Origin of the sequence: Streptomyces sp. NPDC058289 (assembly GCF_042880975.1) — a bacterium.
GTDB lineage: Bacteria > Actinomycetota > Actinomycetes > Streptomycetales > Streptomycetaceae > Streptomyces > Streptomyces stoeckheimensis.
The window spans coordinates 1-47540 of sequence record NZ_JBHVYI010000053.1 but is presented as its reverse complement, the minus strand read 5'-3'; the positions used below and the strand labels follow the sequence as shown (position 1 = coordinate 47540).

Sequence of the window (47540 nt, the reverse complement as noted above, 5' to 3'; positions counted from 1 at the left end):
CCCGGCCCGCCCGGTGCCCGTGTGACCCGACACCGGGCGGGGCCCCGTGTCCCGCCCCCGCGTCGGCCCCCGGGCCCCGGCCGGCCCGGCTTCTCGCCTCACTGCCCGGGTTCCACCGGCGCCGCCCGGCGCAGCAGCTCGTCGTGGAGGAGGCGGCCGACGAGCGCGCCCCCGAACACGACCACGCCGATACCGACGAGCCAGGTCTGGATCACGAGGACGGTTCCGAAGGGGCCGTAGGTGACGGCACTGGACGCGATCAGCGGCGAGAAGACGAGCCGGGAGAAGACCCGCAGCCCGAGCAGCCCGAACATCGTGGCCACCGCCCCGGGGAACAGGGCGGTCCACGGGACCCGCCCGCCGAGCAGCAGGCGCTGGGACCACCAGAAGAAGAGGGTACCGATCGCCACCGTGACGAAGCCGCGGGCCGGGGAATCACGCCAGGGCGGGGCGATCGCCGAGAGGAAGAGCACCCCCACCAGCGCGCCGAGCCACAGCACGTGACGCCACCGGGCCCACCAGCGGGACGGAGGCAGGTCCCAGACCCGTTCGTAGCCGCTCTGCAGCATCGTGCCGAAGGACAGGCCGAACACGGCGAGCAGCGCGAGGCCGAAGGCCGTCGTGGTCCGCCAGGCCTGGCCGGGCAGGGCGAAGAGCCGCTCGATCTCGGCCCTGGCGGCCGGCGATACGCCGAGGCCGTCTCCCAGCCACTGAGCGAACCCCTGCCCGCCGCGGGTGTCCGCCGCGGACACGACGATGAGCAGGGGTACCAGGGTCAGGAACCCGAGCGCCGCGAACCCGAGCGAGCGTTGCCACAGGTCGACGTCCCGGACGTGCACCCATCGGCGTCCGGCCCGCGCGCGGCGGGCCGCACTGCGCATCCGCCCCAGGGGCGACAGCCGACGGGGCCCGTCGGACCCGGTCATCTCACCGGCGCACCCCCGGGTCCGCCGCCACCGCTGTCCCGACCGCCTCCGAGGCGTCCGCGAGGGGGCGCCGGCGGCGGCTGCGGTGACCGGCGCGGGTGGGCCGGGGGTGAGGTGATGGGCATGGCCGCTCCAGGTGCTGTTTTCACGGTAGAACCCTCCCGACCGGGAATCCACCGCAGGTACGGCGTTCACGTGTCCGGGCGATCAGGTCGGGCATACGCGGGACCGGGGACGACGGCCGCGGGACGGCCGGTCCGGGTGGTCTGGGTGATCCGGACGGTCCGCGGACGGGGCCGCTCGCCCCGGACGAACACAGTGAGTCGACGGTCGGGGTGAGGCGGCAGTGAACATGACGGGAGACGCCAAGGAGGCCAAGGCGGCCAAGCGGGCCGAGGGCGATCCTCGGCGCGTGCGCGATCGCGTGCGCGGGCCGGTCGGCCAGCGGCGAAGGCTCGCCCTGCGCAGCGTCCGGGGGGCGGTCGGCAAGGGCCGCGACTTCACCCGCCGGACCCTGCGGGACTGGGGTTGGGACGGGCGAGAGACTGCCGAGGACGCATTGCTCGTCGTCTCCGAGCTGGTGACGAACGCAGCCCTGCACGCGCACGGCTGCGAGGAGCTCGTACTGACCGCCGGCGAGACCCTGCGGATCGAGGTGCTCGACGGCGTGACGGAGCCGCCGCGCCCCGGGGCCGTGCGCCGGCCGGGCGTCCCCGGCGGCCACGGTCTGCACCTCGTGCGGCGGCTCTCCGACCGGTGGGGCTGCTACCCCCTCGGTACGGGCAAGGTCGTCTGGGCGGAGATCGACTCCTCCCGCCTGGCCGCCGGGCGCCGGGGCCCGAAGGCCCCGACCCCGGGCCACCGAGGCTCAGGCTCAGGACCGGGTCCGGGCGTGCGGACCCGGGGCCCGTTCGGCGTTGAAACGGGCGCCGGTGAGCAGCGCCAGGTTGGCGAACCAGAGCCACACGAGGAAGACGACGCTGCCGGCCAGCGGGCCGTAGAGCCTGCCGTAGGTGTTGAGCTCCGTGTACAGGGTGAAGAGCCCCGAGACGGCCAGCCAGAGCAGCGCCGCCAGTACGCCGCCGGGTAGGCCCCGGCGGGTGCCCCGGCTCTGGGCCGGGCCGGTGCGGAACAGGATCAGTACCAGGAGGACGACCACCACCAGCAGCACGGGCCAGCGCAGGAGCGCGATCCCCTCGGGTCCGGCCCCACCGGCGGCCCGGGCGGCGCGCCGGGCCAGTGGTCCGGACACGACCAGTCCCAGGGCGCCGACGACGAGCAGGACCAGCAGCACCACGGCGTTGACGACCAGGGTGTGGGCCGCGCGAAGCGGTGGTCGCGTGTCGGGCACCCCGTGCATCGTGTGCAGGGCGCGCCGGAACACTGCCAGGTAACTGCACGCCGACCACAGCGCACTGAGCACACCGCTGATCAACAGGGCCCACACCGAGGACTGTTCCGCCGCGAGGCCCTCGAGCGCCTCGCTCAGGACCTGCGCCGATTGAGGGGGCGCGTAGGAGGTGAGCCCGCCGATGAGCCGGACCCTCGTCGCCTCGCCGAGCAGCCCCACGAGGGAGACGGCGATGACGAGAGCGGGCAGGAGCGCCAGTACGGCGTAGTAGGTGAGGGAGGCCGCATGGTCGGCCAGGTTGTCGGTCCAGACGTGGACGGCCGTACGCCGCAGCTCGGCGCGGGTGCGCGCCGCGCGGGCCATGACGCGGGGACGGCCTCGACGTACGGCTGCGCGGGGGATGTGGGTCATGCCCGGCGCGTGCCCGGCGGAGCCCCGCGCATGCGGGTTCGGCGTCGTCTGCGCCGATCCGATCCGTGAAACTAGGAGCCGGTCGTGCCGTCGAGCAGCTCGCGCAGGATGTCCAGGTGGCCGTTGTGGCGGGCCGTCTCCTCGGTGAGGTGGAGGAGGATCCAGCGCAGGTCGACGTGGAGGCCGTTGCGGACGGCTCGTTCGGCCCGCTGGTCCAGGGCTGCCGCGGCGACCAGCTCGCGGTAGCGGGCGCTTTGGCCGGCGTATTCGTCGAGGAGCTGCGCGAGCGGAAAGTCGACGGCGATGCGCATCTCGCGGTCGGGGTCTTCGTCGGTCCAGGGGCCGTGGTCCTCCTCGCCGAGGAAGACCACCTGGAACCAGTAGTACTCGACCCAGCGCAGGTGGTTGATCAGTCCGCTCAGGGTCATCAGCGGTGAGCCCGGCAGGAGCGCCTTGCGGGCGTTCTCGTCGGAGACGCCTGCGCACTTGGCGTGTGCGGTGTCACGTGTGTAGTCGAGAAACGTGGTGAGCTGGGTGCGCTCGTCCCACGCGGCAGGTGTGTCGTCGATTCTGTTCATTCCGCGAAGCGTCCCTGATCGCGCGATGGGTGTCGAGGCATTTTCCGACGAGTCCGCACCGCTCCTCCCGGCTCGGTCCGCGACTGGTTCCGTACCGGCCCCGGGTCAGTCCTCGCCGGGAACGGCGGCGAACACCGGGGCGCCGACGGCCCGTGTCAGGCGGTATCGCCTGAGCGCCCGGTCGAAGCGGGCGCGGCTGCCCGGCAGGACTCCGCGGAGGTCGGCGATCAGCGCGCCGTCCGGCACGCGGGCGGCGAGGCGGGCGACCACCGGGTCCGGGCTGTTGCGGAGTGCGGCCGCGGAGTGCAGCGGCAGTTCGGGGCCGTCCAGCTGCAGGAGGTCCCAGAAATCGTCGGCGTACGGCTGGACGCCCTCCTCGAAGCCGGTCTCCTCGACCAGTTCCTCCGCCGTGCCGATGATCCGGTCGAGCCAGTGTGGCAGCGAGTCGGCCTCGACGTGGAGGCCGCCCTCGCGGTACTGCATCAGGACCTGGCCCCACCGGCCGTCGGCCTCGATGTCGACCCAGGTGACGCCGCCGCCTCCGTCGTCGGTGACCAGCCAATGGGGGTGCGGCAGGCCGTGGTCGCCGGCCTGGCGGGGGTGACCGGTCAGCGTGAACTGCACCGGCGGCACGGCGAACCCGCCCAGTCGGCCCAGTAGCTCGCGGGCCTCGGCCGGCACCGGGACGGGCCAGCGGCCGAAGTCGGCAGCCGTGACGCCGGGTTGTACCGCGAGGTCGAACGGGACCCGGGCGGACAGGTCCCGCAGCCGCTCGAGGAGGGTGTCGCCGGAGATCACCCGGCCAGGCTACCGGAGCGGCTCCTGGCAACGGGAACCGCGTGCCGGGCCGTGCGCCATCGGCCGCCCGTGTCCGGTGCCTGCCCGGTGTGCCGGTGAGGCTTCATCCGTTCGGGTCAAGCGGGGGCGGGTGGCTGCGGCGAATGGCCCAGCATCGGGACACTGGACAGGCCGAGCATCGGATGAGATGCCTAACGTCGCTGCCAGACACATCGGTGCTCGCGCAGCTTGTGGAGGTGCCATGTCCCGTCGACGCAGCTTGCTGGCGGGGGTCTGTGCGACAACGGTCGCCGTCGGTCTGCTTCTGACCGGGGGCGCCCAGGGCGTCCAGACGCCGCATCGGCAGGACTCCGGAACAAGCGCAGGCACCGAGATCGCGGTGGGTGCCTACCTGCACTACGGATCGCCCGGCGTCGAGCGGATGAAGGAGCTCTCGCGCTGGCTCGGGGGTACCGAGCTGCGCGCCGGGCACACCTATCTGCCGGGCGACACCTGGGCGAACATCGAGGGGGCACCCGATTCCCTGCGCAGCTGGGCGCGGTGGCGCAACGCGAGAGCCGACCGGCTGTTCGTCCTGAACGTGCCCATGCAGGAGCGCAACGAGGCCCGCTTCCCCGACGCCCGAGTCGCCGAGCTGATCCGCACCGGTGCGCGGGGCACGTACGACCACCACTTCCGGCGGCTGGCCCAGCGACTGGTCGACCTCGACGTGCCGGACACGGTGATCGTGCTCGGCTGGGAGATGAACGGCTTCGACTACACCCACCGGTGCCGGCCCGACCCCGAGAACTGGAAGAAGTACTGGCGGCGCATCGTGGCCGCCATGCGCTCCGTGAAGGGGCAGGACTTCCGTTTCGACTTCGCCCCCAACCGTGGTGGTGACGCGATCGCGTGGACCCGGTGCTACCCGGGTGATGACGTGGTCGATGTCGTCGGGATGGACTCGTACGACCAGGAACCCGGCCGGACCTTCGACGAGCAGGTCGCCCAGCCCTATGGACTGCAGCATCAGGTCGACTTCGCCAGGGCCCACGGCAAGGACACCTCGTACCCCGAGTGGGGGCTGTTCCGGCACGGCGACAATCCCGAGTACGTGCGGCACATGTTGGCATGGATCGAGGAGCACAGGCCGCTCTACCACAGCATCACGGACTTCTGCCCGCACGGCGTGTGGCAGTGCGGGCAGAATCCGCGATCCTCGCGGGTGTTCCGGGACTTCTTTTCCGGTGGTGAGCCGGAGGGGGCCGGGCCGCCTTCCTGACGGGGCGAGGCCGACGGGGCTCCGGCCGGCATCTCACACTTCGGCGATCCATTGGGCGAGGGACAGCAGGGTGGTTTCCACGCTGTTCGTCATGTAGTCGCGCAGTGCATCGAGGTCGCCGCGGGTGGTGCCGAGCACCGGGTCGAGGCGCAGGAGTTGCCAGGACTGCTCCACGACGGTTCCGCGCCCCTGGGGGCGGCAGGTCCAGCTCCATTGGACGATGCCGTTGTCGGCGCCGCCGACCACGTAGGCGAAGACGCTGCCGGGGTCGGCCCGTACGACCTGGGAGCGGGTCGTCCACTGCATGCCGCCTTTGAGATTGCGGCCGCTGAACCAGGCCCCGACCCGGGGCCCGGCGCCTTGGTCGTACGTGACATCCGTGGCGTTGGGGCTCCAGCGGCCGATCGCCGATACGTCACTGACGAGGTCATAGACACGGGCGGGTTCGGCATCCACCCATGCGCGCCGGGTGAAGGCGAAGTGCGATGCGTCCAGGACCTCGAAGAGGTCGTGTTCCCTGGTGGTGGCGGTCAAGGCGTGCTCCCGGATGTGTGGGGTGGTGTGTGGGGGTGGTGCCACGTCGGCAGTGCCCACGTCATCACCGGTCCCGCCGGGGAGCCAGACCCGCCGGTGCCTATCCACACCAGGGACAGGCTGTGCGGCGGGGCTCGGCCCATACTCGGATCCATGAACGGAACAGCGCAGCTCGGGGAGTTCCTGCAGACGCGGCGCTCCCAGCTGGTACCCGAGGATCTCGGGATACCCGACTACGGGGAGCGGCGCCGTGTGCCCGGTCTTCGACGCGAGGAGCTGGCGCTGCTGGCCGGTGTCAGCGTCTCCTACTACACCCGCCTGGAGCAGGGTCACTCCCTGAACGCCTCGCCGCAGGTGCTGGAGGCCCTCGCCCGGGCCCTGCGGCTGGAGGAGACCGAGCGCCTGCACCTCCACGACCTGGCCCGGTCGGCCCAGGGCCCCGGTCGGCGCCGACGGCCCGCCCCGGAGCGGGTGACGCGGGCCACCGGGCAGCTGTTGGAGGCACTGGCCCACGTTCCGGCGATCGTGACCGGCCGCCGCAGTGACGTCCTGGCCTGGAACCGGCCGGGCCATGCGCTGTTCGCCGGACACCTGGACCCGTACGCCGTCGATCGGCCGGCGGAGCGCCCCAACATGGCCCGACTGGTGTTCCTCGACGCGCACACCCGTGACCTGTACGCGGACTGGCCGGCCAAGGCGCGGGCCGTGGTGGGGAATCTGCGCCTGGTGGCGGGCCGGTATCCGGACGACACCGCGCTGCACGTGCTGGTCGGTGAACTGAGCGCGAAGAGCCCGGAGTTCGCCTCCATGTGGGCCGACCACCGCGTCAAGGCGTGCGCCGTCGCCACCTACGAAATGCGGCATCCGCTGCTCGGCCCGCTGACCGTCACCCAGCAGACCTTGAGCCAGGGCCCGAGCCAGAACATCGTGGTCGCCACCACGGAGGCCGACTCACCCGCGCGGACCGCGCTGGCCCTCCTCGCTCACGTCACCCCGAAGGGTGACCCGGCAGGCCCGGGAGCCCCGGCCGACGCCGGCTGAACCGACACCACCGGGCGCCGGGCCGAGGTGGTCGGCACCACACCGGTCAGGGATTCCGGGCACCCGGGGTGCCGGGGGAGCGCGGCGTTGCCGTGTCCTGCTCGCTGAGGTGGGTGTCCATGGCGGAGTTCAGGTCGGCCATGAACGCGTCGAACTGTTCCAGGAGCTGCGGCGGGTAGTGCGCCATCGCAGCGTCGAGGCGGTGGGCGAGCGGGCCGAAGAACTCGTCCGCCCGTTCCTGGATGTGCCCGCCACTGCGCAGGGTGATGACGCGCCGGTCGGAGTGTTCGCGGACGCGGGTGATGTGCCCCGCTGCTTCGAGACGGTTCAAGAGCGCGGTGGTGGCCCCGGTGGACAGGGGGATGCGCTCGCTCAGCCGCGCCGGCGACAGGGGAGTGCCGCGCTCTTCGGCGGCGGCGATCTCCAGTACCGCGGTCGCGTCGGTGGAGTGCAGGCCCAGCCAGGCGGCGAAGCGCCGACTGAGTTCGGCGTAGTGGCGGCCGTGAACCCTCAGCGATTCCATCAGCCGCTCGTGCTGCGCCGCGACGTCGCCGCGCTGCGCTTCCTCCATGGAGGCCCTCCGCCCTTCTCTCCTGCCGTGCGGTCCGCATCGGTGGTCCGCATCATGGATCTCCTGGACGCCTCGATCGTCAACGTCGCCGGTCCGGACCTGGAGAGGTCCCTCGGTGCCGGCTCCGTCGGCCTGCAGTGGGTGATCGGCGGCTACGCGCTCACCCTGGGGGCCGGGCTCGTGCTGGGCGGCCGGCTCGGCGACCGCTACGGGCGGCGCCGCATGTTCCTGCTCGGCCTGACCGCCTTCACCGCCACCTCGCTGCTGTGCGCGCTGGCCCCGAACATCGGGTCGCTGATCGCCTTCCGGCTGCTGCAGGGCGCCGCCGGGGCGATGCTCCTGCCGCAGGGGCTCGGCCTGCTGCGGGAAAACTTCTCCGGTCGCGAGCTCACGAAGGTCTTCGGGATCTTCGGCCCCGTACTGGGACTCGGCGGCATCATCGGCCCGGTCCTCGGCGGCTTCCTCATCGAGGGCGACTTCTTCGGCCTCGGCTGGCGGTCGGTGTTCCTGGTCAACCTGCCCATCGGCGTCGCGGCCCTGATCGTCGCCGCGAAGTGCGTGCCGAAGAAGCCCGGTGACCGGACGGTGAGCATCGACGTGGCCGGTGCGGCGCTGGTCGTGATGGCCTGCACGTTCCTCGTCCTGCCGCTGAACCAGGGGCAGGAGGACGGCTGGCCGTTGTGGACCTGGCTGTCCATGGCCGCCTCGGCCATCGGGTTCGCCCTGTTCGCGCTGCGGCAGCGCCGTACGGCCGCGGCGGGACGTGAGCCGCTGGTCACCCCCGGCCTGCTGCGCAAGCCCGCCTTCACCGTCGGGCTCGGCGCCATCGCCCTGTTCTTCGCCGGGCTCGTCGGCACGCAACTCGTGCTGACCCTCTACCTCCAGATCGGCCGGCACTTCACCGCCGGCGACGCGGGACTCGGCAACCTGCCGCTCGCGGTGGGCACGGCCATCGGCGGTGCGGTCAGCGGCGCCGTCCTCGCCGACAGGATCGGCCGCAAGGTCCTCCAGATCGGTCCGCTCGTCCAGCTCGCCGGCGCGACCCTGCTCTGGTTCGAACTCGACGGCCTGACGGCGGCCTCCTTCTCGATCTGGGACATCGCCCCGGCCGTGGCCGTCTCGGGCATCGGCGCGGGCATGGTCATCGCCGCCCTGTTCAGCTTCATCCTGGCCGCCGTGGACGACGAGGAGATCGGCTCCGCCTCCGGAGTCCTGTCCGCGGTCCAGTCCATCGGGGGCTCCATCGGCGTCGCCGTGTTCGGCTCCGTGTTCTTCGACCGGGCCGAGGCCGGCGAGTTCACCGGCGGATTCCACTACGCCCTTGTCGTCCAGGCGTGCCTGCTGGTCGCGTTCCTCGCCATCACCTTCCTGCTGCCCCGACAAGGACGCCCCGAGGAGGAGCACCACGGCGTCGCCACCGACACCCCGCAGGTCGCCGTCTGAACCCCTGACCGGAGGCTGCCGGTACCACGACGGCGGCCTCGGGCCGACCTGGCGCCCGCAGCCCCGTACTCCCGTCGATGCCGGGCTGGACAGTGCCGCATGGTCCTTCCCGCGTGAGGGCTCCTTGAGCGGTGTGGGCGATCGAGGTGCTGGTCGGTGGGGCGTCAGGAGACGGGGTCGAGGAGCGAGTCGAAGGCGGCCGGCAGTCTCCGCCACTCCTCGCGCCCCGAGGCGTACTCGGCGTCCGTGAGCAGGCAGGACTCCAGCAGTCGCTCCAGCTCGTCGCGGTCGAGGCCGGGTGAGGTGAAGACGAGGTGCTGGCAGCAGTCCCCGTGCTCCGGATGCCAGTCGAGCGAGGCTGCCGCCCTGCGCATCGGCGGCACCATCTCCCAGGCGGCGTCCGGGAGGGAGGCCAGCCAGGGCCCGGCGTTCTCCACGCACAGGGCGCCGCCCGCGGCGTCCCACGCCAGCAAGGTGTCGGGACGGTCGGCGAGCCAGAACCGGCCGCGGCTGCGGGCCGCGGCGCAGCAGAGGTCCTCCAGGGCCTCGTAGAGCCGCTCGGGGTGGAAGGGGCGGCGGCGGTGCCAGACGAAGGTGGTGACTCCGGCCTCCTCCGCCTCCTGGGGCAGCAAGGCGCAGGCCGGGTGCTGGGCGGCCGCCGCCGTCTCCACGTCGAAGCCGGCGAAGGCCGCCTGGGCCAAGTCCCCCGATCCGGCGGACACCCGGCGGGCGGTCGGATGGAGTTGGGCCAAGAGGGCGAGGTCCTCGGCGTCGGCGTCCTTGCCGTCCACGAGGGCCAGTACGGGGGCGTACTCCAGCTGCCGGGCCCAGGTGTCCCCGACCGTGCGCAGGTCCGAGGCGGCCGCCGCGAGGCCCACGTCCGCCAGATCGTCGCCGTTGACGAGATAGGGCAGGACGAGTGCGGGGTCCACCGCGGTGATCACGCTGGTGAGGTCGAGTACGTCGCCGCCGTGCGCGGCGACGACCTCGGCCATCGCCTTGGGCTCGACGGAATCCCACAGCTCGACGACGGCCAAGCGCGTCATTCCGCTGCGGGCGAGCCGTTCGAGCTCGGGGATCAGGTCCTCGCGCAGCGCGCAGCAGGCGCAGTCGTTGAAGAGCGGCGCCTCGCCTCGGGACAGTTCGCCCGAAGCGTCGCGCACGATGCGCAGCACGGTGCCGGCGGGTGCCGTGGCCAGGTCGTGGTGGAGCGCGACACTGCCGGGAACGGACCGGAGCAGCCGCTCCACGACTTCCTTGCGGGCGTCGGAGTGCAGCCCGCAGACGATGACGACGGGCAGGCTCACTTGCCGCCCCCGTAGCGGCGCTCGAAGCGCTCGACGCGGTCGGCGGTGCCGGCGGCCTCGTCGCGGAAGTCGACGGGCCCGTAGGCGGGGTGGGTTCCGGGCTTCATGGCATGTCCTTCAGGCAGGTGGACGGGTCAGGGGGGCGGGGGACGGGCTCAGCGTTCTTCGCGGAAGTCGACGTGCCGGCGGACCACCGGGTCGAACTTGCGCAGCACCATCCGGTCGGGATCGTTCCGCCGGTTCTTGCGGAGTGAAGGGCGCCACGTCCGCCTCAAGCTGAGCGCCAGGGCGATCAAGGCCATCGACACGATCGGTGTCGAGGCCGCGGTGGCACGCATCCGCGCCCGGGGCGTGAAGGTCTGATGGCGAAGCAGAGCAAGATCGCGCAGAACGAGAAGCGCAAGGCGATCGTCGAGCGCCACGCCACCCGGCGGGCGGAGCTGAAGGAGATCATCCGGAGGCCGTCCTCGACGGAGGCCGAACGGGCAGCGGCCGTGGCCGAGCTGCGCAAGCAGCCGCGCGACGCGAGCGCGACCAGGGTCCGCAACCGGGACGGTGTCGACGGGCGGCCCCGCGGACACCTGCGGAAGTTCGGACTGTCCCGCGTGCGGATGCGTGAACAGGCGCACGCCGGGTTCCTGCCCGGAGTCACGAAGTCGTCCTGGTAGAGCCCGCGCGGCCTACGGAAGCGAACGGGCCCACACTCCGGCGGAGTGTGGGCCCGCGTGGCTGTCGGACCGATCGGCGGTTCTCAGGCGCGGTTCCTGGTCTTCAGCCGGCTCTGACCGAGGGCGTCGGCCGCGGTGATCGCGTCGGCCGTCATCTCGGCGTCGACGGCGAAGGGTTCGTTGTGGATCGTCTCCCCCTCGGCGGTGGCGCGTGTCGCGATCTGTTCGATGGTGGACCTCGTTGCGTCGACGAGGCCGAGTTCGGCAAGGGTCACCGGCAGTCCCACCGCGGTGCAGAAGTCGAGGACCGCGGTGGTCTCGCTGCTGGGGGCGCCCTCCAGGACGAGTTGGGTGAGTACGCCGAAGGCGACCTTCTCGCCGTGCAGGTAAGAGTGCGTTTCGGGGACCACGGTGAGGCCGTTGTGGACGGCGTGGGCCGCGGCGAGGCCCGAAGATTCGAAGCCGAGTCCGGACAACAGCGTGTTCGCCTCGATGAGACGTTCCACGGCCGGAGTGACGACTTGTTGCCTCACCGCCTTCAGGGCGTCGGCTCCGTCTGCCATGAGCGTGCGGTGGCAGAGTTCCGCCAGCGCCGCGGCCGTGATCGTGGGTGCCCCGCCACGCATGTTGCGGACCCGGCCCGCCACACAGGTCCGGGCCTCGAACCAGGTGGCCAGGGCGTCGCCCATGCCGGCGGAGAACAGGCGCGCCGGGGCCCGGACGACAGCGCTGCTGTCCACGAGGACGAGCGCCGGGTTCCGTCGTACCAGTTGGTAGGCGTCGAACCGGCCTTCCGGCGTATAGAGGACGGAAAGGGCGCTGCACGGCGCGTCATTGGACGCCGCGGTCGGACAACTGACCATGGGGAGATCGAGGTCGTCCGCTGCGGCACGCGCCGCATCGAGGGCTTTGCCGCCGCCCGCGCCGACGACGACCGCGCTCAGGTTCTGCGTGGCGGCGTCGGTGATCCGGGCGACCTCGGCGCGGCTGCACTCGCCACCGAAGCGGTGGAGCACGTACTCGATTCCCGCTGCCCGGAACGTCTCCTGCCAGGTAGTGGCGAGCAGGCGTTCCGCACTGGGGGAGGCAACGATCAGGACCGGGCCGGAAAGGCCGAGCCGGACCATCTCCGGGCCCAGGGACACAGTGGCATCACGGCCCTGAACGTAGTGACCGGGTGAAGAGAAGACGCTGAGCATGGCACCCCTCCGTTATCGAGATCTACGGCACGTAGTTTCCCGTGGCTCACCGCCGCTGCCCGACCCTCGGCGCGCCGCACGGGTCCGGCAGGCGGCCTTCGCGCCGGTCGGAGCGCCACGTCGACTGGTTCGTCGAGTGGGGGCGGAGGTTTCGGCGGGTGCGCGGCAACCTTTCGGGCTTCGGCGGCAATTGAGGGGTGAACAGTGCACCTCGTCCCAAGGAGCCACTCCCATGTCCGCTTCCCCCCACCGCCGCCCCATCGGGCGCCGAAGGCTCGCCCTGGTCGGCGTGGCCACCCTGGTCGCCGCCGGTCTCGGCGCGGTGCCGCTCGTCGTGACGGCCGATGCCGTGGCACCCGCCGACCTCGCCCACGGCGTGCTGCCCGCCCGGGACGGCTGGGCCGCGAGCGGCTCGGGCACCACGGGCGGCCGGGCCGCGGCCGCGGCACGCGTCTTCACCGTCTCCACCCGCGCCGAACTGGCCAGGGCCCTGGCCGCGGGCCCGGCCGACGCCCCGCGGATCGTCCGCGTCAAGGGCCTGATCGACGCGAGCACCGACGACAGCGGAAAGCCCCAGACCTGCGCCGACTACGCGGCGGGCACCGGCTATTCGCTCGACTCCTACCTCAAGGCCTACGATCCCGCGGTCTGGGGCCGTACCCAACTGCCCTCCGGCGCCCAGGAGAACGCCCGCAGGGCGGCCCAGGCCAAGCAGGCCGCCCGCATGGTGTTCACGGTGCCGGCTCGGACCACCGTCATCGGCGTGCCCGGCACCGGAGCGGGCATCACCGGCGGCAGCCTGGTGGTGAAGAACGCCGACAACGTGATCATCCGCAACCTCTCGCTCACCGACGTCCGGGACTGCTTCCCGCAGTGGGATCCGACCGACGGCTCCACCGGCAACTGGAACTCCGCCTACGACGCCGTCAGCCTGCGCGGCGCCACCCACGTCTGGGTCGACCACAACAGCTTCTCCGACACCCCGCACCCGGACTCGGCCGAGCCGGTCCGCTTCGGCCGCCACTACCAGGTCCACGACGGTGCGCTCGACATCACCAACGCCTCCGACCTGGTCACCGTCGGGTACAACAGGTTCGCCAACCACGACAAGACGATGCTGATCGGCAGCAGCGACCAGGACACCAAACTCCGGGTGACGCTCCACCACAACGTCTTCCAGGGCGTGGTCCAGCGCGCCCCGCTCGCCCGAGTGGGCCAGATCCACCTGTACGACAACTACTACGACACCACGGCCTCGGAGGGCTACGCGCACAGCTACAGCGTCAACTCCCGTGCCGGCGCCCAGGTCGTCGCGCAGAACAACCACTGGAAGCTCTCCTCCGACCGGAAGACCTCCCAGCTGTTCAGCGGCGACGGCACCGGAGCCATCGCGGGCAGCGGCAACCTCGTCGGTGGCGTCCCGGTGGACCTGGTCGCCGCCTACAACGCCGCCAACCCCGGGAAGAAGATCAAAACCACCGTCGGCTGGAAGCCCACCCTCACCGCCGGACTGGAACCCGCCGCCGGACTGCCGAAGAAGCTCGCGGCGAAGGCGGGCGCCGGCGTCCTCACCGAGACCGGAGGCAAGGGGCCCACCTCGCCCGTTCCCACCTCGCCCGTTCCCGCCCCGTCCGCTACCGCCCCGTCCCGGCCCGCCGGCGGCCGTACGCTGACGGTCGCCGCCGACGGCTCCGCAGCCCACCGTTCCGTACAGGCCGCCGTCGACGCCGCCACCGCTGGCGACACCGTCCTCGTGGCGCGCGGCACCTACCGGGAGACGGTGAACGTCCCCGCCTCCAAGCACGGGCTGACGCTCAAGGGCGCCACCGGCAACGCAGAGGACGTCGTCATCACCTACGACAACGCCTCCGGCACGCCGAAGCCCGGAGGCGGTACGTACGGAACCGCGGGCAGTGCCACCGCGACCTTCTCGGCGAACGACATCACCGTCACCGGCGTCACGGTCGAGAACACCTGGGAGAGGTCGGCGCACCCGGGCGTCAAGGACACCCAGGCGGTGGCGCTCAACGCGTCCGGCGACCGCCAGCAGTACCTCAACTCGCGCTTCATCGGGCACCAGGACACCGTCCTGAACTGGGCTCCCTCGGCCACCGGGCAGTACCGCCAGTACTTCCGCCACTGCTTCGTCGCGGGCGACGTCGACTTCGTCTTCGGCAACGCCACCGCCGTCTACGACCACGTCAACATCACCCTGCGCGACCGGGGCGCCGCGGCCGGAGGTCACAACGGATACCTCGCCGCACCGAACACCGACGCGGCCAAGCCGTACGGGATCCTCATCACCGACAGCACGATCAGTAGCCCCGCCCAGCCCCGGACCTACTACCTCGGCCGGCCCTGGCACCCCGGCGCGAGCGCGGTCGGCCAGCTGGTGGTCCGCAACACGAGCCTGCCCGCGGCCGTGAAGACCGAGGGGCCGTGGACCGACATGGGGGGCTTCTCCTGGAAGTCGGCCCGGTTCGCCGAGTACGCCAACACGGGCCCCGGCGCCGGAACCGGAGCCGACCGGCCCCAGCTCGGCCCGGACCAGGCGGCACGCCACACCGCCCGCGCCTACCTGGCCGGTACCGACGGCTGGAACCCGACGGGCTGATGGGCGCCACCGTGCTGACCGGGCCCCGGCGGACGGAGGCGTCCGAACGGGCATGCGAGCGGACTGCTACTCTCCGGTACCTTCCTGAGCTCGCCCCCGCCGCACCGAGAGGCCGTACCGAGGCCATCACCGATGACGAAGCGGCCGCGGACTTCCACGCCTTCTTCGAACGCCGCCACGCCGAACTCTCCCGCCTGGCCTACCTGCTGACCTGCTCGGTACCCGGGCCGCCGACGAGCTGGTGGGAAGAGGAAGCCGGTGACAGACGAGCTGCGCGGTCTGCTGCGGGAGAGCGCCGAAGCCCACCTGCCCGACCGGGCCCGCATGTTGGCCCGGGTCGAGCGCGGCACCGACCCGCGGCCGCGGGACCGGGAGCGTGTCCGCCTCCGCGCCCTGTCCTGGCCGAAGATCGCCCTCGCGACCCTGGCCACCGCCGGAACCCTGACGGTGAGCGCCCTCACGGTGGTCACTGCCCTGCACGCCCAGCCGCGGAAGGCGGAGCAGTCGTGTGGGGCGGGTTCGCGTAAGGCGGTTCGAAGGTCACCGGCGCACATGCCCGTCGGCGCTACTGGAGCCGGGACACGTCGACCGAGTCGGCGGGCGCGGGGGGTTCGGCCGGGACGGGCTCGTCGAAGGCGGAGAAGGACGCCTCGACCCGCTTGTCGGGCGCTTCGGTGCCCTGGATCCGCAGGAGGTACGGCTTGTCCTCGGTGGAGACCTGGTACGTGCCCGTCTCGTCGTCGTTGCGGCTCGTGACCGTGATGGCCGGGCGGCCGTCGACGGTGGTCCGCGATTCCTTGGCCAGCTGTTCGTTCGCCCGCTTCGACGAGAACTCCTTCTTGAAGAAGTCCAGGTCGCACAATTCGGCGAAGCCGCGCAACACGGAGCTGCCCGTAGTGCCGTGCACATAGCGGCCGTTGACGAGCGCGATCGCGTCATCGGCCGCCAAGCCCGGTATCTGAGCGCGCAGAAGGGCATCGTCGAGCTTCATCCACACGTCGTCGCCGCGTTTGATGATCTCGGCCGTGCCCGAACCGCCGGGAGGCGTCACAGTGCCGACGCAGTTGCCCCCCACGTCGAATCGGAGGTCCAGGTCGGTGGTGCCCGACGTGTCGATCACCTTGGCCACCATGCGCATGGAGGTGACACCGGACATGGCCTCACGAGAGGCGTCCGCAATGGCCTGGGCGCTCTTGTCGGCGATGCCGTTGTCATCGGCCCCGGCGGCCCCCGCGCCCACGAGGATCAACGAGCAGACGGCTCCGGCGGCTGCGCAGCGGGCCGCGGCTGAGGCTGCCCGGGGTGCGGACATGGGCCCCACCTCCTTCCGGCCGCCTCCGGATGGCTTCCACCATCGCGCAAACGCCATGGTCTCCGGCGCGGTCGTCACCTGATCAGCGTAGGTCCGCGCCGCGGCAGGCGCAGTCCGGGCCGCGGCGGCCTCCGGCACGGACCGTCCGCACTGCGCTCGGCGCGGTCGGGGGTGCCGCTGGTCACGGGCTTCCGGGAGGCCGCGGCAGCTTCCGCGGGGCAGGCTGTTCCCATGAGGTCACGTCCTCTGAGGTCACGTCCTCGCTCGCCCGGTCGGCCGGGAGCGTCCGCTCGGCCGGCAGCGGGCGGTCACGGTGCGTTCCTGTTCACGCTGGCGCAGTGTGCGCCGTTCGTGATCGCGCTGGGAGTGCTGGGGATCGAGCTCTCGCCCGCACACGATCTGGTCACGGGTCCCGTCCTCACCACGACGCCGGCGCTGGCAGCGCTGACGATGGGCCCGGTGGGCACGCTGTCTGCGGCAGCCCTCGCCGCGAGTGTGAACGCGACCTCTGCGACCTACAACCAGTCGTGGGGAACGCAGACCCAGCTGATCATCGGCAACTTCCTGGGGATCATCGTGGTGTCCGTGGCCAGTGTCATCCTGAGTAACGCGGTGCGCACGCGCAGAGAGGGCGAGCTCGACCAGGTCCGCCGGATCGCAGTGGCCGCGCAGGAGGTCGTCCTGCGGCCCGTCCCCGAGCGCTTGGGTCCGGTACGGGCGGCCAGTCTGTGCCTCGCTGCCGGGACCGGGGCACTGGTGGGCGGCGATCTGTACGACGCGGTGCAGACGCGCTACGGCGTCCGCCTGATCGTGGGGGACGTCCGGGGGAAAGGGCTGTCCGCCATACGCGCGGTCGCGGTGGCCTTGGGCGCGTTCAGGGAGGCCGTGCACTACGAGGACGAAGTGCAGGAAGTCATGAACCATTGCGCGGCCGCGCTGCGGCGAGAGGCCGCCGTGCCGGGCACTTACTCCCAGACGGAGCTTCCCGAAGTCCTCATGGAGGGATTCACCACCGCGCTCATCGCCCAGGTGTCGGACGAACCGGTGGTGTACCTGGTCAACCGCGGCCATCCGCCTCCGCTGATGCTGCGTGAGGGCAAGGTTCGGGCGCTGATGCCCGCCCTGCCACTGCTGCCGCTCGGCCTCGAAGACCTCGACGACGGCCCTCCTGCCGAGCCCGAGAGCTTCCCGTTCCTGCCCGGCGACCGGCTGCTGCTCTACACCGACGGCGTGATCGAAGCCCGCAACCGTGACAACGACTTCCTCCCCCTGGCGCAGACCATGGAGGAGATACCCACCGACACCTCCCCACAGGATTTCCTGGACGAACTGCACATGGCATTGATCGTGCACACCGAGGGCTGCTTGACGGACGACGTGGCGATGATCCTCGTGGACCGGCTCGCATGAAGAAGGCCCTTCCCTTGTCGGCCGGCCCTGCGTAGTTTCGCCGCTGCCGGGCAGCACCGCCCGGCGGTATCGCACGGGGGAGAGCGATGAGAGGCATGCGCAGAACACGCACCACACCAGGCCGCCTCGTGGTGGCCGCCGCGACCGTCCTGGTCGTGGCCATGGGCCTGCCGGCCACGCCGGCCGCCGCACACGACGGCCACGAACCCCTGCTCGCCGCCCTGCGCGCCGAGGCGGGGACCGCCGTCGGCGGCGACGGCATCCCCGGGGTGATCGCCCGCACCTACAAGGACGGCGTCTCCTGGACCGGTACGGGAGCCACGGATGCGGGAACACCCGTACGCAATCCGGACCATCCCTTCCGGGCCGCCTCGATCACCAAGATCTTCACCGCCACGACCGTCCTCCAGCTCGTCGCCGACGGCAGGGTCAGCCTCGACGACGACGTGTTCGGCCTGCTGGGCCCGGTCTTGAAGACCAACCCCGTCGCGGGCTGCAACCCGAGCACCGGGCAGTGCTTCAACCCTCCTCCCGGCAGCCCGCCCATCACCGTGCGGAACCTGCTCCAGCACTCCAGCGGCGTGTTCAACTACCTCGGTGACCTGGGAGTGCTGGCGAGTGCCGGCAGCAGCTTCCCCAACCTGCCCGACTACTCGGCCCAGCAGCTCGTCGACGAAGGTGCCTCCCACGGACCGCAGTTCGCGCCGGGCGCCGGGATGCACTACAGCAACACCAACTACGTGCTGCTCGGCATGGTCATCGAGCGGGTCACCGGACACCCGTGGGCCGACGAGGTCACCCGCAGGGTCATCCAGCCGCTCGGCCTCACCCACACCGTGCTCCCCGGATCCACGGCCACCCTGCCGACGCCCCACGACCAGTTCTTCACGAACTACCTGCGGCCGCGCGGGGTGTTGGGCCACCTTTCCCGTCCGGCCGCCGACTGGAACCCGTCCATCGGCGGCGCGGCCGGAGCCATCGTGTCCACCAGCGGTGACCTGATGACCTTCATCCGAGCCCTGCTCGCCGGCCAACTCCTGCCCCCGGCACAGCTCGCGCAGATGATGACCGACCTCAACCCCACCGGGGCCGGATCCCCCGGCTCCCCACTCCCCGGCGTCCCCTGCGACCCGGCCCGAGCCTGGCCCGAATGCATCGTCAACCCGGCGATCAGCACGGTCAGTTCGGGCGACAAGGCCACGCCCGGCTACTGGTATGCGAGCCGCCCCTGGAAGGCCGTCCAGGCCGACTACGGACTCGGGCTCACCCGCCGCACGATCACCTGCGAGAACGGCTCCACCGTCGTCCTGTACGGGCACAACGGCGGCGGATTCGGTTCGCTGAGCTACCTCTACTCCACGGCGGACGGCAGCCACGCCCTCGTGCTCAACATGAACGGCGACTGGCCGCTCTGGGAGCTGTACAGCCTGAACGGCATGCTGGCGGCCGAATTCTGCACCACCTGACGGTCGCCCACCGGCCGTCGGCACCTGCTGTGTCTCTCCGGCGTCCGCTACTTCGCCACGGTGGGCCCGGGAGGCAGCAGCTCGGTGACGACGAAGGCGACCACGGCCGCCAGGATCACGATGGGCATCATGGCGGAGCTGCCGAGCAGCAGGATCACGAGCACCACGCTGCTCACCGGCAGCCGCAGCGTGGTGGCCGCGGCCGCCGCCATGCCGGCCGCCATCCCGGGTACGACTCCCAGGCCCGGCAGCGGCGCGAGGAGGACGCCCGTCACGGCGCCGAGGAAGAGCGCGGGGAACACCGGGCCGCCTCGCAGGCTGCCGAGACAGAGCAGGTAGGCGGCCCCCTTGAACAACAGGACGGCCAGCAGCGCGCCGACGCCCCAGGCGTGCGGGTCCGCGGCCAGTCCGGCGAGGCCGGCCTGGCCCGACGAGACGACCTCGGCGGGTGAGCGCCCGGTGATCAGCGCGTAGAGGGCGGCGCAGGCCGCCGCGCCCAAGGCGCACAGGACGGTCCGTACGAGGGGCCGAGCCGCGACGTACGCGGCGATCGCCCGGGCCCCGGCCAGCAGGGGGTGCAGTACGACGCCGAGGGCCACGGCGATGACCACCGCCCAGAGCACGTCTGCCACGTCCAGGCGGGGGAACGGCACGGAAAGCTTCAGGGAGAGATCCCCCGTCGCCAGTCCCGTCCACCGTCCGAGGCCGGTGAAGACCAGCGCCCCGACCCCGCTGGACAGAAGGGCCGGCACCATGACCGCGAACAGCTGCGGCCCGCCCACGCCTGCCACCTCGATCAGCAGCACCGCGGCGATCAACGGGTTGCCGAAGATCGCGGAGATGGCCGCGGCGGCTCCGGCCGCGCCCAGGAGCACGGTGCTCTGCGGGGTCGCCGGTGCCCGCGCGAGGTCACGGAAGATCAGGGCCAGGCCGCCGCCGAGTGCGATCAGCGGGGCCTCCGGTCCGAGAACCGCGCCGAACGGCAGGCTCGCCACCGCGGCGAGCAGGACTCCGGGCAGGGCGGCCGACGAGGCGCCTCCCGTGTGCAGTCCGGACGCGGGGACGTGGCCGCCCGCTCCGGGCAGGTGCGTGACGACGAGGCCGACCACGGTTCCGGCGACGAGCAGCAGGGGAAGCGGCCACCACCAGGGCGGGGTGTCCCAGCCCAGCGCCTGGGGGAGGTCCGCCCACAGCACGTGCTCCAGTTCGTGCAGCCCGACGAGGAACCAGAAGGCGGCGAGGGACACCGGGATGCCGATGAGGGCACACAGGGCGAGCGCCTTGAGGTAGCCGGGGCTGCGGAGTATGTCCCGAAGGACGTCCGCCTCCTCCGGCTGAGTCCCGGTGACGGACGGGTCGGTCCGTCGGCTCCGGCCGGTCATGGTTCGTCCTCCACTGGTGGGGCGGCTTCCCCTTGTCTTCGCATCCCGATCCGGACGGCGCCGAAGAGGACCTTGGCGATCACTCCCACCACGATCAGGTCGGCGATCATCTGCACGGTGGTCAAGACGCGGGCGGCCTGGGTGGTGGGGGAGATGTCCCCGAAGCCCACGGTCGCGAACACCGTAACGGTGAAGTACAGCGCGTCGGTCCGGCTCAGGGGCTCCGAGAACGACTGCGGTACCTCCTCGGCGAGCAGGAAGTACGACGCGGCGAAGAGGACCAGGAACAGCGGCACGGCGGTGGCCAGTGCCTCGATGGCGCGCAACCGGGGGTACTCCGCATGGGCGATGGCGGCGACCTGCCAGGCGACCAGACCCCCGAACAGCGCGAGGCCGAGGACCAGGAGCGCGACGGTGAGTACGCCGAACCCGCGCTCCAGGGGGGCCAGATAGAACAGGGCGGTCAGCAGGACGGCCGATGCGGCCGAGCGGAGCAGGCAACCCACCAGCAACCGGCGGCGCCGTGACGGTCGGAGCCCGCCTCTCCCGTCGTTGCTCATGACCACTCCTCGCACCGGACCGGGATCTTTCCTGGGCATCCCTTGCGGGCAGAGCTCCGCAGCCATTGCAGCATCCGTCGAGGCTGCCTGCATCTCCAGGTTCAGCGCGTGAGCTCGTAAAGGCTCCTGCCCACCAGCCACAGCCCGAGGACGAGGCAGCTGACGACGATGGCCCGGTCCTTGTGTCCCGACAGCCATGCCCGCAGGTTCGTCAGCGCGAGCGCAGCCCTGTCGGGCGCGAACACCATGTACAGCTCCATGGCCAGGAGGCTGGACGTGGCGAGCACGCAGAAGGCCAGCAGGGCCAGGTACGACCCGCTGTGGGAGAGGTCCGCCTCGACGACGGTGGCCGCTCCGGCACCGACCATGCCCCAGGGCTGCAGGAGCAGGGCGAGTCCGGCCGCCGACCATGCGGTGGCCTGGTCCATCCGGGACGAGAGCGAGCCGCCACCGGAGGAACCGGACCGGGAAGGTGGAGGTGCAGGAGCGGGAGCAGGAGCAGGATCAGGTGTACGTCCCGGGAAAGCGGGGACATCGCGGCGCCTGCGGCGCCGGTGCTCGCTGTAAAGCACCAGCCCGATGCCGATGGCCAGTTTTGCCGCGTGAGCGGCGTTGGAAGGCGGCGACCGGGGCGGGGGCGGTTCGCCACCTGTCAGGAGGATGACGACGGCGATCACGGCGACGAGGCAGGCGAGCCACGCGAGGATGAACACGAGCCCCTTCCACACGCCCCTGGGCGCCGAAAGCACCAGCACGAAGGCCATGATCGGCAACGGGTAGAGCGTGATGACCAGGCCGATGAAGAACAGGTCAAGCAGCATGTCCGCCGCGCACTGCGTACCGGATTGATCGTTGGTCACGTGTCAGGGCGGCAGAGCTCATGCGTTCACCGTCACCCTGTATGCGGTCAGGTGCAAAAGATGTGTCGCAGCCGTCGCGAAGCGATCCTCGTGAGGAGTCCACCGTGTCCGAACCAGCGGGCAGACCGCGCCGGCTCGCCGTGCCCGGTTGGATGCGCCGGCACACGCCGTTCCTGGGCCGGATCCTCGAACAGCTCGCCGCCGTCAACGTCCTGGACTGTGCGACCCGGTTGGCCGCACAGGCGTTTCTCGGTGCACTGCCCGCCCTCTTCGTCATCGCCTCACTCGCCCCCGACTGGCTCCGGGAGCAGGTGGTCTCGTCCCTCCGAGCGACACTGGGGCTCCCGGACGCCGCGCTGGACCAGGTGCGGTCGGTGTACGCCGACACAGGCGGCGTGATCTCGGTGAGCGGGGTGGGGATCGCGGTGACGCTGCTGTCGGCGACCGCATGGAGCCGGGCCATGCAGATGACGTGCGAGCGGTCCTGGCACCTGCCCAAGGCCAAGGCCCGGCTCGCCGCCTGGCGGTGGCTGGCCTGGCTCACCGTCTGCCTGGGGGTGGTGTTGTTCCAGGGGCCGCTGCAGGACGCCTTCGGCGCCGGTCGGGCCGGGGGCTTCTTCCTCGCGCTGGTCGGCAACACGATGCTGTGGTGGTGGACCCAGCACCTGCTGCTCGGCGCCCGGATTCCGTGGTTGCCCCTGTTGCCCGGTGCGCTGTTCGTCGCGTCCGGGGTGCAGTTGGTTTCCTGGGGGTCGAGGATCTACATGCCCCGTGCCATGGACCGCAGCCTGCAGCAGTTCGGAAGTCTCGGCTCGGTCTTCGTCCTGCTGTCCTGGCTGATCGTCTACTTCGTCGTGACGACGGCCGCCATCGCCATTGGATACGTGGTGGCCCGCGAGCCCCTGCCGACGCGCTGGCTCCGTACGCCCGTCAGCTCCCCGGCAAGGTGACGGAGGACCCACGGGGGCCCGGCTCCTTCCCCGGTGGGCGCAACTGAACGCGCGGACCCGTGGTGCGACGTGTCCAATGGCCGGGACCGGGTCTTTCGCCTCCGTCCCCAAGGAGCGCCATGGGTGTGCCGCCCGATCCGTCAGACGGGTCGCCCGCACTGGTTCGCAAGGGCGGAGGGCGCGCCCGGCGGATCGCGACGAGTGCGGTCTCGGCAGTGATGATCACGCTGACGTGCATCTTCGTACCGATCTCGCTCCTGACGGTCTGGGTGCACGACATCGTGCTGGACACCGACCGCTACGTGTCCACGGTCACCCCGCTCGCCTCCGACCCGGCGATCGAAGCGGCCGCCGTGCGCCGCATCACCGAGGCGGCCGACGTCCGGGTCGACGGTGCCCAGGTCACGTCCGACCTGGCGGCCTGGCTCCAGGCCCAGGGACTGCCGGCCCGCGTGGGCACGGCGGTCAAGGCGCTGGGCCCGCAGCTGGACTCCGCCGCCGACGCGGCCGTCTCCAAGGTGGCGACCCGCCTCGTGGAGAGCGACCGCTTCGAGAAGATCTGGACCACCGCCAACCGTGCTGCGCACTCCTCCGTGGTGCGGGCGCTGACCGGCGAGGGCCGTGGCGCGGTGGAGGTCGAGGGCGGCACCGTCACGCTCGACATCGGTGATGCCGTGGAGACCGTCAAGCAGGACCTCGTCGAGGCGGGGCTCGCACCTGCCGAGAAGATCCCCGAAGTCGACAAGCAGATGGTGCTCTTCCAGTCGGACAAGCTGGCGAAGATCAGAGGAGCCGTCCACCTCCTCGACGTCCTCGGCAACTGGCTTCCCGTGCTCACGGTGGTCCTCGGCACCATCGGGGTGCTGGTCGCACGGCGCCGACGCCGCGCGCTGGTGACCACCATGCTGTGCGCGGCCGCCGCTTGCCTGATCCTCGCCATCGGCCTTGCCGTCGCCCGCCGCTACTACCTCGACCACCTTCCGGAGCAGGTCCAGTCGCCGGCGGCCGCGGCGGCGATCTTCGACACCCTCGTGAGGTTCCTGAGGGTCAGCCTCCGCACCGCGCTGGTCCTCGGGATCGTGGTGGCCCTCGGCGCCTACCTGTCCGGTGCCGGCCGACTGCCCCGCGGTGTGCGAGGTACGGCGGAGCGCGCGGCCGACTCCGCAGCGGGCTGGGGCGCCGCCCACGGAGTGCACACCGGCCGGGTCGGCACGTGGGTGCAGGCCCGTCGGCGCCTGCTCACCACCGGAGTGCTGCTGGTCCTCGCCCTCGTGTTCGCCCTGTGGAACCACCCCACGGTGCTCACGGTCCTGCTCCTGGCCCTCGTCCTGCTCGCCGTGCTCGCCGTGCTGGCACTACTGGCGGCCGGCGGCCGCGTGGGTGCGGGGACGGGCGGGCCGGGGGACGGCAGCCGGCCACCCGCACCCTCCCGGTAGCAGGGGCGGTCATCCTCCAGGTCCCGCGGGGCGCGGCTGGGTCGCCGGGATCCGCCGGGTGAAGAACATCGCGAGGAGCGCGGTGAGGGCGAGGACGGCGAGGGCGGCGCGCAGACCGTCGAGCCTCGCCGCGGCGTTCGCGTCGAGCGCGGCCGAGGCCACGTCCGGGCTCGTGCCCGCCTCGTCGAGCGCCGACTCGAGCTGGGCATCCGACATGAAGGGCACGCCGCTCTCGAGCGTCACGGTCGCCTGGCTCTTGACCTCGGCCGGGATGGCCTGATTCTGCTCGATGTTGGTCAGGAAGGAGGCGGTGAGCGCGGCGATCAGGATCGATCCGGCGAGTGCCGTTCCGATCGAGGCGCCGAGGTTGGTGACGGCGTTCTGGATGCCGCCGACCTCCGCGCTCTGCTTGTCCGGGACCGCGGACACGGTGACCGCCCCGAGCTGGGAGGCCAGCGCTCCCATACCGAGCCCGATCAGCAGGAGCGGGATGGTGACGACGGCCGCGTCCGCGTCCGCATCGAGTGCGGCCAGCAGCGTCACGGCGCCCGCGAGCAGCGCGAGGATGCCGAGTCGCACCACCCGCCGCGGTGAGACGTCCGGAAGAAGGCGCGGGATCAGGATCGCGGCAGCCAGCAGAGTCAGGGAGAGCGGCAGGATGCGTACACCGGTCTTCAGGGCGGACAGGCCCAGTGCGACCGACAGGTACAGCGGTACGACGAAGAACACGCCCATCTGCACGAGGTACTGGAAGAAGAACATCGTCAGGCCGCCGGTGAGCTGCCGGTTCCGCAGCAGAGCCGGGTCCACCAGAGGCTCCCTGTGCTGCTCCACGAGGCGGGCCTCCCAGGACAGGAAGAGCCGGATCAGGAGCAGGCCCGCCAGCATCAGCCACACGACGAGGGAGATCCCGAGCCAGGCCGGCGCGTCGGGCTTCGGCAGGAACCAGCCCCATTCGCTCGAGCGGAGTACGCCGTAGACGAAGATCCCGAGCCCGAGGGCGGACAGCACGGCGCCGACGAGGTCGATGTGCGGGCGTACGCCGGTCGGTGCGTCCGCCGTGCGCCGGGCGAGCACCACGATGCCGAGCACGAGCGCGACCTCACCGGCGAAGACCCAGCGCCAGGAGAGGTACGTCGTGGCGACGCCTCCGATGAGCGGCCCCACCGCGATTGCCGAGGCACCCGCCGCGGCAACCAGGCCGTACGCGCCCGGCCGGCGCTCCGCGGCGAAATTGCCGGCGACCAGCGGCCGTGATCGCGCCCTGGATCCCGGTCACGGTCGTACCCACGTCGTCGGCCACCGTCGCGATCGAGACGTTCATGACGGAGCTGTCGAGCGCCATCAGGAACTGTCCGGCCGCGAGCGTCAGGAGGACGACTCCCGCCGTTGCCGACTTCTTGGGAGTACCCGCCTGGGATGCCATGGAAGCAAAGGTTCCAGTGGCCCCGGAGCCCCCGTCACCGCCCCGCCGAGGACGTCAGCCGGTTGGCGGCGGTCGACGCCCGTTTCCGGCGCCGCGCCGCGCCACGGCGTGCGCGGCAGCCCCGGTGAGCCAAGGCTTGGGAGGTGGGAGCGAAAAGGAGGGCGGGAGCGGGCCCTGCTGTTCGACCTCAACGACTTCGACGGGGCCCTGCCCGGCCCCTTCGAATGGGACGTCAAGCGGCTCGCCGCCAGCACGGCCGTGGCCGCCCGCGACAAGGGCCACGGCGACGACCGTGCGGGGCGGACCGCCCTCGCCGTCGCGCAGGCGTACCGACTGGCCATGCGGCGGCTGGCAAGGTTTTCGGCGAGTACCGCAGCACGCTCCCCGAGCAGCGACGCCTGCTCCTCGACCGCTATCAGGTGGTCGACGCGGCACGGAAGCCGTCGGCGTCGGGAGCGTCGGCACCCGCTGCTTCATCGTCCTGCTGATCGGTCGCGCCGAGCAGGACCCGCTGTTCCTGCAGATCAAGGAGGCCGGACGCTCTGTTCTGGAAGACCATCTCCCCGCCCACTATGCCGACCGCACCGTCCGCGACCACTCCGCGCTCACCGCCGCCATCTCGGACGGCGCCGTCACTGCCACCCGCGGCATCTGAGCGGGGATGCGGCCGCAGACCGGTGATCATCCGTTCCCCAGGGGCCGATCAGCGGTGGGAGAGCCGGTTCGCGGCCGGCAGCAGCTTGCTGTCGTAGTCGAACAGGGCCTGGTTCTCCCAGCCGTTGCCGGATCCGGGATCGGCCGGGTCCCAGCCGTTGCCGGCGACGGCGGTCCAGGTCGGCTCCCAGTAGACGACACCGAGGCCGCGGGCGTTCGGTACCGCCTCGACGATGTTCATCACGTCCCGGAGCCAGGCGGATTGCCCGGCCGTGCTCGCCGGGTAGCCGGTGACGAGTTCGGACGTGGTGTCGATGATGTTCTCGTGGGCGTCCTCGCTGTCGAGCCGGAAGGGGTAGGCGGTCTCGGCGACCAGCACCTTCTTGCCGTAACGGGTCGAGATGTCATCCAGGTTGGCCTGCAGCGAGGACAGCGCGCCGTGCCAGTACCCGTAGAAGGACAAGGCGATGACGTCGTAACTCACACCCTGCGCGGTGGCGTTGTCGAACCACCAGCGGTAGAGGGCGTTGTCGCCGCCGTGCGCGAGGTGCAGGGCCACCTGGGTGGAGGGGGAAACCGCCTTGGCGGCCGAGGCGCCCGACTTCAACAGCCCCGCCAACTGCTGCCAGTTGTCCGTCGACCCCTCGGGCCAGAGCATGCCGGTGTTGGTCTCGTTGCCGATCTGCACCATGTCGGCGGTGGTGCCCTGCGCCTTCAGGGCGTTCAGCACGTCGTACGTGTGCTGGTAGACGTCCGTCGTGAGCTGGGTGTACGAGTGCCCGGACCAGGCGGCCGGCTTGGTCTGGGCGCCGGGGTCGGCCCAGATGTCGGAGTAGTGGAAGTCGACGAGGAGCTTCATGCCCTGGGCCTTGATCCGCCGGGCCGTCGCCAGGACGTGGGCCTTGTCGTTGTAGCCGTCGGCCGGGTTCACCCACACTTTGAGCCGGCCGTAGTTGGCGCCGGCGGACTTCAGGATGGTCAGGGCGTCGCCGGTGGCGCCGCCGCTCGTTCGGTAGACACCGCCCAAGTCCTCGCTCTTCCCCAGCGAGGAGACGTCGACCCCCTTGACCGCGAGCCCGGTCGAACCGGCGGTGAACGCCAGATCGTCGACGTTGAGCCAATTGCCCGCACTCGCATCCGAGTTGATGCTGACCGTGCACCGGCCGCCACCGGTCACCTTCACCGAGGTCACGAGGCGTATCCAGGCACCGTCGGAGGTGGCCGGCAGATCGGTGCGCTGCTCGGCGGAGCCGCAGTCGCGCAGGGCGAGATAGGCGGAGCTCTGGCCGCCACTGGAGCGAACCCAGGCACTCAGCGTGTAGCTGCCCGCGCCGAGGCCGGACAGGGACTGGCGGGTCTCGACCTTGTACGCGGACGACGACCAGTGGGTGAGCCGGTATCCGCCGCTGCGGCCACCGGACTCGGTGTACGAGGCGGCGCTGTGGCCGGTCGTCGAGTACGTGGTCCAGCCGGCCGGCGTGGCGGTGCCGGTGCCGTCGGCCTCGAAGCCGCTGTTGGCCAGAGTGGTCGCGGCCTGCGCGGGATGGGCGGGCAGCGGGGTCAGGAGGAGGGTGGTGAGCGCGGTCACGGCGGCGGCTCGCAGCCAGGTCCCTCCCCGCAGGTACCGCCCGCTCGGCAGGTTCCGCAGGGGTGTGCTTCGTACGGTGTGCATCGTCGATGTCCCTTCGACGGCGGCTGCCGCGGGGCGGGAGCCCAGCGGGGATTCGTGGGGTGCGATCAGGCATCCAGGCGCACGACGCGGACCGCACCGGCCGGGACGGTGAGCTTCCCGCTCACCGGTGCGCCGCCGAGGAGCTCGGTGCCGGAGCTCTCCAGCGGGACCTCGGCCTCCTGGTCGGAGTGGTTGAGGGCGAAGAGGTACCGGCCGCCTTCCCCGGAGCGGCGCACGACCTCCACGTCACGGGGGAGCGCGTCGTGCGCGCCGATCCCGGCGTCCTCGCAGGCGGCGGCGGTGATCGTGCCCAACGAGGCAGCGTCGAGCCGGGTGGAGACGTACCAGGCGGTGCCCAGGCCCAGCCGGTGCCGGGTGACGGCTGGCCCGCCGGCGGCCGGCCCGTCGGCGTACGTCCACACGGTCTCGGCCCCACGGGGCACGACGAACTCGGTCCACACGTCGGCGGAGAGGGAGGCGCCGCCCGGCCCGTCGATCCGTACGGTCTCGCCGTCGAGCAGCGGCGACCATTCCTCGACGGTCAGACCGAGCACGTCGCGCAGGACGCCCGGGTAGGGCCCGGGGTGCACGGCATCGTGCTCGTCGACGATTCCGGAGAAGTACGAGACGACGAGGGTGCCGCCGTTCTCGACGTAGGCGCGCAGGTTCCGTCCGGCGGCCTCGGTGGCGAGGTAGAGCGCGGGAACGACCACCAGCGGGTAGGCGGACAGGTCGGCCTCCGGGTGGGCGAAGTCGACCGTCAGGTGCCGGTCGTACAGCGCCTCGTAAAAGCCGTCGGCGCGCTCGCGCGCCTCGTGGGCCTCGCTCGGGCGCCACTCCAGGCTCTGCGCCCACCAGGAGTGCCAGTCCCACACCATGGCGACGTCCGCAGCCGTCCGGGTGCCGCGGACTTCGGCGAGCTCGCCGAGGTCGGTGCCGAGGCGGACCACCTCGCGCCAGATCCGGGTGTCGGTGCCCCCGTGCGGGAGCATCGAGGAGTGGAACTTCTCGGCTCCGCGCCGGGATTGGCGCCACTGGAAGAACATGGCGCCCTCGGAGCCGCGGGCGACGTGGGCGAGTGAGTTGCGGGCCATCTCGCCGGGGCGCTTGGCGGGGTTGCGGGGCTGCCAGTTGACGCCGCTGGTGGAGTGTTCGAGGAGCAGCCAGGGGGCGCCGCCCGCGACGGAGCGGGTGAGGTCGGCGGCCATGGCGAGGTTGACGTGGGTGCGCCGGCCGTCGGTGATCAGGTAGTGGTCGTTGGTGACGAGGTCGACCTCGCGGCCCCAGGCCCAGTAGTCGATCGAGTCGCACTGGCTGAGCGCGGTCATGAAGTTGGTGGTGACGGGGATTCCGGGCGCGAGCCGGTGCAGGATGTCGCGCTCCATGCGGAAGTTCTCGCGCAGGGTGGCATCGGTGAAGCGCCGGTAGTCGAGCTGCTGCGCGGGGTTGCCGACGGTGGGCGTGGCCCGCGGCGGATCGATCTGCTCGTACGCGGTGTAGCGCTGGCCCCAGAACGCGGTGCCCCAGGCTTCGTTGACCGCATCGAGGGATCCGTGCGCGTTCCGGAGCCAGCGGCGGAAGTGGGCGGCGCAGCTGCGGCAGTAACAGGCGCTGACGGGGACGCCGTACTCGTTGTGGACGTGCCAGAGCGCGAGCGCGGGGTGGCTGCCGTAGCGGCGGGCGAGTTCGGTGGTGATGCGGGCGGCGGCCTCGCGGTAGGCGGGGGAGCTGTGGCAGATCGCCCCGCGGGAACCGAAGGAGTACCGCATGCCGTCGCGGCTGACGGGCAGCGCCTCGGGGTGGGCGCGGTAGAACCAGGCGGGCGGCGCCACGGTGGGCGTGGCCAGGTCGACCCGGATGCCGTGCTCGTGCAGCAGGTCGAGGAGCCGGTCGAGCCAGCCGAAGTCGTACCGGCCGGGTGCGGGTTCCAGCAGGGCCCAGGAGAAGATCCCGACGCTCACCAGGGTGACGCCGGCCTCGCGCATCAGCCGTGCGTCCTCCTGCCACACGCTCTCCGGCCACTGTTCGGGGTTGTAGTCCCCGCCGAACGCGAGCCGGTGCAGGCCCGTGATGGTCTGCGACATGGGGTCTCTCCTGGGTGTCGGCATCTGAAAGGCAAGTCAATGGAGAACATCAACTGGGAACGTGCACAGAATGATCTCGCTGTCGGAACGCAACATAACCGCACAGGAACAACCATTGACAAGTGTCCTGGGTGTTTCTCTACTGTGAACGCTCACAGACGCATGATCGGTCTCCCCGCCTGAGGGTGAGGCCCTTTAGGTCAGGGAGAACTGCCCATGCCCCACGCGACGTACCGCGGCCTCGCCACCGCCACCGCCGTCCTTCTCGGCGCCACCGCACTCGCCGCCTGCGGATCTTCCGACTCCGCGGACAAGGCCGACGCCGCCGCCGATTCGGGCCCCGTCGCGCTGACTTACTGGGCCTGGGCGCCCAACTTGGACAAGGTGGCCGAGCTCTGGAACCGGAAGAACCCGAACATCAAGGTCACGGTCCAGAAGCAGGCCTCCGGAGACGACCTGGTCACCAAGATCATCACCGCGGCCAAGGCGCACCAGGCCCCCGACCTCGTCCAGGCCGAATACCAGGCCCTGCCGACCCTCGTCAGCAACGACGCCCTCGCCGACATCTCCAAGGAGGTCGCCGGTGCCAAGGACGCCTTCGCCCCCGGCCTCTGGCAGCAGACCACGCTCGGCAGCGACGCGGTGTACGCGGTTCCCCAGGACTCCGGGCCGCTGATGTTCTTCTACCGGACCGACATGTTCCAGCAGTACGGCCTGACCGTGCCCACCACGTGGGAGGAGTTCGGCGCCACGGCCAGGGCCCTCAAGGCCAAGGCCCCCGACAAGGCGCTGACCACCTTCTCCTCCAACGACCCCGGCCTGTTCGCCGGTCTGGCCCAGCAGGCCGGTGCCCAGTGGTGGACCACCGAGGGCCAGAAGTGGAAGGTGGGCATCGAGGACGCGGCCACCAAGAAGGTCGCCGACTTCTGGGGCGGTCTGGTGGAGGACGGGGCGATAGACAACCAGCCGATGTACACCCCCGCATGGAACAAGGCGTTGAACACCGGCGAGCAGATCGGCTGGGTCAGCGCCGTCTGGGCCCCGGGCGTCCTGACCACCGCCGCGCCCGAAACCAAGGGCAAGTGGGGCATGGCCCCGCTGCCCCAGTGGGACGCCTCGAAGCCCGCGACCGGCAGCTGGGGCGGATCCACCACGGCCGTCACCACCGACTCGAAGCACAAGGCCGCCGCGGCCAAGTTCGCGACCTGGCTGAACACGGACCCGGAGGCGCTGGCCGCGCTGGTCAAGGAGAGCGGCATCTACCCGGCCGCCACCGCCGCCCAGACCGGCGGGGCACTGGCCAAGGCCCCGGACTTCTTCGCCGACCAGCCCGACTTCTACACGAAGGCAGCCGAGATCGCGAAGACCACCGCCCCCGCCGCCTGGGGCCCCAACGTGAACGTGGCCTACACCTCCTTCAAGGACGAGTTCGGCAAGGCCGCCAAGGCCAAGTCGGGCTTCGGCGCAGCGCTCACCGCCATGCAGGGCGGCACCGTCTCCGACCTGAAGAAGCAGGGCTTCGAGGTCGCCCAGTGACGCACGTCCCCACGGGCGTCCGGCGGTCGTACGGGGTCAAGGCGGCCCCGTACGGCTTCCTCCTCCCGGCAGCCCTCCTCTTCGCGCTCTTCTTCGCGCTGCCCATCGGCTACGCGATATGGCTCAGCTTCCACAGGATCGAGGTCAAGGGGCTCGGCCTGGGCAAGGGAGCCAAGCACGAGGTCTGGGCCGGCCTGCAGAACTACACCGCCGCCCTCACCGACTCCGAACTCGGCCACAGCGCCCTGAGGATCCTCGGCTACGGAGCGATCGTCGTCCCCGTCATGCTGGGCCTGGCCCTGCTGTTCGCCCTCCTGCTGGACTCCGAACGGGTCCGGGGCCGCTCCTTCTCCCGACTGGCGATCTTCCTCCCGTACGCGGTCCCCGGGGTCATCGCGGCCCTCCTGTGGGGCTTCCTGTACCTGCCGGACGTGAGCCCCTTCACCTACCTGCTGGAAGCCCTCGGGCTCCCGCAGCCGGACCTGATGGACGGCGGGCCGCTGTACCTGGCCATGTCGAACATCGCGGTCTGGGGCGGCACCGGCTTCAACATGATCGTGATCTACACCTCGCTGCGCTCCCTTCCCCCGGAGGTGTTCGAAGCGGCCAGGCTCGACGGCTGCTCGCAGTTGCAGATCGCGCTGCGCATCAAGATCCCGATGGTGGCGCCCTCACTGGTGCTGACCTTCTTCTTCTCGGTCATCGCCACCCTCCAGGTCTTCAACGAGCCGACCACGCTCCGGCCGCTCACCAACGGCATCCCCACCACCTGGAGCCCCCTGATGAAGGTCTACAACGACGCCTTCGTCGGCGGGAACATCCACGCCGCCTCGGCCACCGCCGTGGTGCTGGCCCTCGCGACCTTCCTGCTGTCCTTCGCCCTCCTCAGGGTCTCCAACCGCCGTACGAAGCAAGGAGCAACCCGATGACCGGGCTCGCCTCCCCGGCGCCGGTGCGCAAGGCCGCCCCGGCTGCCGGCACCACACCCGGCACTGCACAGGGACCGCCGCGCCCGCGCCGCGCCGCTCTGCTGCCGACCGCCGCCCTTGTTCTGGGCGCGCTGTACTGCCTGTTGCCCGTCGCCTGGGTCCTGGTCGCCTCCACCAAATCGGGCGCGGACCTCTTCTCGACCTTCACCTTCCTGCCCGGCGACGCCTTCGGTGACAACCTCGCCGACCTGGCCGCCTACCGCGACGGCCTCTACTGGCGGTGGATGGCCAACTCGGTCTTCTACGCGGGCCTGGGCGCCGTGCTGTCCACGGTGGTCTCGGCGTTCGCCGGCTACGCCCTGGCCGTCTACCGCTTCCGCGGCCGGGAGGCGTTCTTCAACACGATCCTCACGGGCGTCCTGATGCCCCCGGTGATCCTCGCCATCCCGCAGTACCTGCTGATGGCACAGGCCGACATGACGGACACCTACCTCTCCGTCCTGCTGCCGCTGATCCTCTCCCCGTACGGCGTCTACCTCGGCCGGATCTACGCCGAAGCCGCCCTTCCCATGGAGCTCGTCGAGGCGGGCCGGATGGACGGCGCGGGCGAGTGGCGGATCTTCCTGAGGATCGCGGTCCCGATGATGTCCCCGGGGCTGGTGACGATCTTCCTCTTCCAGTTCGTCGCCATCTGGAACAACTTCCTGCTTCCGTTCATCATGCTCGGCGACGACGAGAAGTTCCCCATGACCGTCGGCCTGTTCACCCTGCTGAAGCAAGGCGCGGGCCAGCCCGCCCTCTACACCTTGGTGATCACCGGTGCGCTCCTCGCGATCGTCCCGCTCGTCGCCCTCTTCCTGGTCATTCAACGGTTCTGGAGCCTCGACCTGCTCTCCGGCGCCGTAAAGTCCTGAAGCACAGGGGACGGAGGGAAACACAGCATGAGCACAGCAGCGAGCAGGCGTCGCCCGGCGACGATCCACGACGTGGCAGCCGAGGCGGGCGTATCGCGCGGCACCGTCTCGCGCGTCCTCAACGGCGGGCACTACGTCAGTCCCACCGCGAAAGCGGCCGTCGACGCCGCGATCCGCAAAACGGGCTACGTCGTCAACCGGCACGCCCGCTCGCTGATCACCGGCAAGTCCGGCTCGGTGGCCTTCCTGCTGACCGAGCCGCAGGAGCGGTTCTTCGAAGACCCGAACTTCAACGTGCTCCTGCGGGCCTGCAGCCAGGCGCTCGCCGCCCAGGACGTGCCCCTGCTGCTGATGATCGCGGGCACGGAGGACGAACGCCGGCGCAATCTGCGGTACATCGAAGCCGGTCACGTGGACGGAGTCCTCCTGATCTCCAGCCACTACGGCGACCCGGTCGTGGCCCGGCTGCACCAGGCGGGCGTCCCGGTCGTGGCCTGCGGCAGACCCCTCGGCCAGACCGCCAAGATCGGCTACGTCGCCGCCGACGACCGCGACGGCGCCCGCGACATGGTGCGCCACCTGTACGAGTCGGGCAGGCGCCGGATCGCCACCGTCACCGGCCCGTTCGACACCCCCGGCGGCGTCGAACGCCTCGCGGGCTATCGGGAGACCCTGTCCGAGTACGGCCTGCCCGTCGACGAGTCCCTGATCGTCACCGGCGACTACAGCCGCGCGAGCGGCGAGGCGGCGGCGCGCCAACTCCTGGAACGCGCCCCGGACCTCGATGCCGTCTTCGTGGCCTCGGACCTCATGGCCCAGGGTGTCCTCGACACCCTGGCCCGGGCGGGCCGACGTGTCCCCGAGGACATCGCCGTGGGCGGGTTCGACGACTCCCCGGCGGCGCTCTCCTCCCGGCCCTCGCTCACCACGATCCGCCAGCCCTGGGACCGGATCAGTACCGAGATGGTGCGGATGCTGCTGGCCCGCATAGCGGGGGAGGAGCCGGCCGCGGTCATCCTGCCCACGGAGCTGGTCCGCCGCGAATCGGCGTAGCGCCGACCCTCGCCCCGGACGCAACCGCCCTCGGGTCAGGCGCCGACGGACGCGCGCCGGATCGCGTCGAGGGCGCGCGCCACGTCGTCGTCGGTCGTCGACCAGTTGCTCACCGAGATGCGCATGACGCGCCGCCCGTGCCAGGTGGAGCCGCTGATCCAGGCCGTGCCGTCGTCGAGCAGTCGGGCCAGGACCCGCTCCGTGCGCGCGTCGTCGCCGAACTCGGCGCAGACCTGGGTGAACACCACGTCGTTGAGGACCGTCGCACCGTCCGTCCCGGCGATGCCGGCGGCGAACGCGGCGGCGTGCCCGCACAGCCGCTCGACGAGGTCGGCCACGCCCGACCGGCCGAGGGATCTGAGCACCGCCCACACGGTGAAGGCCCTGCCGCGCCGGGAGAGTTCAGGGACCTTGTCGGTGGGGTCGCCCTGTTCGTCCTGGATGAGGTAGTCGCCGCGCAGACCCATCGCCGCCCGGACCGCGGAGGGGTCGCGCACGATGGCGAGGCCGCAGTCGTACGGGACGTTCAGGGTCTTGTGGGCGTCCGTCGCCCAGGAGTCGGCGTCCGCGCAGCCCGCCGTCAGGTGCGCGTACCGGGGGGACGCGGCCGCCCACAGCCCGAAGGCACCGTCCACGTGCACCCACGCGTCCGCCGCGCGAGCGGCACCGATCGCCTCGACGAAGGGGTCGAAGGCCCCGGAGTGGATGTCTCCGGCCTGCAGGATCACGATCGTGGGGCGCTGCCCGCCGGCCTCCAGGGCCTGCCGCAGGGCCGCGGGCTCGATGCGGCCCTGCCCGTCCGCCGTGATCAGTTCGGGCTGCCCGAGTCCCAGGTAGCGGAGCGCCAGGTCGATGGCCATGTGGCGGTCCTCGCCGGCGAGGACGCGTACGGCCGGCCCGCCCGTGAGTCCGTCGCGTGCGACGTTCCAGCCCGCGCGCCGCAGCACCGCGTCGCGCCCGGCGGCGAGGCAGGTGAAGTTGGCCATCGTGGCACCCGTGGTGAAGCCGACGGCGCTGTCGCCCGGCAGACCGAGCAGGTCCAGCAACCACGCCCCGGCGACCTCCTCCACCGCCGCGTACGCGGGAGAGGCGGCGCGCATCACGCAGTTCTGGTCCCAGGCACTGACCAGCCAGTCCGTGGCGAGCGCGGCCGGTTCGGTGCCCCCGACCACGAACCCGTAGAAGCGGCCACTGGGAAACGCGGTGAGGCCCGGCTCGCAGGCCGTGGCGAGCAGGTCGACGACATCGGCGGGCGTGCCGGGAGCGGCGGGCAGCTCGTGGCCGAGCGCGCGCACGATCTCGTCGACCGAAGCGCGGGCGGGAACCCGGCGGTCGTCCAGGCTCGCCAGCCAGCGGACGGCATGCTCGTGTGCCCGTCGGAGCGCTGCCTCGCGCGCGTCCATACCTCGGACTATGAGGCAGCAGCCACCACCCCGCAAGCCACGGGCGGACCGGCGGCCCCCGGCCGGGCCCGGACCGTCAAGGGAGGGGCAGGCTCTGTTCGGACCAGACGGTCTTGCCTCCCCGGGCGTAGCGGCTGCCCCAGCGGTGCGAGAGCTGGGCGACGATGTAGAGGCCCCGACCGCCCTCCTCGGAGCTCCTCGCACGCCGCATCCTCGGTTGCGTATTGCTGGAGTCCGAGACCTCGCACGTCAGGGTGTCCGCCCGGATCAGCCGGAGCCGGATCGGGCCACCGGCGTGGCGAACGGCATTGGTGACCAGCTCGCTGACGATGAGCTCCGTGCTGAAGGCGAGCTCGTCGAGGTCCCAGGCGGTCAGCTGTGCCAGGACGAGGTGGCGGGCATCGGCGACGACCGCCGGGTCGGCATCGAGCCGCCACGTAGCGATGGAGCCGGCATCCACCACCCTGGTACGGGCCAGCAGGAGGGTGACGTCGTCCCTCAGCCTGCCCGGCGGCAATCCCTCCACGATCTCGTGGCGGGCCTCGCGCAGCGGCCGACCGAGTACGTCCGCGCGCAGCAGCCGGTCCGCCAGGTCGCGCATGCCCTGGTCGATGTCGCCTTCTCCACGTTCGATCAGCCCGTCGGTGTACAGGGCGAGGACGCTCCCCGGCGGCAGCTCGCGTTCGACCGCCTCGAAGGGCCAGCCGCCGACCCCCAGGGGCGGGCCGGGGCTCAGCTCGACGTACTCCACCGTTCCGTCCGGGCTGACCACGGCCGGAGGCGGGTGTCCGGCGCTCGCCATGACGCAGCTGCGGGTCACCGGGTCGTAGACGGCGTACAGACAGGTGGCCCCGGCCGGTCCGCCGGGCACCGGGGTGCCCGCGTCGCCGTCTTCCGCGGCGTCGCTCTCGGCCTCGGCGCCGACCTGCAGGACCATGTCGTCCACGTGCGCCAGCAGTTCCTCCGGTTCCAGTTCCAGGTCCGCCATCGCGCGTACGGCGCTGCGCAGGCGCCCCATCATGGCCGTGGCGTGCAGCCCGTGGCCGGTGACGTCCCCGGCCACCAGGGCGACGCGGGCCGACGACAGGGGGATGACGTCGAACCAGTCGCCGCCCACTCCGCTGTCCGCGTCGGCGGGCAGGTAGAGGCCGGCGGCTTCCACCGCGGGTGTTTCCGCGGTGGCCGGCGGCAGCAGGCTGCGCTGCAGGCCCACCGCGGTGCGGCGTTCCTTGGTGTAGCGGCGCGCGTTGTCCACGGCGAGGGCCGCACGGGCCGCGATCTCCTCCAGGAGGGCCAGGTCGTCCGCCTCCAGCGGGGGAGTGTCCCCCGTGCGCCAGAGCGTGAGCCGTCCGAACCCGATGCCCCGTGCACACAGCGGCGCCGTCATCGCCGAGTGCGCCCCCGGGACGGCGGTGGCCCATTTCGGTGCGTCGCTCCCGGGGTCCGTAGGTCGCGCGCCGAGGAGCGTGACCAGCTCTCCCCGGCATTCCCGGTCTCCGGGCGCGGCCGGTCCGGGCCCTCCCGCCCCGGTCGCCGCCGGGTGGGCGAGGGCCGTGGCGAGCGGAGCCGCGAATCGGGTCGTCCCCGTACGCAGCGCGTCCGCTTCCGCTCCTGCGACGGCCATCCGGATCAGGGGCAGCGGGAGATGATGCCCATCGGCGGGTGGTTCGCCGCCGGTCAGCACGGTCTCCACGAGATCCACCGCGGCGCAGTCGCCGAACGAGGGCGTCAGTACGCCGACCAGGTCCTCGACGGTGCGCAGGACGGACAGCGAACCGCCCAGCGCTCCGGTCGCGCGATACAGCAGGTCCAGGCGCCCACGCGACCGTTCGTGGTCGGTGACGTCGGTGAACACGGCCGCCACACCCATCGGATGTCCGTCGGGCTCCTGCAGCCGGAACGCCTGGATCGTCACGATCCGACCCCCTCGGGGGTCGTCCAGGGTGCGGGTGGTCGTGTTGAAACCGATCAGGGGGTTCCCGCTCTGCAGGACCTCCCGCAGCCGGTCGTCGATGGTCCGCGCGTCCTGCGCCCACAGGAAGTCGGCCAGGCGCCGGCCCTTCAGGTCGACGGGCACTCCGGTGTAGGGCAACAGGTGCGTGTTGGTCCTCAGCAGGCGCAGGTCCGCGTCGAAGACGGCCAGGCCCACGCGCCCCTGCAGGAACAGTTCCTGGGTGAAGGCGTGGTCCTGCCGCCATCGGGCGACCAGCTCCAGGGGCGCGCCGAGTACGAGGCAGCGGCCCGCGTCGCTCCGCACGCCGTCGTTCAGCGGGATGACCCGGAAGCCGATCTCCAGCTCACGCCCTGAGCCGTGTCGCAGGGTGGCCCGGCCCTCCCACCCCTCCCGGCTCCCCTGTCCGTCCTGCGCCAACACCGCTTTCCAGCCGCCCGGGCCCGGGTCCGCGAGGAGGTCGCGGGCCGGTCGGCCGCACACGTCCGCGGACCGGCGCTCCAGGAGGGCTTCGGCCGCCGGTGTCCAGGCGACGATCGTCCCGGCACCGTCCAGGAGTGCCGCGGCCGTGTTCGTGGCGGCGAAGGGATAATCCTGGTTGCTCTCCGTGGCGCGCATGCGTGCCCATCTCGTCAGCCCGGTCCCACTGTCCCCATGCTGGTCGATGTCCGGAACGGGAGCCAGAGGCGTTGCGCCATCCGGTACCGCTTCAGACGTCAGTCAAAGTGTCTCGCGAGCACCAGCCCGGTGCGCGCCCCCGCGGACGCCCGGGTGAGTAGGCCCGTTCCTGTGCCCATCCTGCGGGCTTCCTTAAGGGACCTTGAAGAACGCCTCCGGATCGCCATTTCCGCTGGTCACCACCCTAGGCTCGGGGAGCCGTCTCCCCCTTCTCGCCGAGAGGTCCCCCAGGCATGAGCCGCAGCAGAACCCCCGGAACGCCGTCCCGCGTCGAGGCGCGACGGAAGAAGACGGTGCGCACGCGCATCGTGCTGTCCCTCACCGCCGCGGGCGCGGTGGTGGCGGTCGGGGTCGCGGTCGCAGCCTCCGGCGACGGCGCGCGGGCCTCCGGGGCGAAGGCCCGGGCGGCTGTCTCCGGTGGCCGGCCGGCGGCGGAATCCTCCTCTTCCGCCGCCCCCGCACTGTCCGCCGACGCCGCGTCCGCGACGGGCGCGATGCCGTCGGCGGCGCCCGCCACCGACCCCACGGGCTCCGCCGCCCCCACGAAGTCGCCGCAGGAGAGCCGCCCGGCCCCCGCGGCCCCGACCCCGGCCGCCAAGCCCAAGCCCACCCGTACGCCCACCGCGACCAACGGCGGCGGTTCGGGCGGGTCGGGCGGTTCCGGGGCGTCCTCCGGTTCCTCCGGTTCTTCTGGCTCCTCCGGTTCTTCCGGCTCCTCCGCCGTGGAGTCCGCGGTCCTCGCCCTGGTCAACAAGGAGCGGGCCGCGGCCGGGTGCGGTGCGTTGACCGCGAACGCGAAGCTCAGCGCCGCGGCACGGGCGTACAGCGACACCATGGCCCGCAGCGGCGTCATGTCCCACACCGGACCCGACGGGTCCACCATGACCACCCGCGTCGAAGCTGCCGGATACGGCTGGTCCCGCCTGGGCGAGAACATAGCCCGCGGCCAGGCGGACGCTGCCGCGGTCATGAACGCGTGGATGAACAGCCCCGGCCACAAGGCCAACATCCTCAACTGCGGCTTCCGGGAGATCGGCATAGGTTTCCACAAGGGCGACGGCGGCCCCTGGTGGACCCAGGACTTCGGCACGGCCAGGTAGGCCCCCGCACCCGCCCCGCACCCACGGGGCCCGGCACACGCCGTCCTCCGACCCGTACGCGGGCCAGGAGGACGTCTGCGTTCCCGCGCGCATCCGGAGCCGTGCGCGGGCCGTCCCGGAGCCGTCCCAGAGCCGTCCGGGGGCCGGCCGGCGGGCCGGGTTCGTTACGGGGGAGGCGGTGACGGGCGGCCGAGCGGGTCGGCCACTATGGGGCCGTGCCCCGAATTCCGCGCTACCTGCTCATATGGCTGTCGTGCACGGCCGCCAGCGTGACCGCCGTGCTCGCCACGGTCCAGTTCGTCGTCGGTTCGACCAGGCACACGCCCCCGGTCGCGCGGTCCGCCCCCGTGGTCGTCGAGACGCCGCCGGCCTGGACGGCGGCCCCGGACCAGGCACCGAGCCCGCAGTCCCCGGGCGCCACCGTCAGTGGTTCGCCCGTCGCAACCGAGCGGTCGTCACCCCCGGCTTCGACACCCACCTCGGCGAAGTCCCCGGCGGCAACGCCCCGGACGACAGTGCCCAAACCACCCGTCGACTGCACCGGGGGCGGGTTCGGCCTGCACACCGTCCCCTCGGAGGGCGGCAAGGTCACCGTCCGCTACGGCAATCGCGGCGTGTGCCTGATCTCCGCGGTCCCCGGCCGGGGATACAAGGCCGCCACGTCACAGACCGCGGACGACACCCTGACCGTCACGTTCACCGGCGCGGACCACCGCTCGGTGATCACGGCGACGATCACCCCGTCGGCGAAGGCCAGCGTGCGCGAGACGTCCTTCTGATCGCTTTTCCGGGTTTCACCCCCTTGTGCACACCTATCTCCCGAGCTCCGGTGAAGCGGAAGGTGAGCTGTTCCTTAGGGGAACCTCAAGATCACGCCCAGCCGGTTCCGGCGGCCCCCAGCGGTCCTATGCTCGCGTCAGCCGAACGGCCTTCGGTGCCCGGGCACGACTGCCCCGGCACCCCCGACGAGCCGCCGTGCCATCGGCTCCACCGATCCGGAAGGCGTTTCGCGCTTCCGTACTCCGAACCGTGCCCTGGGGTGTCTTCGCCATGACTTCTCGCATACTCCGAACCGCCCGCGCCACCCGCCGCACGCCGCGCCCGCGCGCCGCCGCACCCCTGGGCGTGCGGCTGCCCCTGGTGGCCGCGGCCGTGGTCGCCGCCGGGCTGACCGCGGCGTGCGGTCCGTCCGCCCAGCCCACCGGTGCCGCCGCGCCGACCACGGCCGGACAGCCGTCGCAGAGCCTCGCGTCCGCGACGGAGTCCGCGTCCGCCGAGGCGTCCCCGACCGCGTCCGCCACGCCGTCCGCGTCGCCGTCTGCGTCCGCGTCGGTCGGCACCCCGGCCGGCGCCCCGCCCGCCCCCTCGCGCGCCCAGCCCGCCAAGCCCGCCCCCAAGCCGTCCCGCACCTCCGCCGCGCCCGCCCCGGCGGCCCGGATACCCGGGCCCGGCTACGACAGTTCGGCCGACGCGCAGAAGCTGATCGACGCGGCGCTGCGTGCGGCCAAGGCCGACGGCCGCATGGTGCTGCTCGACTTCGGCGCCAACTGGTGCGGCAACTGCAAGGCGGCCGACAAGGTGTTCGCCCAGCCCGCGACCGCGTCGATCCTCGGAGCCTCGTACCACCTGGTCAAGGTGGACATCGGCGGCAACAGCTCAGCCAACTCCGCCCTCCTGCGCAAGTACAGCCCCTCGGGCGGGACGTACAAGATGCCCGTCCTGGTCGTGGTCTCTCCGTCCGGCTCGGTGCGCACCGACACGCACGTCACCGGCAATCCCGCGCTGACCTCGGACGGCCTCGGCTCCTTCCTCCGTCAGTGGGCGTCATGAGACGAGCGGTCCCGCGCTCCACCGTCCTGGCCGGTGCCGGCCTCGCGGTGGCGCTCGCCGGGTGCCTCTACGCCGCTGTCGGCGCCGCCTCCGACGGCGGCGGTGGCGGGGATGCGCCCGGCCCGGGGAGAGCAGCAGTCAGGCCCATGTCCGCGGCCGCGGCCGCGGTCGTGGACTCCGGAGCCCGGCCGGACGCACCCGCCCTGACGGGCGCCGATCTGGACGGAAAGCCGGTCAGTCTCGCCGAGTTCCGGGGCCAAGTCGTCGTCCTCAACGTGTGGGGGTCGTGGTGCGGGCCCTGCCGGTCGGAGGCCGACGACCTCGAGCGGCTCAGCGGGCAGACCCGTACGCAGGGCGTCCGGTTCCTCGGGATCAACACCCGCGACCGGGACCGCGCGGCGGCGCAGTCCTTCGTGCGCGCGCACGGCCTGGGATTCCCCAGCCTCCACGACCCCACCGGCGAACTCCTGCTCCGCTTTCCGCCCGCGCTCCTCAACCCGCAGACCATCCCGTCGACGCTGGTGATCGACCGCCACGGCCGGATCGCCGTCAGCATCGGGGGAGCGGTCACCGACGAGGAACTGAGGCCCTTGCTCGCTCGTGTCGCGGAGGAGACTGCATGACGGTGCTTACCGCCGCCGACGCCGCCCCCGCCCTCCTCCACGGGACGCTGGTCCTCGCCGCCCCCGTGGCGTTCTTCGCGGGACTGGTCTCCTTCCTCTCGCCGTGCGTACTGCCGCTCGTGCCGGGCTACCTCAGCTACGTGACCAGCCTGTCGGTCTCCGACCTGGCGGACGCCCGCGGCGGGCAGCGCAGCCGCATGGTGACCGGCGCGGCGCTGTTCGTCCTGGGCTTCACGGCCGTACTGGTCTCCGGCGGCGCCCTGTTCGGGTACTTCGGCCGCACCCTGCTGGCCCACCAGGAGGTGGTCACCCAGGTGCTCGGCGTCTTCACCGTGCTGATGGGGCTGTCCTTCATGGGCTTCCTGCCGGGTTTCACGCAGCGGGAGTTCCGCAGCCACCGGAGGCCCGTGCTCGGCCTGGCGGGCGCGCCGCTGCTGGGGGCGGTGTTCGCGGTCGGGTGGACCCCGTGCATCGGCCCGACGCTGGCCGCCGTACAGGCGCTCGCCTGGAGCGAGGCCAGCGCGGCCCGCGGGGCCCTGCTGATGGCGGCCTACTGCCTCGGGCTGGGCCTGCCGTTCCTCCTGGCCGCCCTGGCCTTCCGCCGGGCACTGGGCGCCTTCGGCCTGGTCAAACGGCACTACCCATGGGTCCTGCGGGCCGGCGGCGGAATGCTCGTCCTCGTCGGCGTGCTGCTCGCCTCCGGCGTGTGGAACGACCTGATGTACCGGCTCCAGTTGTGGAGCGCGGAGTACACCACAGCCGTCTAGGGCCGGCCGAACCCCTTCCCCCGACCCTTCCTCCCCTGACGAAAGCACAGCCGATGAACGTGTCCCCGTACGCGCACCACTCCCGCAAGGCCCGCCTCGCCGCCGCCCTGCTCTCCCTGGCCGCCCTCACGGCCTGCGGCGAGGAGCCCGCCGCGACCGGCTCCGCGCCCACGACGAGCTTCACCGAGAACGGGGTCACCGTCACCCTCTCGGTCTCCGCATGGCATCCCCCGCAGGGCACCTTGACCGCGGTCTTCACCCCCGAGGAGAAGGGGTTCCACCTCTACAGCACCGATCTGCCCGCCACCGGAATCGAGGGCGTCGGCCGGCCGACCTCGCTGGACGTCACCGGCGTCCTGCGGGCGGAAGGGAAGCTGACGGCCGCAGCCGACGTACGGACGATCAGCGTGCCCGGCGTCGACGCCCCGGTCCCCGTCTACCCGGACGGCCCGGTCACCACCACCCTGCCCGTCCGCCTGGACGGCAACGGGGAGGCGACCGTACTGCTCGGGTACGCGAGCTGCAGTACGCAGGAGGGCTGCACCATTCCGGTCTCCGACCGCCCCGTCCACCTGCACGTCACCGACGAGGGCCCGGCCTTCCGCGACCAATAGGAACGAGCGTTCACCTAAGGTGTGCCCATGCCGAGCGTTCTGGTCGTCGAAGACGACCCCAGCATCCGCCAGTCACTCATCGAAGTCCTGGCGGAGCACGGCTATGCCGTACGCAGCGCGGGCGACGGGTTCGGCGCCCTGCGCGAGGTCACCCAGTCGCCCGTCGACGCGGTGGTCCTCGACCTGGGGCTGCCCGATCTGGACGGAGGAGACGCACTGCGCATGATCCGGGGCATCTCCTCCGTTCCCGTCCTGGTGGCCACCGCCCGCGACGACGAAGCGGAAATCATCCGGCTCCTCAACGCGGGCGCCGACGACTACCTGGTCAAACCCTTCTCCGGGGGACAGCTCATCGCACGCCTCTCCGCCGTCCTGCGGCGCACCAACCACCTGCCGCCCGCCCATGCCGCACACGGCGCCCGGGGTTCGCGGCAGGCGCCCGCGGCCGAACCGCTGCGCCCCACCACCGTGGGCGAGCTCGCGGTGGACCCGGGGGCGCGCACCGCGTACCTGTCCGGCCGTGAGCTCCGGCTCACCCGCCGCGAGTTCGACCTCCTGGCCTTCCTCGCCCACCACACCGGCCAGGTCGTCTCCAAACGGCGGCTGCTGACCGAGGTCTGGCGCGAACCCTACGTCGACGACCAGACCGTCGACGTGCACCTGTCCTCGCTGCGCCGCAAGCTCGGCGAACGCGCGGCGGCACCGCGCTACCTGCTGACCGTCCGCGGCGTCGGCATCAAGCTGGTGGCGCCGCGGTGAGACGCTCACTCGCCGGAGTGGCGCTCGCCGTCACGTCCATGGTCGCCCTCTCCTTCCTCATACCGCTGGCCGCCCTGGTGATGTCGCTCGTCAAGGAGCAGAGCGTCACCGCGGCCGAGCAGCGGGCCGCCGCCCTGGCCCCCGTACTGGCACTGACCACGGATCCGTCCGCCCTGCGGGAATCCGCCGCCAGCCTGGACGCGGCCGAGTACGTGGTCGTCCACCTGCCGGACGAGCCCGCCCTCGGCACGTCCCGGGCCCCGGCGGCCCTGCTCGAACGGGCCCAACGGGGCCGCGAGTCCATCTCCCAGCGGATGCCCGGCGGGTGGATCTGCCTGCAGCCGGTGGTACTGCCCGGGGAGCAGGTCGCCGTCATCGAGAACTTCGTCCCCAAAGAGGAGCTGACCCGCGGGGTCGCGGCCTCCTGGACGGTCATGCTCCTCCTCGCCGTCGGACTGGTCGGCGGTTCCGTCCTGGTCGCCGACCGGCTCGGCGCGAAGGTCGTCAGGTCCTCCAAGCGGCTCGCCCACGCCTCCCAGGCCCTGGGCCGGGGCAATCTGGACGCCCGCGTGGACCCCATGGGACCCAGGGAACTGCGCGAGGCGGGCATCGCCTTCAACACCATGGCCCACCGGATGACCGAACTGCTCGCCGTCGAACGCGAACTGGTCGCCGACCTGTCCCACCGGCTGCGCACCCCGCTGACGGCCCTGCACCTGGCAACGGAACGCATGGCCGGCTCACCGGAGTCGGCCAGGGTCGAGGCCGCCGTGTGCGCCCTGGAAACGGAACTCCGGGCCATCATCACCGCGGCCCGCACCCCGCTCGCCGTGGGCCCGATGGGGCAGGGCATGCTCGGCCCGGAAACGGGCACGGCACACCACGCCGCGCACCCGGGACCGGCCGGACCCCGCTGCGAGGCGGCGGACGTCGTGCGTCACCGGACCGCCTTCTGGGCGGTCCTGGCGGAGCAGCAGAACCGCCCCTGCTCCCTCGACCTCACCCAGGAGCCCGCGGCAGTCGGCCTCTCCGAAGACGACGTCGCCGCCGTGGTGGACGCGCTCATCGGCAACGTCTTCCGGCACACCCCGCCCGGCACCGCGTTCGCCGTCCGTGTCGCCCGTACCGCCCAGGCAGTGGAACTGGTCGTGGAGGACGCCGGACCGGGCATCCCCGAACCGGACCAGGCCCTCTCCCGCGGAAGCAGCACCGGTTCCTCGGGGCTCGGCCTCGACATCGCCCGCAGGGCCGGCTCCGTCACCGGCGGTTCGGTGCGCATCGCCCGAGGCCCCCGCGGCGGCGCCCGGATCACCGTGGTCTTCGGCCTGGCCGCACCCCTGCCGTCCGGGCGTGCGCCGCGCGCCTCCCGGCGGCGTACGGGATGGCCGCGCGCCCGGTGAAGGGCCGGAGGGCCGGCGCGGGCCGCGCCGTCAGACCGCCGGGGAGACCTCCGGCGCGACCTCGGGGAAGACGGGGGCGATCCCGAGGGCCGGCGCGATCGCCCGCCAGATCGTCGACTGGGCCGTGGCGAGGTCGATGCGGGGGTCCTCCAGCATCAGCCGGTTGCCGAGGCCGTCGCACAGCGCCAGCACCAGCGTGCCCACTTCGGCGACGTCGCAGTCGGTGAACTCGCCGGAGGCGATGCCCCGTTCCACGACTCCGGCGACCCACGCGTGCAGTTGGTCGTACAGGTCGACGGCGAGGTCCCGGGCCGCTGCGTCGCGCAGGGCGCGCACCCACAGCTCCTGCCAGAGCTTCCAGTCCTGGCGGAGTTCGGCGTCCGTGGGCAGCATGCTCCGTACGATCCGGGCCAGGACGACGGCGGCCGGGAGCGAAGCGTCCTCGCTGCCGGTGTCCGTACCTGTCTTGGCGAAGGAGTGCGTCATCGCCTCGGCGAAGAGCTTCTCCCGGGTGTCGAAGTGGTAGTGGAGCAGGGCCTTCGAGACACCGGCGTGCTCGGCGACCTTGCGCATGCTGACGTGCTCGAAACCGATGTCGGCGATCACTTCGCACGCGGCCGTGAGGATTCGCTCCCGCGTTTCGAGTGCGCGCTCGGCCTTGGTCACGTTGGCTGCTCCCCGTGTCGGCGCACCCGTCGGATCGGGTGCGTGGGTGGCCGGAAGGCCCCGGCGGCCCGGCCCGCCGAACCCCCATCCTCGCGCATGGGGAATCCGGGCCCGGGCCGTCGGGGCACCGCGGTCAGGAATAAGTGTGGAACCCCCGGCCGGTCTTGCGGCCGAGCCGGCCCGCATCCACCATCCGGGCAAGCAACGGCGGCGGGGCGTACAGGGGCTCCCGGTACTCCGCGTACATCGACCGGGCGATCGCCTGGACGGTGTCCAGGCCGATGAGGTCGGCCAAGGCCAGCGGCCCGAGCGGGTGCGCGCACCCCAGGGTCATGGCCCGGTCGATGTCCTCGGCCGACGCGGTCCGCGATGCGGCCATCCGTACGGCGGCCAGCAGGTACGGAACGAGGAGCGCGTTCACCACGAACCCGGCCCGGTCCTCGGCGTGGACGACCTGCTTGCCCAGCACGCCGGAGGCGAACTCCCGCGCGCGCCGGACGGTTTCCGCGGAGGTGAGCAGTGAGGGCACCAGTTCGACCAGGGCGAGCACCGGGACGGGTTGGAAGAAGTGGAGGCCGACGACCTGCTCGGGCCGGGACGTGGCCGCCGCCAGCCGGATGACCGGGATGGAGGAGGTGTTCGTCGCGAGTACCGCGTCCCTGCGCCTGACGGCCCGGTCGAGCCGGGCGAAGACCTCCAGCTTCGCCCGCTCGTCCTCGGCCACCGCCTCGACGACGAGGTCCCGGTCCGCCATCCGGTCCATGTCCGTGGTCATCGCGATCCGGCCCACCGCCGCGTCGCGCTCGGCGGCAGACAGCTTCCCGGCGGCCGTGGCGCGGGCCAGGGAGCGGGCGATCCGCTCCAGGCCGGCGTCCGCGGCCGCCCGGCCCGTCTCCACGACCACCACGTCCCGTCCGGCGCGGGCGCAGACCTCGGCGATGCCGGAGCCCATCAGGCCGCACCCCACGATCCCGACCCGTTCGACATCGGTCATCGGCTCTCCCCCTTCGGTTCTCCCTCTTCGGATGCGGAGGTCACACGGTGGAGGGCATCCGCAGTACGCCCGTGCCGCGCTTGACGAGTTCGCCCGCGATGATCAGGCGCTGGATCTCGGAGGTGCCCTCCCAGATGCGGTCGACGCGCAGTTCGCGGTAGAGCCGTTCGACGGGGTAGGAGCGGTCGTAGCCGCGGCCGCCGAAGATCTGCAGGCAGCGGTCGATGACCCGGCCGGACGCCTCGCTCGCCGACAGCTTGGCGATGGCCGCCTTCGCGTGCAGCGTCTTGCGGTCGAGGGCGCCCTCGTCGACCTCCCAGGCGACCTGGTGGGTGTAGGCGCGGTTGACGGCGATGTCGACGGCGCAGTCGGCGAGCATGCCCTGGATCAGCTGGAAGTCGGCGATGGG

At 71.9% G+C, this 47540-nt stretch carries 39 protein-coding genes and 6 pseudogenes; 24 read left to right on the top strand and 21 right to left on the bottom strand.

Features of this window, described 5'->3' with window-relative positions; genetic code table 11:
- Positions 1–98: 98 nt before the first annotated feature.
- On the bottom strand, positions 99–881 hold the full coding sequence (locus ACFVX6_RS25430; RefSeq protein WP_389695122.1) for a YhjD/YihY/BrkB family envelope integrity protein: 783 nt from the start codon (positions 879–881) through the stop codon (positions 99–101).
- 397 nt (positions 882–1278) lie between these two features.
- On the opposite strand from ACFVX6_RS25430, the pseudogene ACFVX6_RS25425 reads away from it, so the two are divergent.
- Positions 1279–1662 (top strand): annotated as a pseudogene (locus tag ACFVX6_RS25425) (ATP-binding protein); the annotation flags it as partial.
- A 138-nt stretch (positions 1663–1800) separates the two neighbouring features.
- Here the strand turns inward: ACFVX6_RS25425 and ACFVX6_RS25420 are convergent.
- The 3 genes from ACFVX6_RS25420 to ACFVX6_RS25410 all read right to left on the bottom strand — a co-directional run bounded on the left by ACFVX6_RS25420 (position 1801) and on the right by ACFVX6_RS25410 (position 4064).
- Positions 1801–2688, bottom strand: a complete 888-nt coding sequence (locus ACFVX6_RS25420) for a YihY/virulence factor BrkB family protein (RefSeq protein ID WP_389695088.1) — start codon at positions 2686–2688, stop codon at positions 1801–1803.
- 71 nt (positions 2689–2759) lie between these two features.
- Entirely contained in the window at positions 2760–3266 is a 507-nt protein-coding gene (locus tag ACFVX6_RS25415) for a DinB family protein (RefSeq protein ID WP_389695086.1), read from the bottom strand.
- Positions 3267–3371: 105 nt separating this feature from the next.
- Entirely contained in the window at positions 3372–4064 is a 693-nt protein-coding gene (locus ACFVX6_RS25410; RefSeq protein WP_389695084.1) for a hypothetical protein, read from the bottom strand.
- Positions 4065–4305: 241 nt separating this feature from the next.
- Here ACFVX6_RS25410 and ACFVX6_RS25405 point away from each other — a divergent pair.
- Positions 4306–5316: pseudogene (locus ACFVX6_RS25405) on the top strand (glycosyl hydrolase); the annotation flags it as partial.
- A gap of 42 nt (positions 5317–5358) precedes the next feature.
- On the opposite strand, the gene ACFVX6_RS25400 reads toward ACFVX6_RS25405, so the two are convergent.
- Positions 5359–5859: an SRPBCC family protein gene (locus ACFVX6_RS25400; protein WP_389695082.1), complete on the bottom strand. Its 501-nt coding sequence runs from the start codon at positions 5857–5859 to the stop codon at positions 5359–5361.
- A 153-nt stretch (positions 5860–6012) separates the two neighbouring features.
- On the opposite strand from ACFVX6_RS25400, the gene ACFVX6_RS25395 reads away from it, so the two are divergent.
- Entirely contained in the window at positions 6013–6900 is an 888-nt protein-coding gene (locus tag ACFVX6_RS25395; protein WP_389695080.1) for a helix-turn-helix domain-containing protein, read from the top strand.
- A gap of 46 nt (positions 6901–6946) precedes the next feature.
- On the opposite strand, the gene ACFVX6_RS25390 is transcribed toward ACFVX6_RS25395, so the two are convergent.
- On the bottom strand, positions 6947–7471 hold the full coding sequence (locus ACFVX6_RS25390) for a MarR family winged helix-turn-helix transcriptional regulator (RefSeq protein ID WP_389695078.1): 525 nt from the start codon (positions 7469–7471) through the stop codon (positions 6947–6949).
- Between the two features lie 54 nt (positions 7472–7525).
- Between ACFVX6_RS25390 and ACFVX6_RS25385 the strand changes: the two genes are divergently transcribed.
- Entirely contained in the window at positions 7526–8914 is a 1389-nt protein-coding gene (locus ACFVX6_RS25385) for an MFS transporter (RefSeq protein ID WP_389695120.1), read from the top strand.
- Between the two features lie 164 nt (positions 8915–9078).
- On the opposite strand, the gene ACFVX6_RS25380 is transcribed toward ACFVX6_RS25385, so the two are convergent.
- Both ACFVX6_RS25380 and rpmG read right to left on the bottom strand, forming a co-directional pair.
- A complete protein-coding gene (locus tag ACFVX6_RS25380; protein ID WP_389695076.1) occupies positions 9079–10221 on the bottom strand; it encodes a CobW family GTP-binding protein in 1143 nt (380 codons plus the stop codon).
- A gap of 155 nt (positions 10222–10376) precedes the next feature.
- Positions 10377–10469: pseudogene (gene rpmG / locus ACFVX6_RS25375) on the bottom strand (50S ribosomal protein L33); the annotation flags it as partial.
- Between rpmG and ACFVX6_RS25370 the strand changes: the two are divergent.
- Positions 10462–10584: pseudogene (locus ACFVX6_RS25370) on the top strand (50S ribosomal protein L28); the annotation flags it as partial. The pseudogenes rpmG and ACFVX6_RS25370 sit on opposite strands and share 8 nt — an antisense overlap.
- Complete coding sequence (rpsN, locus tag ACFVX6_RS25365; RefSeq protein WP_389695074.1) at positions 10584–10889, top strand: 30S ribosomal protein S14; 306 nt, start codon at positions 10584–10586, stop codon at positions 10887–10889. The pseudogene ACFVX6_RS25370 and the gene rpsN, both read left to right, overlap by 1 nt.
- A gap of 83 nt (positions 10890–10972) precedes the next feature.
- Here rpsN and ACFVX6_RS25360 read toward each other — a convergent pair whose 3' ends face one another.
- The gene (locus ACFVX6_RS25360; protein WP_389695072.1) at positions 10973–12088 is read right to left on the bottom strand and encodes a glycerol dehydrogenase; all 1116 of its coding nucleotides are present in this window, start codon (positions 12086–12088) and stop codon (positions 10973–10975) included.
- A gap of 232 nt (positions 12089–12320) precedes the next feature.
- Between ACFVX6_RS25360 and ACFVX6_RS25355 the strand changes: the two genes are divergently transcribed.
- Positions 12321–14702 carry a pectinesterase family protein gene (locus ACFVX6_RS25355; protein WP_389695070.1) on the top strand — a complete coding sequence of 794 codons (2382 nt, stop codon included), beginning with the start codon at positions 12321–12323 and terminating at the stop codon, positions 14700–14702.
- Positions 14703–15267: 565 nt separating this feature from the next.
- Here ACFVX6_RS25355 and ACFVX6_RS25350 read toward each other — a convergent pair.
- Positions 15268–16014 (bottom strand): hypothetical protein, encoded by a 747-nt coding sequence (locus ACFVX6_RS25350; protein ID WP_389695068.1) that lies wholly within the window; start codon positions 16012–16014, stop codon positions 15268–15270.
- A gap of 351 nt (positions 16015–16365) precedes the next feature.
- Here ACFVX6_RS25350 and ACFVX6_RS25345 point away from each other — a divergent pair, with 351 nt between their 5' ends.
- Positions 16366–17424 (top strand): PP2C family protein-serine/threonine phosphatase, encoded by a 1059-nt coding sequence (locus ACFVX6_RS25345; RefSeq protein ID WP_389695066.1) that lies wholly within the window; start codon positions 16366–16368, stop codon positions 17422–17424.
- Between the two features lie 95 nt (positions 17425–17519).
- Entirely contained in the window at positions 17520–18890 is a 1371-nt protein-coding gene (locus ACFVX6_RS25340; RefSeq protein ID WP_389695064.1) for a serine hydrolase domain-containing protein, read from the top strand.
- 47 nt (positions 18891–18937) lie between these two features.
- Here ACFVX6_RS25340 and ACFVX6_RS25335 read toward each other — a convergent pair whose 3' ends face one another.
- The 3 genes from ACFVX6_RS25335 to ACFVX6_RS25325 all read right to left on the bottom strand — a co-directional run bounded on the left by ACFVX6_RS25335 (position 18938) and on the right by ACFVX6_RS25325 (position 21653).
- Complete coding sequence (locus ACFVX6_RS25335; protein WP_389695062.1) at positions 18938–20272, bottom strand: chloride channel protein; 1335 nt, start codon at positions 20270–20272, stop codon at positions 18938–18940.
- Entirely contained in the window at positions 20269–20832 is a 564-nt protein-coding gene (locus ACFVX6_RS25330; protein ID WP_389695060.1) for a potassium channel family protein, read from the bottom strand. Before ACFVX6_RS25330 ends, ACFVX6_RS25335 begins: the two co-directional genes overlap by 4 nt.
- 101 nt (positions 20833–20933) lie before the next feature.
- Positions 20934–21653, bottom strand: a complete 720-nt coding sequence (locus ACFVX6_RS25325; protein ID WP_389695058.1) for a GAP family protein — start codon at positions 21651–21653, stop codon at positions 20934–20936.
- A gap of 143 nt (positions 21654–21796) precedes the next feature.
- Here ACFVX6_RS25325 and ACFVX6_RS25320 point away from each other — a divergent pair, with 143 nt between their 5' ends.
- Both ACFVX6_RS25320 and ACFVX6_RS25315 read left to right on the top strand, forming a co-directional pair.
- Entirely contained in the window at positions 21797–22642 is an 846-nt protein-coding gene (locus ACFVX6_RS25320) for a YhjD/YihY/BrkB family envelope integrity protein (protein WP_389695056.1), read from the top strand.
- A 218-nt stretch (positions 22643–22860) separates the two neighbouring features.
- Complete coding sequence (locus ACFVX6_RS25315; protein WP_389695054.1) at positions 22861–24078, top strand: hypothetical protein; 1218 nt, start codon at positions 22861–22863, stop codon at positions 24076–24078.
- A 9-nt stretch (positions 24079–24087) separates the two neighbouring features.
- Here ACFVX6_RS25315 and ACFVX6_RS25310 read toward each other — a convergent pair.
- A pseudogene (locus ACFVX6_RS25310) lies at positions 24088–25504 on the bottom strand (MFS transporter).
- Between the two features lie 165 nt (positions 25505–25669).
- On the opposite strand from ACFVX6_RS25310, the pseudogene ACFVX6_RS25305 reads away from it, so the two are divergent.
- A pseudogene (locus tag ACFVX6_RS25305) lies at positions 25670–26120 on the top strand (DUF2252 family protein); the annotation flags it as partial.
- Positions 26121–26207: 87 nt separating this feature from the next.
- On the opposite strand, the gene ACFVX6_RS25300 reads toward ACFVX6_RS25305, so the two are convergent.
- Both ACFVX6_RS25300 and ACFVX6_RS25295 read right to left on the bottom strand, forming a co-directional pair.
- On the bottom strand, positions 26208–27830 hold the full coding sequence (locus tag ACFVX6_RS25300; protein WP_389695052.1) for an arabinogalactan endo-beta-1,4-galactanase: 1623 nt from the start codon (positions 27828–27830) through the stop codon (positions 26208–26210).
- A 65-nt stretch (positions 27831–27895) separates the two neighbouring features.
- Entirely contained in the window at positions 27896–29914 is a 2019-nt protein-coding gene (locus tag ACFVX6_RS25295; RefSeq protein WP_389695050.1) for a beta-galactosidase, read from the bottom strand.
- 216 nt (positions 29915–30130) lie between these two features.
- On the opposite strand from ACFVX6_RS25295, the gene ACFVX6_RS25290 reads away from it, so the two are divergent.
- Genes ACFVX6_RS25290 through ACFVX6_RS25275 form a run of 4 tightly spaced genes read left to right on the top strand, consistent with a single transcriptional unit; the run spans position 30131 to position 34346 of the window.
- Positions 30131–31450, top strand: a complete 1320-nt coding sequence (locus ACFVX6_RS25290) for an ABC transporter substrate-binding protein (RefSeq protein WP_389695048.1) — start codon at positions 30131–30133, stop codon at positions 31448–31450.
- On the top strand, positions 31447–32379 hold the full coding sequence (locus ACFVX6_RS25285; protein ID WP_389695046.1) for a carbohydrate ABC transporter permease: 933 nt from the start codon (positions 31447–31449) through the stop codon (positions 32377–32379). Before ACFVX6_RS25290 ends, ACFVX6_RS25285 begins: the two co-directional genes overlap by 4 nt.
- Entirely contained in the window at positions 32376–33293 is a 918-nt protein-coding gene (locus ACFVX6_RS25280) for a carbohydrate ABC transporter permease (protein ID WP_389695044.1), read from the top strand. The genes ACFVX6_RS25285 and ACFVX6_RS25280 overlap by 4 nt, the downstream gene beginning before the upstream one ends.
- 27 nt (positions 33294–33320) lie before the next feature.
- The gene (locus ACFVX6_RS25275; protein ID WP_389695042.1) at positions 33321–34346 is read left to right on the top strand and encodes a LacI family DNA-binding transcriptional regulator; all 1026 of its coding nucleotides are present in this window, start codon (positions 33321–33323) and stop codon (positions 34344–34346) included.
- Positions 34347–34381: 35 nt separating this feature from the next.
- Here ACFVX6_RS25275 and ACFVX6_RS25270 read toward each other — a convergent pair whose 3' ends face one another.
- Positions 34382–35749, bottom strand: coding sequence for a pyridoxal phosphate-dependent decarboxylase family protein (locus ACFVX6_RS25270; RefSeq protein ID WP_389695040.1), 1368 nt, complete (start codon positions 35747–35749; stop codon positions 34382–34384).
- A gap of 76 nt (positions 35750–35825) precedes the next feature.
- A complete protein-coding gene (locus tag ACFVX6_RS25265) occupies positions 35826–38318 on the bottom strand; it encodes a SpoIIE family protein phosphatase (protein WP_389695038.1) in 2493 nt (830 codons plus the stop codon).
- A gap of 293 nt (positions 38319–38611) precedes the next feature.
- On the opposite strand from ACFVX6_RS25265, the gene ACFVX6_RS25260 reads away from it, so the two are divergent.
- From ACFVX6_RS25260 to ACFVX6_RS25225, 8 genes are all read left to right on the top strand, one after another.
- A complete protein-coding gene (locus ACFVX6_RS25260; protein ID WP_389695036.1) occupies positions 38612–39478 on the top strand; it encodes a CAP domain-containing protein in 867 nt (288 codons plus the stop codon).
- Between the two features lie 215 nt (positions 39479–39693).
- The gene (locus tag ACFVX6_RS25255) at positions 39694–40257 is read left to right on the top strand and encodes a hypothetical protein (protein WP_389695034.1); all 564 of its coding nucleotides are present in this window, start codon (positions 39694–39696) and stop codon (positions 40255–40257) included.
- 271 nt (positions 40258–40528) lie between these two features.
- Entirely contained in the window at positions 40529–41308 is a 780-nt protein-coding gene (locus ACFVX6_RS25250) for a thioredoxin family protein (RefSeq protein ID WP_389695032.1), read from the top strand.
- Positions 41305–41931, top strand: a complete 627-nt coding sequence (locus tag ACFVX6_RS25245; protein WP_389695030.1) for a TlpA family protein disulfide reductase — start codon at positions 41305–41307, stop codon at positions 41929–41931. The genes ACFVX6_RS25250 and ACFVX6_RS25245 overlap by 4 nt, the downstream gene beginning before the upstream one ends.
- On the top strand, positions 41928–42698 hold the full coding sequence (locus tag ACFVX6_RS25240; protein ID WP_389695028.1) for a cytochrome c biogenesis CcdA family protein: 771 nt from the start codon (positions 41928–41930) through the stop codon (positions 42696–42698). Before ACFVX6_RS25245 ends, ACFVX6_RS25240 begins: the two co-directional genes overlap by 4 nt.
- A 53-nt stretch (positions 42699–42751) precedes the next feature.
- On the top strand, positions 42752–43312 hold the full coding sequence (locus ACFVX6_RS25235; protein ID WP_389695026.1) for a hypothetical protein: 561 nt from the start codon (positions 42752–42754) through the stop codon (positions 43310–43312).
- Positions 43313–43339: 27 nt separating this feature from the next.
- Positions 43340–44071, top strand: coding sequence for a response regulator transcription factor (locus ACFVX6_RS25230; RefSeq protein ID WP_389695024.1), 732 nt, complete (start codon positions 43340–43342; stop codon positions 44069–44071).
- Positions 44068–45471 (top strand): ATP-binding protein, encoded by a 1404-nt coding sequence (locus ACFVX6_RS25225; protein WP_389695022.1) that lies wholly within the window; start codon positions 44068–44070, stop codon positions 45469–45471. The genes ACFVX6_RS25230 and ACFVX6_RS25225 overlap by 4 nt, the downstream gene beginning before the upstream one ends.
- A gap of 30 nt (positions 45472–45501) precedes the next feature.
- Here the strand turns inward: ACFVX6_RS25225 and ACFVX6_RS25220 are convergent, their stop codons facing one another.
- The 3 genes from ACFVX6_RS25220 to ACFVX6_RS25210 all read right to left on the bottom strand — a co-directional run.
- The gene (locus ACFVX6_RS25220) at positions 45502–46137 is read right to left on the bottom strand and encodes a TetR/AcrR family transcriptional regulator (protein ID WP_389695020.1); all 636 of its coding nucleotides are present in this window, start codon (positions 46135–46137) and stop codon (positions 45502–45504) included.
- 133 nt (positions 46138–46270) lie between these two features.
- A complete protein-coding gene (locus ACFVX6_RS25215; protein ID WP_389695018.1) occupies positions 46271–47131 on the bottom strand; it encodes a 3-hydroxybutyryl-CoA dehydrogenase in 861 nt (286 codons plus the stop codon).
- Between the two features lie 40 nt (positions 47132–47171).
- A partial coding sequence (locus ACFVX6_RS25210; RefSeq protein ID WP_389695016.1) for an acyl-CoA dehydrogenase family protein occupies positions 47172–47540 on the bottom strand: 369 nt, incomplete at its 5' end.

Excerpts from the sequence above, each read along its gene's own strand:
- rpsN (WP_389695074.1), top strand. The coding sequence starts at position 10,584 with ATGGCGAAGCAGAGCAAGATCGCGCAGAACGAGAAGCGCAAGGCGATC.
- ACFVX6_RS25415 (WP_389695086.1), bottom strand. The coding sequence starts at position 3,266 with ATGAACAGAATCGACGACACACCTGCCGCGTGGGACGAGCGCACCCAG.
- ACFVX6_RS25230 (WP_389695024.1), top strand. The coding sequence starts at position 43,340 with ATGCCGAGCGTTCTGGTCGTCGAAGACGACCCCAGCATCCGCCAGTCA.
- ACFVX6_RS25250 (WP_389695032.1), top strand. The coding sequence starts at position 40,529 with ATGACTTCTCGCATACTCCGAACCGCCCGCGCCACCCGCCGCACGCCG.
- ACFVX6_RS25340 (WP_389695064.1), top strand. The coding sequence starts at position 17,520 with ATGCGCAGAACACGCACCACACCAGGCCGCCTCGTGGTGGCCGCCGCG.
- ACFVX6_RS25215 (WP_389695018.1), bottom strand. The coding sequence starts at position 47,131 with ATGACCGATGTCGAACGGGTCGGGATCGTGGGGTGCGGCCTGATGGGC.
- ACFVX6_RS25295 (WP_389695050.1), bottom strand. The coding sequence starts at position 29,914 with ATGTCGCAGACCATCACGGGCCTGCACCGGCTCGCGTTCGGCGGGGAC.
- ACFVX6_RS25290 (WP_389695048.1), top strand. The coding sequence starts at position 30,131 with ATGCCCCACGCGACGTACCGCGGCCTCGCCACCGCCACCGCCGTCCTT.
- ACFVX6_RS25260 (WP_389695036.1), top strand. The coding sequence starts at position 38,612 with ATGAGCCGCAGCAGAACCCCCGGAACGCCGTCCCGCGTCGAGGCGCGA.
- ACFVX6_RS25330 (WP_389695060.1), bottom strand. The coding sequence starts at position 20,832 with ATGAGCAACGACGGGAGAGGCGGGCTCCGACCGTCACGGCGCCGCCGG.
- ACFVX6_RS25240 (WP_389695028.1), top strand. The coding sequence starts at position 41,928 with ATGACGGTGCTTACCGCCGCCGACGCCGCCCCCGCCCTCCTCCACGGG.
- ACFVX6_RS25245 (WP_389695030.1), top strand. The coding sequence starts at position 41,305 with ATGAGACGAGCGGTCCCGCGCTCCACCGTCCTGGCCGGTGCCGGCCTC.
- ACFVX6_RS25280 (WP_389695044.1), top strand. The coding sequence starts at position 32,376 with ATGACCGGGCTCGCCTCCCCGGCGCCGGTGCGCAAGGCCGCCCCGGCT.
- ACFVX6_RS25315 (WP_389695054.1), top strand. The coding sequence starts at position 22,861 with ATGATCACGCTGACGTGCATCTTCGTACCGATCTCGCTCCTGACGGTC.
- ACFVX6_RS25325 (WP_389695058.1), bottom strand. The coding sequence starts at position 21,653 with ATGCTGCTTGACCTGTTCTTCATCGGCCTGGTCATCACGCTCTACCCG.
- ACFVX6_RS25265 (WP_389695038.1), bottom strand. The coding sequence starts at position 38,318 with ATGCGCGCCACGGAGAGCAACCAGGATTATCCCTTCGCCGCCACGAAC.
- ACFVX6_RS25350 (WP_389695068.1), bottom strand. The coding sequence starts at position 16,014 with ATGTCCGCACCCCGGGCAGCCTCAGCCGCGGCCCGCTGCGCAGCCGCC.
- ACFVX6_RS25235 (WP_389695026.1), top strand. The coding sequence starts at position 42,752 with ATGAACGTGTCCCCGTACGCGCACCACTCCCGCAAGGCCCGCCTCGCC.
- ACFVX6_RS25300 (WP_389695052.1), bottom strand. The coding sequence starts at position 27,830 with ATGCACACCGTACGAAGCACACCCCTGCGGAACCTGCCGAGCGGGCGG.
- ACFVX6_RS25430 (WP_389695122.1), bottom strand. The coding sequence starts at position 881 with ATGCGCAGTGCGGCCCGCCGCGCGCGGGCCGGACGCCGATGGGTGCAC.
- ACFVX6_RS25420 (WP_389695088.1), bottom strand. The coding sequence starts at position 2,688 with ATGACCCACATCCCCCGCGCAGCCGTACGTCGAGGCCGTCCCCGCGTC.
- ACFVX6_RS25355 (WP_389695070.1), top strand. The coding sequence starts at position 12,321 with ATGTCCGCTTCCCCCCACCGCCGCCCCATCGGGCGCCGAAGGCTCGCC.
- ACFVX6_RS25385 (WP_389695120.1), top strand. The coding sequence starts at position 7,526 with ATGGATCTCCTGGACGCCTCGATCGTCAACGTCGCCGGTCCGGACCTG.
- ACFVX6_RS25395 (WP_389695080.1), top strand. The coding sequence starts at position 6,013 with ATGAACGGAACAGCGCAGCTCGGGGAGTTCCTGCAGACGCGGCGCTCC.
- ACFVX6_RS25390 (WP_389695078.1), bottom strand. The coding sequence starts at position 7,471 with ATGGAGGAAGCGCAGCGCGGCGACGTCGCGGCGCAGCACGAGCGGCTG.
- ACFVX6_RS25270 (WP_389695040.1), bottom strand. The coding sequence starts at position 35,749 with ATGGACGCGCGCGAGGCAGCGCTCCGACGGGCACACGAGCATGCCGTC.
- ACFVX6_RS25275 (WP_389695042.1), top strand. The coding sequence starts at position 33,321 with ATGAGCACAGCAGCGAGCAGGCGTCGCCCGGCGACGATCCACGACGTG.
- ACFVX6_RS25335 (WP_389695062.1), bottom strand. The coding sequence starts at position 20,272 with ATGACCGGCCGGAGCCGACGGACCGACCCGTCCGTCACCGGGACTCAG.
- ACFVX6_RS25360 (WP_389695072.1), bottom strand. The coding sequence starts at position 12,088 with ATGCTCAGCGTCTTCTCTTCACCCGGTCACTACGTTCAGGGCCGTGAT.